Source organism: Microcoleus sp. (assembly GCF_041354475.1).
GTDB lineage: Bacteria > Cyanobacteriota > Cyanobacteriia > Cyanobacteriales > Microcoleaceae > Microcoleus.
This window is the reverse complement of sequence record NZ_JBGJZU010000001.1, coordinates 11,374-69,044: the sequence shown is the minus strand read 5'-3', so window position 1 is coordinate 69,044 and position 57,671 is coordinate 11,374. Positions and strand designations below refer to the sequence as shown.

At 44.1% G+C, this 57,671-nt stretch carries 34 protein-coding genes, 1 tRNA gene and 2 pseudogenes (1 of these 37 running past the window's edge); 9 read left to right on the top strand and 28 right to left on the bottom strand.

Annotated elements, in window-relative coordinates; genetic code table 11:
* A protein-coding gene (locus tag ACBR23_RS00215) for a ShlB/FhaC/HecB family hemolysin secretion/activation protein (protein ID WP_371115774.1) crosses the window boundary here: on the top strand, positions 1-1,052 show its 3' portion. 991 nt of this gene lie to the left of the window's left edge; only the last 1,052 of its 2,043 coding nucleotides appear in the window; its start codon lies beyond the left edge, outside the window; it ends in the stop codon at positions 1,050-1,052.
* Positions 1,053-1,319: 267 nt separating this feature from the next.
* Here ACBR23_RS00215 and ACBR23_RS00210 read toward each other — a convergent pair whose 3' ends face one another.
* From ACBR23_RS00210 to ACBR23_RS00200, 3 genes are all read right to left on the bottom strand, one after another.
* Positions 1,320-1,718: an alr0857 family protein gene (locus ACBR23_RS00210; RefSeq protein WP_340519884.1), complete on the bottom strand. Its 399-nt coding sequence runs from the start codon at positions 1,716-1,718 to the stop codon at positions 1,320-1,322.
* A 78-nt stretch (positions 1,719-1,796) separates the two neighbouring features.
* On the bottom strand, positions 1,797-2,312 hold the full coding sequence (locus tag ACBR23_RS00205; RefSeq protein WP_341735778.1) for an HNH endonuclease: 516 nt from the start codon (positions 2,310-2,312) through the stop codon (positions 1,797-1,799).
* Between the two features lie 334 nt (positions 2,313-2,646).
* On the bottom strand, positions 2,647-2,901 hold the full coding sequence (locus ACBR23_RS00200; RefSeq protein ID WP_341735777.1) for a hypothetical protein: 255 nt from the start codon (positions 2,899-2,901) through the stop codon (positions 2,647-2,649).
* Between the two features lie 94 nt (positions 2,902-2,995).
* On the opposite strand from ACBR23_RS00200, the gene ACBR23_RS00195 reads away from it, so the two are divergent.
* Positions 2,996-3,331 (top strand): hypothetical protein, encoded by a 336-nt coding sequence (locus ACBR23_RS00195; protein ID WP_341735776.1) that lies wholly within the window; start codon positions 2,996-2,998, stop codon positions 3,329-3,331.
* Positions 3,332-3,571: 240 nt separating this feature from the next.
* Positions 3,572-4,903, top strand: a complete 1,332-nt coding sequence (locus ACBR23_RS00190) for a D-alanyl-D-alanine carboxypeptidase (RefSeq protein WP_371118313.1) — start codon at positions 3,572-3,574, stop codon at positions 4,901-4,903.
* A 207-nt stretch (positions 4,904-5,110) separates the two neighbouring features.
* On the opposite strand, the gene ACBR23_RS00185 is transcribed toward ACBR23_RS00190, so the two are convergent.
* On the bottom strand, positions 5,111-6,256 hold the full coding sequence (locus ACBR23_RS00185; protein WP_371118312.1) for an N-acetylmuramoyl-L-alanine amidase-like domain-containing protein: 1,146 nt from the start codon (positions 6,254-6,256) through the stop codon (positions 5,111-5,113).
* A gap of 179 nt (positions 6,257-6,435) precedes the next feature.
* Here ACBR23_RS00185 and ACBR23_RS00180 point away from each other — a divergent pair, with 179 nt between their 5' ends.
* Positions 6,436-7,680 carry a serine hydrolase gene (locus ACBR23_RS00180; protein WP_371118311.1) on the top strand — a complete coding sequence of 415 codons (1,245 nt, stop codon included), beginning with the start codon at positions 6,436-6,438 and terminating at the stop codon, positions 7,678-7,680.
* A gap of 98 nt (positions 7,681-7,778) precedes the next feature.
* Here ACBR23_RS00180 and ACBR23_RS00175 read toward each other — a convergent pair.
* Positions 7,779-7,850 (bottom strand) — tRNA-Gln (locus ACBR23_RS00175).
* A 103-nt stretch (positions 7,851-7,953) separates the two neighbouring features.
* A complete protein-coding gene (locus ACBR23_RS00170) occupies positions 7,954-10,611 on the bottom strand; it encodes a GAF domain-containing protein (RefSeq protein ID WP_371118310.1) in 2,658 nt (885 codons plus the stop codon).
* Positions 10,612-11,258: 647 nt separating this feature from the next.
* Here ACBR23_RS00170 and ACBR23_RS00165 point away from each other — a divergent pair.
* Positions 11,259-11,639 carry a response regulator gene (locus ACBR23_RS00165; protein ID WP_341735771.1) on the top strand — a complete coding sequence of 127 codons (381 nt, stop codon included), beginning with the start codon at positions 11,259-11,261 and terminating at the stop codon, positions 11,637-11,639.
* Positions 11,640-11,642: 3 nt separating this feature from the next.
* Here the strand turns inward: ACBR23_RS00165 and cheB are convergent, their stop codons facing one another.
* The 11 genes from cheB to ACBR23_RS00110 form a co-directional block, all read right to left on the bottom strand.
* Complete coding sequence (gene cheB, locus ACBR23_RS00160; protein WP_371118309.1) at positions 11,643-12,731, bottom strand: chemotaxis-specific protein-glutamate methyltransferase CheB; 1,089 nt, start codon at positions 12,729-12,731, stop codon at positions 11,643-11,645.
* 191 nt (positions 12,732-12,922) lie between these two features.
* On the bottom strand, positions 12,923-15,421 hold the full coding sequence (locus ACBR23_RS00155; RefSeq protein ID WP_371118308.1) for a response regulator: 2,499 nt from the start codon (positions 15,419-15,421) through the stop codon (positions 12,923-12,925).
* Positions 15,422-15,489: 68 nt separating this feature from the next.
* Positions 15,490-17,373, bottom strand: coding sequence for a methyl-accepting chemotaxis protein (locus ACBR23_RS00150; RefSeq protein WP_371118307.1), 1,884 nt, complete (start codon positions 17,371-17,373; stop codon positions 15,490-15,492).
* 62 nt (positions 17,374-17,435) lie between these two features.
* The gene (locus ACBR23_RS00145; protein WP_371118306.1) at positions 17,436-19,235 is read right to left on the bottom strand and encodes a methyl-accepting chemotaxis protein; all 1,800 of its coding nucleotides are present in this window, start codon (positions 19,233-19,235) and stop codon (positions 17,436-17,438) included.
* Positions 19,236-19,353: 118 nt separating this feature from the next.
* A complete protein-coding gene (locus tag ACBR23_RS00140; RefSeq protein ID WP_371118304.1) occupies positions 19,354-20,814 on the bottom strand; it encodes a methyl-accepting chemotaxis protein in 1,461 nt (486 codons plus the stop codon).
* 185 nt (positions 20,815-20,999) lie between these two features.
* Positions 21,000-22,130 carry a chemotaxis protein CheW gene (locus ACBR23_RS00135; RefSeq protein ID WP_371118303.1) on the bottom strand — a complete coding sequence of 377 codons (1,131 nt, stop codon included), beginning with the start codon at positions 22,128-22,130 and terminating at the stop codon, positions 21,000-21,002.
* A gap of 115 nt (positions 22,131-22,245) precedes the next feature.
* A complete protein-coding gene (locus ACBR23_RS00130) occupies positions 22,246-23,910 on the bottom strand; it encodes a CheR family methyltransferase (protein ID WP_371118302.1) in 1,665 nt (554 codons plus the stop codon).
* Positions 23,911-24,201: 291 nt separating this feature from the next.
* Positions 24,202-25,977 carry a R3H domain-containing nucleic acid-binding protein gene (locus ACBR23_RS00125; RefSeq protein ID WP_341735857.1) on the bottom strand — a complete coding sequence of 592 codons (1,776 nt, stop codon included), beginning with the start codon at positions 25,975-25,977 and terminating at the stop codon, positions 24,202-24,204.
* 225 nt (positions 25,978-26,202) lie between these two features.
* Positions 26,203-27,354 (bottom strand): circadian clock protein LdpA, encoded by a 1,152-nt coding sequence (gene ldpA / locus ACBR23_RS00120; protein ID WP_341735763.1) that lies wholly within the window; start codon positions 27,352-27,354, stop codon positions 26,203-26,205.
* A gap of 783 nt (positions 27,355-28,137) precedes the next feature.
* A complete protein-coding gene (locus tag ACBR23_RS00115) occupies positions 28,138-29,457 on the bottom strand; it encodes a four-carbon acid sugar kinase family protein (protein ID WP_371118301.1) in 1,320 nt (439 codons plus the stop codon).
* A gap of 71 nt (positions 29,458-29,528) precedes the next feature.
* Complete coding sequence (locus tag ACBR23_RS00110) at positions 29,529-30,179, bottom strand: hypothetical protein (protein ID WP_371115760.1); 651 nt, start codon at positions 30,177-30,179, stop codon at positions 29,529-29,531.
* A 96-nt stretch (positions 30,180-30,275) separates the two neighbouring features.
* Between ACBR23_RS00110 and ACBR23_RS00105 the strand changes: the two genes are divergently transcribed.
* A complete protein-coding gene (locus tag ACBR23_RS00105) occupies positions 30,276-31,445 on the top strand; it encodes a cysteine desulfurase family protein (protein ID WP_371115759.1) in 1,170 nt (389 codons plus the stop codon).
* A 183-nt stretch (positions 31,446-31,628) separates the two neighbouring features.
* Here ACBR23_RS00105 and ACBR23_RS00100 read toward each other — a convergent pair whose 3' ends face one another.
* Both ACBR23_RS00100 and ACBR23_RS00095 read right to left on the bottom strand, forming a co-directional pair.
* Positions 31,629-32,633: a glycosyltransferase family 2 protein gene (locus ACBR23_RS00100; protein WP_371118300.1), complete on the bottom strand. Its 1,005-nt coding sequence runs from the start codon at positions 32,631-32,633 to the stop codon at positions 31,629-31,631.
* 127 nt (positions 32,634-32,760) lie between these two features.
* Positions 32,761-33,492, bottom strand: a complete 732-nt coding sequence (locus ACBR23_RS00095) for an NlpC/P60 family protein (protein WP_371115757.1) — start codon at positions 33,490-33,492, stop codon at positions 32,761-32,763.
* A gap of 79 nt (positions 33,493-33,571) precedes the next feature.
* On the opposite strand from ACBR23_RS00095, the gene ACBR23_RS00090 reads away from it, so the two are divergent.
* Positions 33,572-34,510 (top strand): serine hydrolase, encoded by a 939-nt coding sequence (locus ACBR23_RS00090; protein ID WP_371118299.1) that lies wholly within the window; start codon positions 33,572-33,574, stop codon positions 34,508-34,510.
* A 378-nt stretch (positions 34,511-34,888) separates the two neighbouring features.
* Here ACBR23_RS00090 and ACBR23_RS00085 read toward each other — a convergent pair whose 3' ends face one another.
* From ACBR23_RS00085 to ACBR23_RS00070, 4 genes and pseudogenes are all read right to left on the bottom strand, one after another.
* On the bottom strand, positions 34,889-40,393 hold the full coding sequence (locus tag ACBR23_RS00085; protein ID WP_371118406.1) for an AAA family ATPase: 5,505 nt from the start codon (positions 40,391-40,393) through the stop codon (positions 34,889-34,891).
* A gap of 336 nt (positions 40,394-40,729) precedes the next feature.
* A pseudogene (locus ACBR23_RS00080) lies at positions 40,730-41,683 on the bottom strand (sigma-70 family RNA polymerase sigma factor); the annotation flags it as partial.
* 566 nt (positions 41,684-42,249) lie between these two features.
* Positions 42,250-45,561, bottom strand: coding sequence for a helicase-related protein (locus ACBR23_RS00075; RefSeq protein WP_371118298.1), 3,312 nt, complete (start codon positions 45,559-45,561; stop codon positions 42,250-42,252).
* Positions 45,562-45,905: 344 nt separating this feature from the next.
* The gene (locus ACBR23_RS00070; RefSeq protein WP_371118297.1) at positions 45,906-48,158 is read right to left on the bottom strand and encodes a hypothetical protein; all 2,253 of its coding nucleotides are present in this window, start codon (positions 48,156-48,158) and stop codon (positions 45,906-45,908) included.
* Positions 48,159-48,557: 399 nt separating this feature from the next.
* Between ACBR23_RS00070 and ACBR23_RS00065 the strand changes: the two genes are divergently transcribed.
* Positions 48,558-49,070 carry a phycobiliprotein lyase gene (locus ACBR23_RS00065; RefSeq protein ID WP_341735754.1) on the top strand — a complete coding sequence of 171 codons (513 nt, stop codon included), beginning with the start codon at positions 48,558-48,560 and terminating at the stop codon, positions 49,068-49,070.
* Between the two features lie 112 nt (positions 49,071-49,182).
* Here the strand turns inward: ACBR23_RS00065 and ACBR23_RS00060 are convergent, their stop codons facing one another.
* From ACBR23_RS00060 to ACBR23_RS00040, 5 genes are all read right to left on the bottom strand, one after another.
* A complete protein-coding gene (locus ACBR23_RS00060) occupies positions 49,183-49,851 on the bottom strand; it encodes a hypothetical protein (protein WP_341735753.1) in 669 nt (222 codons plus the stop codon).
* A gap of 144 nt (positions 49,852-49,995) precedes the next feature.
* Positions 49,996-52,569, bottom strand: a complete 2,574-nt coding sequence (locus ACBR23_RS00055) for a DUF3769 domain-containing protein (RefSeq protein ID WP_371118296.1) — start codon at positions 52,567-52,569, stop codon at positions 49,996-49,998.
* Positions 52,570-53,055: 486 nt separating this feature from the next.
* On the bottom strand, positions 53,056-53,205 hold the full coding sequence (locus ACBR23_RS00050; RefSeq protein WP_340523283.1) for a hypothetical protein: 150 nt from the start codon (positions 53,203-53,205) through the stop codon (positions 53,056-53,058).
* A 33-nt stretch (positions 53,206-53,238) separates the two neighbouring features.
* Positions 53,239-53,355 (bottom strand): photosystem II reaction center protein I, encoded by a 117-nt coding sequence (locus ACBR23_RS00045; protein ID WP_340523282.1) that lies wholly within the window; start codon positions 53,353-53,355, stop codon positions 53,239-53,241.
* Positions 53,356-53,438: 83 nt separating this feature from the next.
* Positions 53,439-55,430 (bottom strand): hypothetical protein, encoded by a 1,992-nt coding sequence (locus tag ACBR23_RS00040; protein WP_371118295.1) that lies wholly within the window; start codon positions 55,428-55,430, stop codon positions 53,439-53,441.
* 58 nt (positions 55,431-55,488) lie between these two features.
* Between ACBR23_RS00040 and ACBR23_RS00035 the strand changes: the two are divergent.
* Positions 55,489-57,671, top strand: a pseudogene (locus ACBR23_RS00035) (hypothetical protein); the annotation flags it as partial.

Here is a 57,671-nt window from a genome sequence, read left to right as displayed (position 1 = left end):
GCGTCTCGGAAGCTAATCCGTTTCAAGCTAGTGTGAGTATTGACAATTACTCGCCTCCGAGCGTCGGTTCTGAAAGATTGGGAGTTAGTTTACGCCACCGGAATATCACCGGAAATGGCGATGAACTGGCGGCAGCTTATTACCGATCGATCGGCGATTCAGACGTATTTGATTTTAGCTACCGCATCCCGCTGAATGCGATGAATGGTACTTTGCAACTGAGGGCTGCACCGAATCGGAATAGTATCGTGCAAGCACCTTTTGACGCTTTTGATATATCGGGAAAATCCCATTTATTTGAAGTTAGTTATCGCCAGCCCTTAGTGCGATCGCCCATCGAAGAATTTGCCTTATCTGGGGGTTTAACTTATCAAACAGGCCGCACTTTCGTGGCGGGGAAACCGACTCCTTTTGGTATGGGCCCGGACTCCAACGGTGTCAGCACTACGACAGCAATTAAACTGGGACAAGACTACGTTCGGCGCGATCCCCAAGGTGCCTGGGCCCTGCGATCGCAATTTACGATCGGCACTAGCTTGCTTGACGCCACCAGCAACGAAGGTTCTGTGCCCGACGGGCAATTTTTGAGTTGGCTAGGTCAAGTGCAGCGCGTACAGCGATTGAACAACCAACATTTATTAATTGTGCAAGCAGACTTGCAGTTATCAGCTAATAGTTTGTTATCTTCCCAGCAATTTGTAATTGGTGGAGGACAATCTTTGCGAGGCTATCACCAAAATGTCCGTTCTGGCGATAATGGCGTTCGATTTTCCATTGAAGATCGGATTACTTTAAAGAGGGATGCTTCGGGTATTCCGAAACTTCAATTAGCACCGTTTTTTGATGCTGGGACAGTGTGGAATGTTCCCAATAATCCTAATAAATTAACCAATCAGACATTTTTAGCTGGTTTGGGTTTGGGTGTACTTTGGGAACCGATACCGCGAGTGAATGTCCGCTTAGAATACGCTTTGCCTTTGGTGAGAATTAGCGATCGCGGAGACAATCTTCAAGATTCAGGGATTTACTTCAATATCATTTATACACCGTGATGGGCAGGGCTGTAACATTGCTATTGTAGAGGCAGCGCATAGTGGCTGCCCCAATCCCTGAAACACATCCAAAATCCTGGATGATATCAATTCCGGTTGTATCGGAATGATTTAACCGCGAAGGCGCGTTCGGCGAAGCCGTTCCCGTAGGGTAGGGCGCGAAGGAAGAGAAGAGAGGATTTTATATGAGGAGGGCCGACAAAGAAAGGCACGGCCCCTGAACAATCATCGTTTGTAGGTTTAACAGAGCGAATTCTGCCTTTAATTTCAATCGCCGACTTCCTCGACAATCGAATTAACAGGTTGAGTTTCCAGCCAGAGTTTGAGTAACAAGAACTCCGCACGATCGCCCAGAACAGTCACAAACACCCCATCAGCGTCCTCAGACTCTGTTCCAATCCATGTACCGCGCAAACTTACTTCTACATATTCAGCATCAGCAACACAAAGGGCGATCGTACCACTGCCGTCGGCGCGGACCTCAGATTCTAGCAAAGACAGCGCTGGTAAATTTGCCGGCAGCAAAAACGCCGCAGTGCTCGGTTCGACGCTAATGCTTTGACCAACTCGCATAGCCAGCACAACTCGCAGCGCCACCAACTGTTCGGGAGATTGAGCCAAACGCTCTAGGTTAAAGCCCGTTTCAGTGTAAGTCAACTTCAGCATATTGACAGCCTTAAAATTTGGAATTGAAAATTTGAAATCGGGAATCGGGAACCCCCCTGACCCCCCTGGCCCATTGCCCTATTCACCTATTTGATGTTCGTGCCAAAACATTTCAGCAAAAGCAACAGTAGGGTGCATGGGCGCCTTTGGCTTAGCCCGCAGAGGCATTCCAGCTTCTATGGGAGTTCGATCGCCCTTACGAGAATTACAGCCTTCGCAAGCAGCCACCACGTTGTCCCAGGTATGCAAACCACCCTTGGAGCGAGGCATCACATGGTCAAGGGTCAAACGCTTGTTACTACCACAGTATTGGCAACAATGACCATCCCGGCGCAAGACTTCCCGGCGATTCACCGGGGGCACTTTCCAAAGACGTTCCCTGTCTGCCAAAGTTAAACGGATGTGTTCGGGTACATGAATCGCTGTGCTGGGCGATCGCACCAACCAGCCATTGCCAGTAGTAAAATCGAGAGGTTCAGCTTTGCCTGTGACTAAAAGTACGATCGCCCGTTTGATGTTGACACGGCTCATCGGCAGATAATTTTTAGAAAAAACCACTACAGATTGCCTTAATACATCAGTTGCTACAGTCATGGCTTGCTTCTCCTCATCAATTTTGGATGTTGGATTGGGATATGAGATTTATCGCCACCATTGGCGAAATCTCATTTCTGGCTAGTTCCCGAAGTCAGTCAATTTAAGATTTGAGACATCATATCAATTCCGGTTGTATCGGAATGATTTAACCGCGAAGGCGCTAAGGACGCGAAGGAAGAGAAGAGAGAGTTTAATACAGGACGATGAAAAGAGGATTTGATATCAGGGAATCTGTCACATTTCTCATCAAAAGCCCCCGCTTCTCTTAGTGGAAAGCGGGGGCTAGAAAAACTGCTAAAGGCAAATTTTCATCCTATCCTGGTACTGTCGTTTAGCAGTACCTCCCGCTTCGCACATTTCCCTGTGGCTGTGCCACTTCCAGACCGTCTCGGCCTAGGTCTTTATGATTAATTTCTGCAACTTGTCCTAATCCAATATAACTGCCTTTAAACAGGCTCTCGCCAGTCAACGACGTTTCTGTTACCACCACAAATCCAGTCCTGACGTGGCACCGTGAGGATTGGGGACGATCTTCGGGGCGATCGCACTTGGGTTGATAGTTGGAGTAGGGGGGGAGAAATTTCACAGAAGGCGGAAAGTCCTAAGAGAGGTTTAAATCTAGCTGTAAACATACTACACTGATATTACACATATGTCCACCCCGTCACGGAGAAAAAAATATGCATACCCTACCTAGAACTTCAACCACCGAAATGGAAGTTACCAGCATTCGACTGGAGAGGGATCTCAAAGAAAGACTCAAAGAACTCGCAGGAAATCAAGGCTATCAAGCGTTGATTCGAGATTTGCTCTGGAATTACGTGCAGCAGAAGTCTGGAGAGTATCGCCAGATGTTTTCGCGATCGGATATTCGAGCCAGCATTGATGCCACAGCACAGCAGGAGGAGCGCTGCGCCCTTACAGGAAAATTGATCCGACCCAATGAGCCGATGTTATTAGGACTGACCACCCACGGCGAGATGGTACCCTTAAGTATAGGTAGTTTGGCTGGATAGACCAGTCGATCGAGAAATTTCACAAATTTTGGTAGGGGCAATCCCACACCCGGTTGCCCCTACAAAGTCATGGGGAATGGGGAATTGGTTCAATAATATCGTTTCCGGTTGCATCGGAATGATTTAACCGCAGAGAACACAGAGAACACAGAGAGATCAGAGAGAAATTAATAATTCCGATGAAGAGAGGAATTGATATAAATAGTCAGTGTCAAGTGTAAGTCCTATTAAAAAAAGCAGATGCAAATTCAAATAATCCTGAAAACGCGCTATTTAAAGTCGATCGCGCTAATGACACTGATGAGTGGATGTGCAGCCACTCCATCCCCCGAACTTTCATCTCCCACTCCTGTCACCGCAACTTCCCCATCGCCGATTAAAGTCGATCGACCATTAATAGTCTCTGGCGAAAATCCGCCAACCACCACAAACAGCAAAATCCAACAGTACCTCAACAGCTTAACATCCCAAGGATTTGCCAAAGAAAACCAAGGAATTTGGATACAATCAGGCAACACATTACTAGCAAATCATCAAGGCACAACACCTCTGCCCGCCGCTTCAATTACCAAAGTAGCAACATCCCTCGCAGCCCTGGAAAAATTTGGACCAGAACATGAATTTATCACCTTAATTGGCACTACCGGAAACATCGAAAACGGCGTATTAAAAGGCGACTTAATTATCCAAGGAAGCCAAGATCCATTTTTTGTGTGGGAAGAGGCGATCGCCCTAGGAAATACCCTAAATCAAAAAGGCATCAAACGAGTAACTGGCAACCTCATCATAGCCGATAAATTTTACATGAACTTTGAATCAAACCCTCTGAAATCAGGAGAACTGCTCAAAGAAGGATTGAACAGCCAAATATGGTCTGCCGAACCAGCAGCCCAGCATCAAACACTGCCTCCCAACACCCCCAAACCGCAAGTAACAATTGAGGGCACAGTCAAAGTTTTGCCCGCAGCCCCTGACAGCGTAAAACCTTTAGTTAAACATTATTCTTTGCCCCTAGCTGAACTCATCAAAAAAATGAACCAGTACAGCAACAATTTGATGGCAGATATGTTAGCCGATAGTGTCGGTGGCGCAAAAATAGTCGCCCAACAAGCAGCAGCAGCAACAGGAGTTCCCCCCGCAGAAATTCAACTTGTCAACGGTTCCGGCTTAAGCGAAGACAACCGGATTTCGCCTCGCGCCGCCTGCGGTTTATTTTTAGCATTAGAACGCTATCTTCAACCTTATAATATGACAGTTGCCGATGTTTTAACCGTAGTCGGAAAAGACAAAGGGATACTGTCAGAAAGGCCCCTGCCAAAATTAGCAGTAATCAAATCAGGAACATTGGATAATGTCAGTGCTTTAGGGGGAGCATTACCAACCCAGAAACAACAAACTGTCTGGTTTGTAATTATGAATGGGGGCGCTAATGTCGAAGTATTGCGCACTCAACAAGAAGTATTGTTAAAAGGCTTTTTGAGTGAATGGGGAACAGTTCCAGCCTCACCGCCCGAATTAACAGCAAATCCTGCGAGAAATAGTAAAGTATCTCGTAGCGAAATTGTCAATTGACATCAAATTTGAGGAGTCAACAGCGAACACCATCATAACGCGAAGCAAGAACAACATCTTAATCTGTCTCTTCTCTCTCTTCCTTCGCGTTCTTAGCGCCTTCGCGGTTCGTTTAATCTAACTCCATTGTGCCTAGGATCGATCGCCCTATCGCGCGAAGAAAGAACAACATCTTAATCTGTCTCTTCTCTCTCTTCCTTCGCGTTCTTAGCGCCTTCGCGGTTCGTTTAATCTGACTCCATTTTGCCTCGGATCGATCGCCCTAGCCACCACAATCCCGATCGCACTTTCAACCCGGCCAATATATCGATGTAAGTCATAAGCCACCACCACCTGTCCCGCCGGCGAAGCATGAATCAAACCCAGATTCCCGTCCGCATTTCGATAAACCAAGCCAGTATGGGTGACATCCAATCCTTTCACATCGGTAGCTACCGCCACAATATCCCCAGGTTTTAAATCAGAATAAATATTTTTAATCTGATTTTTTGGTATGTAATTAACTGTAGATTTAGCCAAATCAGTTTCAATGTTAACAATGCACTGATAAGTAGCTTCGTCCTGCCGCATTTGGGGATAACTGCTGCGGTGCTGACTCATGAAATTGAGTTTTTTATCCAGGGGTACTCCTCCCAACTTGGCTGTGATATTTTCTACAGTTTCGCGTTTTTGATTGTCATTTATCCATTCCGAAAAATAGTGCAAGCGGCTGCAATAACCGTTGATTTTACCGTTTAAATAGCGCTGAGACTCAATCCTATTTACAAAATTTGGATAATCGTAATCTTGGGCGGCCACACCCCGTGCGATCGCCAGTACAGTTTCGACAAATAAGACGCAATCAAACTTGTCTAAAGTGATGACTAATTTTTCGGTCCCGGATTTATCTAACAAACCCTCAGCGTAGGGTTGACCGAGAAAATAATTGCCGATCGCCTGTACAATTTCTCCCATGGGGCGAGCCTGCAAATTTTGTTGTTTTGCATACTTTACAACCCGCTCAAAACGTGCTATTTGTTCAGGATCTGCAACGGTTTCTGTAGTAATATGATTGGCATCAGGTTGTCTGACCAACAAGTCAAGCAATTGAGTGTAGGAAATTTGGGGTAAATTTTTTAATTCCCAAAACCAACTACTGCTACTGAAAATAGTTGGCTGGTTTGTTACCTCCACATTTGGGCTTGCTTCTGTAAACTCTGGCGACAGATCCGCGTTGCGTCTGGCTGTTTGTAGATGGACAATAGGTTCAGCAGCAGCAGATTGGGGCACAAATACCACAAGCGCAGGTATCAAGGAATTACTAACGCCAACTATTGTTAATCCCAAAACAGCCAGCCCCCAAAAATTTCTCATATTTTTCAATGGATGTTGTTTCAACGGAGTGCTATCCTGAGATTTTTACAATTACCAGAAGTATAAATCAGCCCATAAAACATTGAAAACTGGCAAAAACTGAGTCGATCGACACATTTGTCATTTAGAGGCCGCCTCATTATACACTGATCCTGCGAGTTTGATACCACACCACTGTAATGCAAATAGACCGACGCCGCCGCCCCATCTCCCCCAGACGCCCAACCACCAAAGGACGCACCAGCCCAGGACGCCCAACTAATCAGCGTCCAGTCAAGTCCCGTCGCCGACGGAGGACTGCTTTTGCTCGGTTAAAATATCGCAATATTCTGTATTTAATTCTAGGGGCGATCGCGATCGGTTGGATCGTCACACTACCATTTAGATGTCGTCGTCCCATGGAACCGCCTATAATCTCGCCTCAAGAGATGATCGCCCCACCGACAATTTCCACACCAGAAAATGTAGTAGACTCCAATTCCGATAGTAGCTTCACCTATAATATCAAAACACCGCCCAATCCAGTTTATTCTCAGGAATTGCAAGTCATTGTTGATGAAGCAGTGCAGATTGCGGCATCCAAAGGATTACCGGTAGAACCACTATCAATTAGCTTGGTGGATGTCAGCAATTCCCAAGCCCACACCTTCGCCGGATATCAAAATCAAACCCTGAGATTTCCCGCTAGCGTGGCTAAATTATTTTGGATGGCTGCGTTTTACTCAGCCATGGAAAAAGGCAGGATCGCTGAAAAAGAATCGGCTTTTACTTCCGATTTAGAACAAATGATTCGTGTTTCCAACAACGACGCAGCTAGCCGGATTTTAGACAAGATTACCGATACAGAATCCGGGGATAAACTCACAGGAGAAAGCTGGGAAAATTGGCTCAAAAAAAGGAATCAAATTAATACATTTTTTCAATCATCTGGTTATGAAAATATTAGTTTAACCACCAAAAATTATCCAATATATTATTTAAATCAAGAACAGCCTACAGGTCGGGAATTGCAGTTGCAAGGGGAATCAGCCCAGCCCATTCGCAATCAAGTAACTACCGATCAAGGAGCCAGATTAATGTATGAAATTTATACCAGACAAGCTGTTTCCAGCATCGCCAGCCGCAAAATGGCTTACTTGCTGACGCGAGATTTAGACCCCAAGGCTTGGAAAAACGACCCTAGTAACTCGATACAGGGATTTCTTGGGGAATCTTTACCAACTAATATTTATTTTGGTTCTAAAGTGGGTTATACTTCCAAGTGTCGCAGCGAAGTGGCGTTTGTCAGGACTTTAGACGATCGAGCGATTTATATCTTAGTCGTTTTCGCTGACGATGCAGCCTATGCCAAGGATGAAACCATATTTCCGGCAATTTCGCGATCGATTTTCGATCGCCTCAATGCTCGTAATCCCCAAAAATAATATTCAGCAATAAAATCATTGTGGGGTAGGCATGGTGTCTGCCCTTGAAAAGTTATGTACTTTTCATTCTGCTTCTTTATTGTTTATTTATGATTTAACTGGGGCGAAAGGATTCGAACCTCTGAATGGCTGGACCAAAACCAGCTGCCTTACCACTTGGCGACGCCCCAATGTCTTAACCTTTATTATCTTACCATTGGGATGTGGTAATTTGTCAAGGGGTTTGACAAAAAAATTTGAAAATTTGTCTGGAAGACGATCGCCCGCTCTTGTTCAAGTCTTGCTCACAGAGGGGAGAGCGATCGGGATTTTAATCCTGAACTCCGCTCCCTGTCCTGTTTGTGAGATACACTCCAAGCTCCCGGAGTGTTTTTCTACCACAATTTGATAACTGATCGACAAGCCCAGTCCAGTTCCCTTACCCACAGGCTTTGTGGTAAAAAATGGGTCAAACAAGCGACCTTTGGCTTTTTCTGTCAATCCTGGGCCATTGTCCCGAATCCGAATCAGCACAAATTGACCGCTGGATTTGACCCAGGATGTTTCCTGGGAGTCTGTTCCCACTATCGCCGTCGAAATTTCGATCTTCTTGGGTGCGGGCTGATGTTCCAAGGCGTCGATGGCATTGCCGATTACGTTCATAAATACTTGGTTGAGTTGACTGGGGTAACACTCCACCTTTGGCAACTCGCCGTAATTTTTGACTACTTCAATCGCAGAAATCTGCCCGTTGGATTTCAAGCGACTGTTCAAAATCAGCAAGGTGCTATCTATGCCTTCGTGAATGTCCACGGGCTTCATCTCGCCTTCGTCGTGTCGCGAGAAGTTCCGCAAAGAAACGACTATTTTACGGATGCGTTCGACTCCCATCTCCATGGAAGACAAAATTTTCAGCAAGTCGGGGATGACGAAATCCACATCAATTTCTTCGCTCTTGTGGAGAATTTCGGCGCAGGGTTCGGGGTAGTGTTTTTGGTACAAGCGCAGCAAATCCAGCAGATCTTTCATGTACTGCTCGCAGTAAGTCAAGTTGCCGTAAATAAAGTTTACCGGATTGTTAATTTCGTGGGCGACACCGGCCACCATTTGACCGAGAGAGGACATTTTTTCGTTTTGGATGAGTTGAGCTTCTTTTTGCTGCAAATTCAGCAATGTTTGGCTTAGTTGGCGGGCTTGAGTTTGAGCGGCTAAGGCAGTGGCGCGACTTTGGGCATAAAGTTCGGCTTGGTCGATCGCGATCGCCAGTTGGTCTACCACCGCTTGCAGCAATTCTACTTCGCTCCAGGACCACTCCCGGCGGTTGCTGTAGTGATTGCAAACAATTGCTCCCATTTGACCGGCGCGAGTCTTGAGCGGTAGCAGCAGCTTGGACGCAATTCCCAAATCTGCCAAAAAAGCTTGGGTGGGCGGCTCAATGCAGGTGGTATTTGCCACATCGCCGATCCTGAGCGGTTGGCGGTGACGAATTTTTTCACCCAGGAGCGTGATTTGGGCGATCGGGTAATCTGCTAGTCTGTCCTTCAACTCTGGATTTGCCGCCTCGTGGGTCATCGCAAAGCTCTCCTGGTTCTGGGGTGAGACTGAGTACCATAAAAAGTAGCATTGGTCAATCTGTAATAAGTTACGAATTTGGTTGACGGCAGTATCTAAAATTTTGTCGAGGTCCAGGGAGTTTCGCATTTGGCTGGCGAGACCAAACAGCAAACCTTCGGGCCTACTCAACAATTCTTCGCGAGCTTTCACCCGATCGATCCCCACAGCAATCACGTTAGCCATGGAGGCGATCGCCTCTAGGGTTCCCTCCGTGGTTGCATGGCGGCAGCACAGGGCCATCACTCCCACCAGTCGCTTCTCCACAATCAGACCAAAGGCGATCGCAGATGGCATCGACAGCAGCCACAGGGGGGCTGTGGACAGTTTTCCTGGTTCTGTTCGCATCCACTCCTCTATTTCCAATTCCCAGGCTGGATTGCTCAGTCCTGAAGCAGCTTGCAATTCTAGTCGATCGGTCTGCCGGTTCAAGGTCCAGATGCTCGCCGCTGTGGCGTCTAGGTGTTTGACTATGGCGTCGATGCAGCCCTTGAGCATCGTCGGTATAGTCCCACCTTGTCCTAGGGTCGTACCCACTTGAGCTTGCAACGTGGACAGGCGCGATCGCTCTTGGCTTTCTCGGAGCGCTATTTCTACTGGCTGCTGGTCGATGATGGTAGTTTCCCACGGATAAATTGATGTCCCACCCTCACCAAACACTGAGAGATTTTTGGTGCCAAATATCTTTGTAGCTTCCTCTGGCTTCTGTACGCCAGAGAAGAATTCGTCCACAGACGATCGCTCTAATTCGGCTAATTCTCCTGAGTCTTCCTTGGTTGGTTCTAGCTTAGTGCCATGTTCCTGGGCTTGGGCTAGTTGGCAACGCAGTTCCACCAGGGTAGCAACTTGCCGACTCAAAGCTTCTATAGCATTGATTGCTTCTTTTGTCAAGTCTTTTGGTACGGCATCCATGACCGAGAGGATTCCCAGCATTTCTCCGTCCTTGGTGACGATCGGCATTCCGGCGTAAAATTTCACAAAAGGGTCAGAGGCGACTAGGTGATGACTGGCAAATCGCGGATCGGTGGCAGCGTCTGGGATGATGCTAACTTCGGAGTTAGATACGGAGAGTCGATCGAACTCTTCAGGGTTTTGACCCATCGCCAGGGCACAAAAATTGAGGTAGTGGTGGGTAAAAGCGCGATCGAGACCTACCTGAGACTTGAGCCAGTGGCCGTTAGAGTCATTCAAACTCACAACAGCCATAGAACTCTGAGTCATCTGAGCAGCTAAGCCCGCCAAATCATCGAAACAAGCCTCCGAAGCAGATCCCAGGATCTGATACAGGTCTATATTTTGGAGCTTTAACACTTTTTTCGTAAAAGGCAAGGGTGCTTTCATGTGTAACTGCCCGTTGAGTTGCTTTTGCTAAGAATTATCAATAGAGAACAGAATTAAAAGGCATAGATTGTGGTTTGCGCAGACTGTAGCCTAGTGGCATCTAGGATCATTGTGCCTGGTTTAGAGATATGTGGGAAATTGGGAGTTGGGGGACTGAGATCGTTACTTAGATTTAGTTTATTCATTCAGTATAAATTTTTTCTAACGTATTTATATCAGGCAGCTAGTTACCACACTGGTAGATTAAAATCCTGAGTGTGTGTCACAATACCAGTGTCCTACTCCTAGCCATGATGCCTGCTACTGAAGTACAGCTAGAAAATTCAGTGGAAAAAATTCCTAACGTGTTAAATTTCGTAACAATAGTGACTAAAACTCCTTGGAAGCGATATCATTCAGCCTCTGGTGCATCGGTCGAGATGAGGGCTGGCAGTGAAGGCGAGTCAGTCGCACAAGGTGGATGAATGCTCCCAAGCCACATTATTGGCGCATCCGACGCGCCAGTAGCGGTAACAGCTCACAAGTAATCGGGATAGCAAAGCATTTGCAGTTAGTCCCTCTGGGGAAAACTCAAAAATGAAACAGTGAAATTATGTTGCATACTTCTTGAAAGAAGTATAAATAGATTATAGATTGGGGAGAAGAATATGTCTGCAAGTAGCAGCTTACCAACTATTCTGGCTGTTGATGATAGCGCGGTAATGCAAGGATTGGTCAAACAGGCTTTAAGCAAAGAGTTTCGGGTGCTGGTGACTGACAATGCAGTGGATGCTTTGTCAACTATTTATCACGAACAAGTTGCAGTTTTGCTACTGGATGTTTCAATGCCCGGTATTGACGGATTGGAACTGTGCCGCACCGTGCGCAGTTTACCTCAGTTTCAGAACTTGCCCATCGTCATGTTGACAGGGCGAGATGGAGCTTTTGATAAGGTACAGGGGCGCTTGGCTGGAGCAACGGAGTATTTAACTAAGCCCTTTGATGCTGATATGTTACGCGAGGTAATTCATAAATTTATCAAGCAATAAGTTCTAAATTTTAAATTTAGCCAACAGGAAAGGAGCGATGGCGCTAATGGGCAGAATCTGTTGGACAGCACCTAGGGCGATCGCCTCCTTGGGCATCCCGAAGACAACAGAGGTAGCTTCGTCTTGGGCTATTGTCAAACCACCAACTTTGGCGATCGCCAACATTCCGTCAGCACCATCTCTGCCCATACCTGTCAGCAACACCGCCGCAGCAGCGCGACTATAAAAATTAGCTACAGACTTAAATGTCACCGTTACAGAAGGGCAGTGTCCACCGACAGGAGCAGCTTCTGAATAAATAAATCGCCCTTTAGAGTCCAATTCTAAATGAACTTTTTCCGGTGAAAAATAAATATTCCCCGCCAGCGGCAATTCCCCAAAAGCAGCTATCTTAACAGGTAGTTTCGATTCATGGCCCAGCCAATCAACTAATCCTTGCAAAAAACCTTCACTAATGTGCTGGATACAAATTATAGGCACGGGGAAATTAGCCGGAAGCTTAGAAATAATCCCGTGCAATGCCTGTGGGCCTCCTGTAGAAGCCCCTATAGCCAATAGTTTAATAGTGGGAGATTTGACATTTTCTGGGGAAAATTGGTAAGGAGAAACTGGTAATGGGTTAATTTTTTTGACATTTTTGTTGACATATTCGGTGGGTACGAACTTTTGATGCCGTGTAAATACTTTCACTCCTGAGAGGATTTTAATTTTAGCGATTAATTGATTAGTAAGGCGATCGTAATCTGACGCTAACCCGCCCATCGGTTTGGGAAAAACATCCAATGCACCTGCTTTTAACAGTTGAAATACATTATGAGTATCATCGGCTTGCACGGAAGCACTGATGACTAAAATTGGTAGAGGATATTTCTTCATTACTTCTTGGGTGAATTCTAACCCGTTCATCGGTGCCATATTTAAATCGGTACAGATGACTTGTGGCTGAAGTTTTGGGATTAATTCTAGTGCTTCTAATCCGTTGCAAGCAGTACCGACAACTTTGATTTCTGGGGAGGAGTCAAAAATTCGTTTGAGGATGATCGTCACTACTGGAGAATCTTCAACTAATAATACTTTAATAGGCGATAACATCAGTTTTTAGGGGAATGGGGAATTAATTGGGCCTAGGGCGTTGACTGTTAACTGTTAACTGTTAACTGTTGACTGTTAACTGTTGACTGTTAACTGTTAACTGTGAACTGTTAACTGTTGACTAATAATTAATGACTAATAATTAATAACTGTTGACTACTAACTAATAACTAATGACTAATGACTAATGACTAAACTAACCTTTTTAAAGTCTCTACCAACACATCTTGATTAAAAGTACCTTTAGGAATATAAGCATTTGCCCCGGCATCAGCACCTCTCTTTCTATCTTCATCCGAAGCCAAAGAAGTCACTAAAATTATCGGCAAATCACTGTATTTTTGTTGCTGACGAATCTTAACAGTCAGTCCCAAACCATCCAAATTTGGCATTTGCACATCAGAAATCACCGCATCAAAATTGCGAGTTTTTAATTTATTGAACGCATCCAATCCATCTACGGCTGTCACCACTTCATAACCTGCACTTTCCAGGATGCGTTTTTCTTGAGTGCGGGTGGCGATCGAGTCTTCTGCTAAAAGTATAACTTGTTTTCGGCTGGCAGTCTCCATGGGCGATCGCAAACCAGCAATAGTACGCGACAAAACTTGCTTGCGTACCGATTTTATCAAATCCTGGGGATTCAGTACCATACAAACTTCCCCGTTACCAAGAATTGTTGCACCGGAAACATTTCGCACCCTTTTTAGTAATTTACTTTGAGGTTTAATCACCACATCCTGTTCGTCTATTAAAGCATCTACAAATAATCCCAATCTTTCCTCTCCTATCTTTAAAATAATACAAGGAATTTTTCCCGAATTTGAACCCATAAATTCCTTGGGTGTATGGGGGTAAAGTTCGTTCCAATTTTCCTCTTTACCAGCCCGATTTTGCATCCAGGTTTGATTATTTAATTCCAGTAAATCTCTCAGGTGAGACACTGACAGAGGCTGACCTTTTAAAAGTACAGTTTCCCTACCTTCCATAGCAAAAATATCAGAAGAAGAAACTAATTGTGCTGTTTCTACAAACTCTAGTGGCAGACCATAAGCAATGTCTTCAACTACGACAATCAATACATTCGCTGTAGCTAAAGACGTACTTAGTTGCAATCTAAAAGTGCATCCTTGTCCCGGCAAAGAATCCACTTGAATAGTACCTTTCAAGGCTTCAACATTAGTACGCACTACATCTAAACCCACCCCACGTCCCGATACTTCAGTCACAAATGTTCTGGTCGAAAAACCAGGAGCAAAAATCAAAGATTGCACTTGACTTGTGGTCATAACTGCCAGTTGTTCTAAGGTACAAATATTACGTTTGATTGCCGTTTGTTTAATACGCTCAAGATTTAGTCCTCGACCATCATCAGCCACTTCAATAATCACGTTACTGGCTATAGAATAACCTTTTATACGGAGAGTTGCCACAGGAGGTTTGCCAACTTTTTTGCGTTCTGCAACAGTTTCAATTCCGTGGTCGATCGAATTCCGAATCATGTGCATCAAAGGGTCTTTCATTTCCTCTAAAATGCGTTTGTCTGCTGTAGTTTCGCCTCCTTCAATCACTAAGGCAACTTCTTTACCTTCCCGTTTCGCTAAGTCTCTTACAGTTCTAGAAAATAAATTAAAAATAGTAGACAAAGGCAGCAGTCTGAGAGTGCGAATTCCTGATTCTAGTTCCTCGGCAATTATTTCAAGTCTCGCCGTATCTTCATACACTAAATTTTTCAAGCGGTTGACTAAAATGCCAAGCCGTTCTAAACGTTCTTGGGTACGTTGACAGTAATTCTGCAATTGCATGAATTTATCATTTTCTTTCATCCTGTTTTCATCTATTTGTATCTGATGAAAAGTCAAGCTAGTGACAAAATATTCTCGACTCCACTCTTCCCACAAAGTCGTAATTTGTTCGATATCTGCCACTCGGTGTCCCAGTCGAGTTTTGGTGACAGTAAGTTCCCCAGCTTGAGTCATTAAATCATCTAAATTTTGGGTAGCAACGCGAATGGTTTCTATACGATAAGATGAGGTGGATAAGGCGGTGGCAGGGGATGGTGAATCCGAAGCATTTGACACCGAAGGGGTAGGCAAGTTTTGAGCTTGCAGCAGCAATTCTTGCTCGGATTGTAGAGGTAAAAAAGAATAATTATTTTCTAAATTAACGACTTCTGAAGTTTCAATACTTGTTTCTATTTCTGTGGTAGAATGCTCAGTAATTGGGGTTTCTACCAAGGGGTTTTCTGATTCTGGTGATTTTGAAGATGCTGCTTCTACTATGGGGCTAGTAACTTGTGGTTGTGGTTGACTAGAAGCACCCATCATGCTAGCGAGGATGTAAAATGTATTAACTCCCGAATCTTCGCCCGTTACAGCTTCGTCAACTAGCTTGCGGATGGCTTCTAAACCTTGGGAAAGTTTATCGCTAATATCTGAAGTTAGTTGAGTTTTTCCGCGCTTGACACCTCCCAAAATATGCTCCATTTGATGAGCTAAAGATGCCACACTTTTTACTCCTAGCATCCCCGCATCACCTTTGAGAGAATGGGTTTCTCTCAGTAATTCTTCTAATTTAGCGGCATCCCCTGGGTGTTCTTCCAAATACAGCAATCCGTCATCGAGTTTCTGTAAGTGTTCTTCACTGGCAATTTTAAATACATCTCGGAGTTCTTCATCTTCAATTATCATAGATATTTTTAAGAATGGGGAATGGGGAATGGGGAATGGGGAATTGAGAATTGGGAATTGACAACTTACTACACTACAGACTTGAGATTTAATGCAGCTTCATTAAGTTTTTGAGTGCCAATTTTGACTTGAGAAATCCCACTGACTGTTTGAGATGCTGCTTGATTGAGAGCATTCATAGTATCACCTACTTGCTGAATCGCGATCGCCTGCTGTTTAATATTAAAAGAAATTTGCTGGTTGCTCGTAAACACGAGATTGCAAGCTTCCCTGACACCCGTAAAAGCTTCTGCCGTATCTCGTGCTGTTTTCACCCCTGCTGCTGCGGTTTTTTTGCCATCTTCCGTGGCTTTCACCGTCGAGGCGATCGCGCTCTTAATTTCTGGAATAATACCATTAATCTTCTGCGCTGCTTGTTGACTTTCATCTGCTAACTTACGAATTTCGCTGGCTACCACTGCAAAACCTTTACCGTACTCGCCGGCTCTGACTGCTTCGACGGCTGCGTTGAGAGCTAAAATATTGGTTTGGCTAGCTAAATCGCTCACCAAACTTGCTAAACTAGAAATATTTCCAATCTGACTTGTACTGTCATCGAGTCGATGATTATGCTGGGAAATTACCACCACAGCTTCTTTAAGATGTAGCATTTGATCGAGAGTTTGCTCTACCATTTCCGTACCTTGTTCCACGAGATTTAAAGCTTGGCGAGCAGCAGTCGCAACCGCCTCAGCTTGCTCCACCGTTTGGTAAGAAGACAGGGCCAAATTTTCTAAAGTTGTAGTGCTTTCTTTCACTGAGACAAATTGACGACCAACTATTTGTTCTTGTTCATTCATATTAGATACTATTTCTAGGGAAAATGAAGATATTTGGTATACCAAAACCTGAATTAATTTCACCAGATTTTGTAGTATTAAAAGTCCTAAAGGCAGCACAGTACCTAGGGATAATATAGTAACTAGCGTTCCTATTATTTTGAACCATAAAATAGAATCAAATAGGGAACTTTTGTCTACCTGATGGACAATTACAAAAAATCTTTGCTTGTTGTCTTTGATGGGAAATATTGTATAATAACTAACTACTCTATCGCTGAGTTCGACATTGCCTTGACCCCCGGAAAGTATTTGATTAACTATATCTTCTGAATAATCTTTGTGCAAATTCTCATCGGTTTTTATTTCCGAACCCCATTCTTTCTCAGGATTTGAATGGTGGATATAGTAACCATCTTGATTTAACATAAAAACTTGGTCTGCATCTTGATGCTTGAGTTCTTTAGCAATATCAATCAGACTTTGACCCAGAGCATTAGCAATCAAAATGCCTTTTCTTTGTCCTTTGGTATCAAAAATTGGAGTAGCGTAGCGAATTGTTGGTTTGTAAGGAATTTCTATTTTGCCGTATTCCTGATTGAGATTAAGTTGGGAGACATATATTTCTCCTGGTTTGAGTTTCATAGTTAAATAAAAGTAATCTCTCTCTGCTTTATTTTGTAATTGGTTATCCGGAAGAATTTTAATATTTTTACCATCAGAATCTACACGAACAAGTTCGTTACCTTTTTCGTCTATGTAACGCAATTGCATATAATAGGGCTTGACTTCCATCAGTGATGAAAAGATGATTTGCATTCGCTCGACCCAATTTTGATAAGTTGAATTACTTTCTCTGTCTACTCCATTGCCCTCCCTCGCTCTAATAATACCCTGGATCGGGGAAGATTTGCCGATAAATAAAATATCATAACTAAAATTTTCAAATTTATTAATCATTTGATTACCGCTAGATTTAACACTTTCATCAAGACTTAATAATGCTAAAGATTTCAGGGCGGCAGTGGAGGAATAAACCCCATAAAAACCCACAATCAATAAGGGAATTAAGGTACTTAAAATTAAGAGTATTAGCAGTCGGTACTGGAGTTTTGTGAAAAGTTTTTTAATCATTAGTAATGGGGAATATGAAAGGGCTAATTGGTTGGAAATGACGGGTGAATTTTGACTACTGATTACACTGATGATTTCAGATTTTGGGCTGCTTTATTAAGCTGTTCGATTCCGAGTTTGACTTGAGAAATGCCGGTGGCATTTTCCTGGGCGGCGAGGTTGAGAGAATTAACGGCATGAACTACATCCTGAATGGCGATCGCCTGGTCTTTCGCAGTAAACGAAATTTGTTGACTATTCAAAACAATGCGATCGATCGCCTGTGCTACACCAGCAAAGGCATCGGCAGTTTTTCGCGCAATTTTTACTCCACTATCCACGGTTTTTGATCCATCATCCGTCACCATGGTTGTGGAACTAATTGATGTCTGGATGTCGGCAACTAAAGCATTAATTTTGCTAGCAGATTCCTTGCTTAAATCTGCCAATTGCCGAATTTCTGTAGCAACAACTGCAAATCCTTTGCCACTTTCGCCAGCCCTCCAGGCTTCGATGGCAGCATTAATCGCTAACATATTTGTTTGATTGGCTAAATCGCTAACTAAACTAGAGATATTACCAATGCGACTCGTTTGTTCGCTCAAAAGCAAAATTTGCTTTTCAATTGCTGCAACATTTTGTTTCAAATTTGCCATTTCTTTGAGGGTATTCTGTACTGCTTGACTACCTCCGGTGGTGAGCGCGAGAGCTTGTTTGGCTCCCAGAGCAGCGGCTTCTGCTTGGGAAGCACAAGCCCTGCTTGATTCACCCAATTCATCCATTGTACTCACAGTTCGCTCCACAGCATATAGTTGTTGACTGGCGATACGTTCTTGTTGTTCGACGGTGACAGCAATCTGTGAGGAAGAATAGGCGATCGTCCGCACAATTTTATTCACTGATCTGGTAGTTCGACTAGCGACAAAAGTTGCCATGGCGCTGACAACAGCAGCAGTTAGTCCAACTCCTCCTATCAGAGCAAATAGCAATTGTTTTTGGGGAGCAAATACGTTGTCTGTATCATTGGCAATCAGGACACTCCAACCCAATTTCGGCATATTGGTTGATTTTTCAATTTCAATAGGAGCATATGTCACCAGTTCTTCTCCTCCGCGAATCCCATCGATATCGATGAGACTGTTTATTTTATGGGCGGCCTGCATTGTCGCAAAAACACTATAGTCTGAACGTGCATCTCTGCCCAGATGTTCGATTTCGGTGGCAGAAAAAAACTTGCCATTGCTATCAATTAAATGATACTCATCTGCTTCTAGTCCTTCGGAGTCTCTGATTAATTTTTCTTTGTTTTCCTGAAAAGCCTGTTCTAAATATTTTATAGGCGTGCGAGTTCTCAGAATTGCGATAGTTTTTCCTGTATTAATTTCGACTACAGGAGCCGCAGCAAAAATAGAGTATTTGCCAGTGATAAATGATTCTCTAGGTTGCACTACTGTCGGAAGATTAGTTTTAAATACTTCCTGAAAATAATCCCGTTTACCCAAATCTATAATTGGCTCTCCGCTGGATTGTAAAATAGTATTTCCCTGAAGATCGGCGATGGCAATGCTGTCGTAACCTTCCCCTTGTTTTACATATTTATCTAACAGAGCTTGTTTTTGGCTCTTGGAAGTAGTTTCGCTGACTCTGGGATCGCTCAGTATACTTAAATTAGCTAGCTCCTGAACATCTAAGTACCTTTCAAAAACTAAATTACTGACATCATGGGCTATGGCGACTGCTCGTGACTCTTGATATTTAATTACATAAGTATTTAGGTTTTGATTGGCAAAGAAAAAAGTTATGGCTCCCGTTAAGATAGCTGGAAGTGTACCGAGGGCGAGAGCAAATGCAATCGCTTTAATTCTTAAGGATATGTTTGGCATTTTTGTAAATTTCTCATAATTAAAAAATATCATGACTTACACATTGTCAGGGTGGGGCAAGGCTGCGAGTTATTAGGAATGAAATAATTAGGTTATTAGTCCATAAATTAGAAATATTTTACACAACTGCTTTCAAATCTAAGGCTGCTTCATTCAATTTTTGGGTCCCGATTTTAGTTTGACTGATACCGCAAGCTGTTTGAGCTGCGGCTTGATTGAGGGAGTTCATGGCTTGCACCACCTGTTCGATCGCGATCGCTTGTTGTTTGGCATTCAATGAAATCTGCTGAGAACTCATGACTACATTGTTAATTGCATTGGCAACCCCGGCGAATGCAGCGGCGGTTTCTGAGGCAATATTCACCCCAAATTCTACTGTTTTAGTCCCTTCTTCTGTGACCATTACTGTTGAATTAATCGCTCTTTGAATATCCGCCACTAATAGGTTAATTTGTGCTGCGGATTTTTTACTGCGCTCGGCCAGTTTGCGAATTTCTGAGGCCACAACACCAAACCCCTTGCCATTGTCCCCCGCCCGCACGGCTTCCACGGCGGCATTGAGTGCTAACATATTAGTCTGATTAGCCAAATCGCTCACTAAAGTTGAAATATTACCAATGCGATCGGTTTGTTCGCTCAATTGCATAATTTGTCCTTGCATATCCTCCACTTTGGTTTTGAGAGTTGCCATGGCTTCTAAAGTTTGTGCTACAGCTTTTGTGCCACCTCCAGCTAAATTCAAAGCTTGCATTGCTTGCATCGCTGCTGTTTCTACCTGCTGTGCTGTCGCCCTGGAAGACGCACCCAGTTCGTCCATTGTAGTCGTAGTTTGATTGACTGAAGCGGCTTGTTGACTGGCCATCCGTTCCTGTTCTTCGATGGTGGCTGCAATCTGGCTGGAAGAAATGGCGATCGAGCTAATTGCGCGATCGATAGTTCTGGCAATTCCTGACGAAATCACCCAAGCTATCACCCCACCTAACAGGACTAAAAACCCACAACTAACTACCAATACCGATATTAAAAATATCAAAGAGTCCTTCGTTTTATTTGTCTCTTTTTTAATTAAGTCTGATTCTAGTTCGCTAAACTGTCTATGTATTTCGACAAATTCATTCACAAATTTTGTGTGTTTTCCTGTATTAAATATTGCGAGGGCTTCAGTTTTTTTATTGGCTTGCAATAAATTAACTATTTCGTTAGAATTATTATAATATTCGTTGTTGAGACTTAGCATCTTCTGTAGACGAGTTTTCTGTTGAGGGTTTTTAATGATGGGCTCCACATTATTAGCAGACTGACGAGCCAATTCTGCACCTGTTTTAAAATCATTTAAAAACTGCGGATTTTGATTGATTAAATACCCCCGTAATCCGCGTACCATTTGCTCAGTTCCTGCGGAAATATTGTTGGTTAGTCCGATGACATTTTCTATTCTTTCTACTTCTTGAAAACTACTCAATACCTGATTGGTGGTTTGATAAACTAGGATGGGTAGACCTAAGTAGATAGCTGCGGGCGCTACATAGGCTATCAACATTTTATTTCTAATATTTAATTTTTTTAAGATAGCAAACATATTTTTCTCCGGGATTTAACAGCACTTACGCAGTATTAATGCTGACGGGGCAATAGTAGGGGGAAGACCCCCGATTACACCCTTGGGCAGAAGTTTTGCGTAAGTCTTAATCAATATTTATAATACCAAATTATCTTCTTTAGTGAAATATAGTTTTTAAAACCGATTTGGGAGATTTTTTTAATTCAAACCTCTTCGTCAACAATGACTCCTCCTTTTGTGAGGAGTTTTTCCAAATTCAGAATCGCCATCATTTTTCCTCCGTAAATAGCTGTACCTCGTAGATATTCGCGGTTAGCTGAATGCAATGCCGCGGGAACAGTTGCAATTTCTGAGACTCTTAAATATACAATATCTAAGATTTCGTCTACAACTATACCAGTCACTAAATCTGCTACTTGCACAACGATCGCCTGAGATGGATAATTGGTGGCACTAGGCATATTTAAAGAAATATTTAAAACATTGCGAATATCCAGTATGGTTAAAATTTCTCCGCGTAAATTCATATTGCCAATTATGCGATCGGGAGTGCAAGGAATTGGGGTTAGTTGGCGAATGTCAGTAAATTCGCGGACTACATCTAGGTCCATACCAAAGTATTCACCATTCAAAGTAAATACGGCCACGGATATATTAATTGCGGCAGAATTATCCCCCTCGCCTTGCCGCCTCAAATTGTCAGCCCGCGATTTAAAAATTGCCCTTTCTTCCGGCGTAGCTTGGGGGCAAAAAATCTGATGCTTGCTTAAAATTTTCGCATTTTCACTCAACAATTTGGCTTTGAGATACCAGGGTAGATGTTCAGTTTCTGTCTCTGGTGCTGTTTCTTCACCACCTGCATCGCTGACAGAAATAGGTAAGCTTTCCTCTGTTTTTTCAGCAGAATATCGAATTAGGCGATCGAGATTGAGTAGCATGATAATATCGGCTTCGCAGCGGGCAAATCCAGCGACAAAATGATGGGATGCGACGCCTTCGTCTCGCCCATAAGATAGCTGGGGAGTGGTGGTATGTTCTGAGATTTCTTTAACTTCGCGAACTTGATTGACAATGATACCGACTTTCCATTCTTGCCACTCTATGACGATCGCACTATCTGTCACAGTATACTCCTGCCAAACGTATCCAAAACGGAGATTCAGATCCATCACAGGCAGAATTTCACCCCGAAGGTCGATCGCCCCAACAATATCTTGAGGCGCTTCTGCAATGGGCGTCAACTCCGGCAGAAAGAAAATTTCTTGAACACAGCAGGCTTCTACACCGTAGAGAAAACCGTTCTGTTCAAAAATAAGATACGGTTTAGTTTCCATATTGAACTATTTGGGACAAAGGTATAGGGCACAGCGAAGGAGAGGGATCGAGCATTATAAATATTCCACGGGACTAGATATTAGGGAAGGACTGGTTTATAGAGGAACCCTGTTGTTAGCTACCAGTGCATAAATTTTGTTGACCGTACAATCTTACCAATTTTTTTTTAAGTTGTAACAAAACTTGGCTCGCCGTCATTTTGCCCTGCTGGTCGATCGGAGTATTGGGCGGTAATTTTCCAAGAATTTCACAGGATGAATTATACATTTTCATGGCTCTGGTTATCTGGCCTTCTTTATGGTATATATTGCCCAGGTCTAAATAAGCGGAAATAAAAGATGGACAAAGATAAATTATTCTCTTAAGAAACTGCTTAGCTGTTTCTAATTTTCCCTGTTCTTCGGCAATTTGAGCTTGTAAATAATAAGGAAAAACCGACATTGCATCAACTTTACTAGCTCGTTGGCAGTGTTCGATCGCCTGAGAATACTTACCTAGATTTGCATAAATTTGAGCTAATAAATAATCTGCATCAAAATTATAAGACTGCATTTTAAGAGATTCTTTGGCTTGAGAAATGGCTGCTGCATAAGCTTTATTTTTAAAATTTTTCTTGGCTTCTTCAATCAATATTGAAGCGGTTTTTTCCTGGGGTTGATTCAATTCCTTATTGGGTGCTTTTGCCGCTTTTCTTTCGGTTAAATCTCCGACTAAATAGCGATTTCTCAGCATTTTTCCCAGGGGACTAGATTCTGTTAACAGGGGAGTGAGTTCTGAAAAAGACCCCTGAGCAAAATTAGCTGATTTCGTTGCTCGTCCTAGGAAATTGCGATCGTCAACGAATTCATAATTTTCTGATTTCTCAAGGGACGACTTGAGTTGCTGTAAGTTCCAAGATTCATTTTGAGAGCCTTCCCTCAGTAATGGATCTCGACGCTGATAAACAATGGACTCCGGAAAAACCTTGGGTAGAAACTCGTTCATAATTTGACCGTGCACTTCAGCGTGACCGGTCATTAAATATCCTCCCGGTCTCAGAGTCTTGGCAATTTTTTTCAGTACCAGTGAAATATACTGATGCTCAAAATAAACAAAAACGTTTCTACACAAAATTAAATCAATATTATAAATATTTTTGTAAATATTAGGAAATTCGTCGGCGATTAAATTTACACAGTTAAAATTTACACTTTGACGCAATTCTCGACTTATTTCCCATTCAATTTGTCGCTGATTAAAATACTGTTTTTGTACTTGGGGGTCAACCAAGCGAAAGGACCAAGGGCTGTATACTCCCTGTTGGGCTTTTTCGATTACTTTTTCATTTATATCAGTCCCTAAAATTAATATTTTCCATTGATGCCAATCGGCAATCAATTCTTTTAACAAAATAGCTAAAGAATAAGGCTCTTCACCAGTGGAACATCCCGCACTCCAGATTCGGAGTGTCGGCACAATTCCCAAGGTATTTTGCAAGTTTCTTTTCTGAGCTATTAATTCAGGCAAAATCACTCTTTTCAATAAATCAAATTGTCCCCGATCGCGCATGAAATAACTTTCTACCGTTGTCAATAGCAATACTAACTCGCGCCATTCGTTTTGACTTTGAAAGCTTTTATGATTTAAAATTTGATAATATTTTTCGGGTTCTTTAATTTTTAAAACTTGCATTCTGTCCACAATTTTTTGACACAAAGTAGCTCGGTCTTGGGACCGAATTTGTAAGCCAATTTGAGAACTAATTAATTGAATAAATAGTTGAATTAGTGAATCATTCATATTAAATATGTAGATTTATTCTAAAATTTGTGTGAATTAGTGATGCTTATTTGTTAGTTGTTATTTTTTATGGGTATTTTAGCTGATCGCCCTGAAAAAAGCTATACCAAGAATATCATATCAGAAAATTGTCTCCAGGAGGCATTGTAATATAAATTTAGGCTGCACCGGACAGAATTACCCGATCTGTGCGTCCAGGACTAAAATATTCAGCAACTCCAAGGCAAAAGGCAGAAAACAGAAAAAATTCTGCCTTCTGCCTTCTGCGTGCAACCGCCTCAATTCCCAACTTTAAGCTGGATATATCCGCAGACGGCGATTCGGTTCTTCACCAAAACTGTCGGATTTTAGGTGATAGTGTTCCACAAGTTCATGCTGCATTTTGCGAACATTAGGAGAACGGGGTAAGAGTTCCACAGGCTGTCCCTTGGGAATCACAATTTGCTCCACAGCTAAGCGGGTTTCTTCGAGAGCTTCGAGTTCGTCAGAAGAACCGCTGCGGGCAAATAAGCTGAGGTCAGCGATTTCCGGGGTTGCGGGGTCCTCCATGTCCAACAAGCGTCGCAAAGCTCTCGCTACGTGAGGCAGAGTGCTAGCCTTAATGGTGTGCAGAGGAACTTGGCGAGTTTTTGCCAAATGACGCAGTTTCGACTGGTTCCGAACATTAGAGCGCAAAGCTAAAACCACGTCAGCAGTGTCAATATCCTTAGTCAGCACCACGGGCAGATTCAAAGTCGAAATTACCTGTTCGAGGTGATGACGAGCTATGCCATAAGGATAAACGTGGAGTGGCAAATCTTCCCCATTGGGCCCGACATTCTGAGAAAAGCGTCCGGGCCGGGCGACTGGTTCCACTGACAACGACTCTTCCAGCAGTTGCTCAAAATATCTAGTTTCAGACACTGGGGCACTGTTGGCTGGGAATTTGTCAGCGGGAGGGGGCATGGGTACCATTTTCCCAGCACTGCGCCACCCGGATAGGGGGGTGACGGGCCGGATTGCCGATACCGAAGCCGACGATGACGACGACGCAGTACCTGAGTTCCCCGGAAACCGGCCGGGAGGAGTGCCTGCTTCGTGAGCGATGATGACTTCTCCAGTCTCGCTGATGCTTCTGATTTGTTGGTTCGGTTGTTTTCCCCGTAGTAGAGTGTCGATGGCCTCTGCAACTTGCTCGTGTACCACCCACTTCTGGCGTTCGAGCATTTCGATGGCAATGGCAAAAGTTGGGGGTGCTTTGCGCTCCAAAACCGTCTTTTGAGAACCGCGACGCCTAGCCTCATCATCTCCCAGAGTCACTGCTTGAATGCCCCCAATTAAATCAGCCAGAGTCGGGTTTTTCATCAAGTTTTCGATCCGGTTCCCGTGGGCAGTACCGACTAACTGCACGCCCCTTTCCGCGATGGTTCGGGCCGCCAAAGCTTCCAATTCCGTGCCGATTTCGTCAATCACGATCACTTCCGGCATATGGTTTTCCACTGCTTCGATCATGACTTGGTGCTGAAGTTCGGGACGGGAAACTTGCATTCTGCGAGCTCTGCCGATCGCTGGGTGAGGAATATCTCCATCTCCGGCAATTTCATTGGAGGTATCAATAATCACAACTCGTTTTTCCAAATCATCGGCTAACACGCGGGCAATTTCCCGCAGCGCCGTTGTTTTGCCGACTCCGGGGCGGCCGAGCATCAGAATCGATTGGCCGGTTTCCACCAAATCCCGGATAATCTTGATCGTCCCAAACACAGCACGGCCAACCCTCAAAGTCAAGCCAATAATCTCACCGCTGCGGTTGCGAAGGGCGCTGATCCGGTGCAGGGTTTGCTCGATGCCGGCTCGGTTGTCCCCACCGAAATGACCGACTCGCTCAATGCAGTAATTCAGGTCTGCCTTGGAAATCGGCTTTTGGGAAAGGTGTTCGGCCTTGGATGGAAAACGAGCTTCGGGAAGGCGCCCCAAATCCATCACAATCTCAATCAGATTGTTACGCTGCGGGTGCTGTTCTAGGGGTTGCCGGATGTCATCTGGCACGATGTCGAGTAATTTATTGAGGTCGTCTGTAATCTGCATTCGCCGTCCATCTGTTCGGGTGACGTTTTCAAGCTTTTTAGTCATTGGTTATTAGTTATTAGTCATTGGTTATGGGTTATTAGTTATTAGTCATTGGTTATGGGTTATTAGTTATTAGTTATTGGTTATTGGAACTAACTACCAACGACTAACCACTAACTACCAACGACTACTGACTAATGACTACTGACTAATGACTACTGACTAATGACTACTGACTACTAACTAATCTTCTTTCAGTTGGGAAACTAGAGAATCAGCTAAACTCACGGCCTGCCTGAGCAGTGCTGGGAAGGCTTCTAGTTGAGTTAGTCCTGGTATTTGAGTTCCGGCTACTGGTGGCGTGATGGCGTTTGGAATCGCCAATGCTCGATCGATTTGCATTGTTTCTAATTGCTCTAAAATTGGTGACAGCAGAACACGGGCATAGCTGCCATAAGCTACACCTGCAATATATGGGGTTTGGGAATTTGACAAATTTTTCCTTCCCTCCCTCATCAGCCCAGATGCTCTGAGTTTGCTGACAGTATGAGCATTAGTGCCACCAGCAAGTTGCACGTATCCTGGTAAGCCGGCCGCTAAGACTTTTTGGCCTAGTTTGACGGCTGCTCTAGTAGCTCCGGTTCCAATATCTCCACTCATTGGCCTACCGTCGGTTTGCCAAATTAGGGGACAAGGAAGGGGGGAAATTATTTGATAAAGTGTTCGCAAATAATCAATCAAACCTTCTCCATCGGGGCAACTAATGGCAATTAACTTGATTCGATCGACCCAGGGATTTATGCTTGACCAAAGTCTTGCAAAATCTGTTTCTCTGCCTATTTGGGTGTGGATTTCTAGGGCGTCCACACCGGATTGCAGGATTAAAGGTGCGATCGCGGCAGGGGCCGACACGTAGGAACGGGTGTAAATTAGTTGGCTGGGACAAACCGGGAGACAGCGACCGCAGCCATAGCATTGCTCGTCTATGACCCCGGAAACACCTTCGCCACCACCCTGAAAAACGATGGCTGTGGCTGGACAAATTTTTTCGCAAGGTCGCCAGCAGTCCACCGGACACTCGGCTGGGTTGAATTCGGCCTTACGAAAATGCGGGTCTTCCCCATCATTTAAACTTACCATCAGCCAGGGCAAACCTTGTCGGTCAAACCTGGGGTTTTGGGCTTGAGTCTGTATGGTGCGCGCCACCTGTAGGGCTTCTTTCGCTGCTGCGATCGCCGCGGGGTCTGCCGCGACGTCGATACAGTCAGCACCTGCTAAGGTGTAAGCCAAGGTCAGGTTGCGGACCGCAGGCAGGTGTTGAAAGCTGGCCCCACAGATCAGCTTGAACCAATGGCCACTTTTTAATGAGTTTAGGGGCTGATAATGTTCTGTCACCTTTATATGCTAACGTTTTGGGTTTAAAATTGCGAGGTCTAAATTTCTAATTAATTTTAAGGTTTAATGTCATACAAGCTGAAAACACTACTGATAGTAGTATGTCACCTACTCTCAGCCCTATATGTAGAGTTTGCTCCTAGCTTTTGTGGATGAATTTAATTTTTTTCAAAATAGCGAATCCGGGCACGAGTTTAATTTTTGGGAATATGTTTTAATTAGATAAAGACTTTTTATCATATCATGTGCGGGCGATCGCTGCCGAGAAAAGCAGCGGTTAAGTTTTTTTAAAGTTTTTGTAAAAGTTACAATTGGCATTGTTATGATCAAACCGCACAGAACACACAGGACGCTGAGGAAGAGGAGAGTCCCAACTCTCAATGCGTCCTGGACTAATAGACATCTCCAATAATTCCTGTGGAACAGGCTGGAGTGCCTGTTCTGTGAAGATATTTTGGGGAGATATCTAATAGTCTGGGATATTTGAATATCAAAGTAATATCAATTCCGGTTGTATCGGAATGATTTAACCTTACTAGAACGCAGAGAACACAGAGGGAGATAAGAGAGATGAATAATTCCGATGTTACCGGATTTGATATAACCGGGTTTTTCAGTGGAATTCCAGGCTAGGAGACTGTAATTTTGTGCAAAAACCCGGTTGATACCGACCGGATTGTATAGCAGTCATTGCAGGAGTCGTAAAGTTTTTTACCCCACCCCAACCCGGACCTTATGAAGGGGAGGAAGTAAGAAATTCACAAATGATTTAGGATTGCTATATTACTTGCTCAGTCGTTGGTAAGCCGTGGCTAAAGCATTACTATCTCCGACATTTCCGGGAAACAAAACTACTGGTAAATTGGGAAATAGAGGATGATTTGACTCGGTTTTTACTACTGAACAACCAGGGATGATTTGACCTAGGAGTCTGACACTTTTGAGGGATAAACCTGTACTCAAAACATCATTGGAAGTAATACCACCTTTGCTGATTAAAAACCCGATATCTCCCGGCAGGCCGCGGACAATATCCATCAATAAAGCCGAAACAGCTTCTCCAAATTTTAACCGGATTTCTGTGTTTTTAAATTGTAGTTCCTGGCGGCTGGTATAAATTACTGGGGTTTTGTCATCGCTGTGAGCATTGCGGACTTTTTCTAGAGTTTTATTCAGTAAATTTGTCCGCTCCTCTGGGGCTTCTTCTAGTAAATGAGCTACATCTATTTCTATGCTCACTGTGTTGGCTTCTTTTAACAATTGTTCCAATTGTTCTGTGGTTTTTTTAACGTGGGAACCAACTATTACTGCACCGGGTTTGCCATTCCTGACATATTTTGCCATATTGTCGGCGGCGATGGGCTGGGGACCTAGGTCGGCTAAGGATGTTAAAATGCTGGCTGCGCTGCGGAATAAAAACTTTTTCCCTTGACTAGCTGCATCGAGAATGTGTTTAGCAAAGGTGTCTAAATCGCTTTGATTTTCGCAATCTACTACTGCACATTGGTTGTTTGTCATGTGCATGAGTCGATCTAAGTTTCCTTGGCGGATGTCTGCGAGTAAGATGCGATCGACATTCTCGGCCTGAATCCTACCTTTGGTTTTTTCTTCAACGTAGTCTGGGAGGTAACTGTGGCTGTAGCCAAAGACTGAATCTTTGGCAAATTCGGTTTGGTGAACCGGTGTTTCGACGTTGTTAACCATTAGATAATGTACGCTGTCGCGGGTAATTCTACCTCCTTCAAAAAAGGCGGGTATTAGAAAATGAGCGTCGAAGGGGCCTAGTTCTTCGGCGATCGCGTCGGTTTCGATGGGATAGTGACCGCGCAGGGTAGAATCGGAACGGCTAACTATTAAAAAATCCTGAATTCCTTCGGCGGCGATCGCAATTTTCAGGTTTTGGCAGACTTCGCGGGTGACGGAGGCTGCGTTTTCGGGAGTTAGCGATCGAGTATTTGTCAGTATAAAGAAAATCGGCGATTTGTCCCGCAGTCCCAAACGCAGGGTTGCGTCGTCCCAAGTAGTCAGCAGCAAGCAACTGTGCACGGTTTGAGAACCTGTGGGATCGTCATCAAGAACTATAATCTTAGGTTTAGCAGACATACTGACCTGGTTGTTAACGTCACCTTTCTAAGATATCCTGACCCAGTGACTTCACTGAAAAAATTTTCCGTTCACGTCGCCTCCTTTCGCTGTTGCAACTTTTTCATTTCTGCTTGAACTCCCACGGCTACCTGCAAAGCTTCGTTTAGCAATCGCCCTTGTTCGCTAGCCCGATCGCTAATTTGCAGGGCATTTAAGGCGACTAGGTTAGTGGCGAATAGTTCGGAGTTAGTTCCCACAAATTTTTGGTTTTCCCTGATGATTCTCTCGGTTTTCAACGCTCTGACTAAATCATTTCTGATCAGATCCAATGCTTGAATGACTTTTGAGCGATCGGCTATTTTGACTCCCGAATTACCAGCATCTTCTATTTGGTCATTAATGGCGATCGCCTTGATGATACCATTGTAGCGATCGACATCATCAAAAAGATTAATTAAATGTTTGTTTTGGTGGCTGCACCTAATTTTCCAGATATCCTCAAAGATTAAACCGGCGATCGCCATCAGGTGAATGGCCAACCAAACCAAATAAGCCCTGGGAAATATCATTACCAGCAGCAAACAACTGATCAGAACTAAAATAATTAAACCGAAGGTTTTCACGCCTTCGCGAACAAACTTAGTTGCTGTTGCGGGTCGATATACGCGATCGGGGCCCGTACCGCTGAGGCGTTTGAGTTCACCCGCAGTAATTTCTAATCCCTGGATGTCAGAGCGCATAAATCTTTACAAATATTTGTTAATTATAAATTTTAGCTATAGAACAAAAGGCTCGTCTACAATAAATCTAACATCTTTTTTCACTAAATTTCCACTATGTCCGCACGTCCTATCTACCTCGACAACCACTCGACAACCCCCGTAGACAAGCGGGTACTTGATGCGATGGTGCCCTATTTCACCGAGCAATTCGGCAACGCAGCCAGCATCAACCACGTCTACGGCTGGGAAGCCGAAGCAGCGGTAAAACAGTCACGACAAATTTTAGCAGAAGCCATCAATGCCTCTCCAGAAGAAATTGTTTTTACCAGCGGTGCAACGGAAGCCAATAACTTAGCGATTAAAGGCATCGCCGAAGCCTATTTCAGCAAAGGAAAGCACATTATAACAGTAAAAACTGAACATAATGCGGTTCTTGACCCCTGTACCTATTTGGAAAAATTGGGATTTGACATTACTGTTCTACCTGTAAAAAGTGACGGATTGATTGATATAGGCGACTTGATCAAAGCGATTCGATCGGAGACGATTTTAGTTTCGGTGATGACTGCTAATAATGAAATTGGAGTGATTCAACCAATTGGAGAAATTGCGGCAATCTGTCGCGGAAATGATATTATTTTCCACACAGATGCGGCCCAGGCGATTGGTAAAATTCCCCTAGACGTACAGGAGATGAATATCGATCTCATGTCCTTGACAGCCCACAAAATTTACGGACCAAAAGGCATTGGAGCTCTCTACGTGCGTCGCCATAAACCGAGAGTGCAGTTAGCACCACAAATGCACGGCGGCGGTCACGAACGGGGAATGCGATCGGGTACACTGTACGCACCGCAAATAGTCGGATTTGCTAAAGCTGTGGAATTAGGAATTGCGGAAATGGAGGAGGAAACAGCACGAGTTGTGAGTTTGCGCGAGCGTTTGTGGCAAAATTTGGCAGAATTAGGAGATGTGTTTCTCAACGGTCACGCGACTAAAAGATTGCCCGGTAATCTTAATATTAGTGTAGGTGGCGTTGACGGTCAAGCATTGCTGTTGGGGTTACAGTCAGCGGCGGCGGTTTCTTCCGGTTCTGCTTGTACTTCTGCCAAAATATCTCCATCTCATGTTTTAGCAGCGATCGGGCGATCGGACAAATTAGCCTACGCTTCGATTCGGTTTGGGATTGGCCGTTTCAATACTGTAGCAGAAATAGATGCAGTCTCTCAACACGCGATCGCCACTATTATATCTCTCCGACAAGCTCAAAAAGTCATGAGTTAAAAAGATCATTCGGCGGTTGAAACCGCGTCTTGTCAAACGAAGTCCGCCTCCGCGGACTAAGAGATCGAGGGGGTTTAAAACCCGGATTTGGTATTAAAACTTTCCTATTTCTTCAGTCCGCGAAGGCGGACTTTGTTTGTGTAGCAGCGATTTCAATCGCCGAGTATAATTGGTATCAACCCCTTACTTAGAACCAAACACTTCGCGTACTCGATAAATTGGTTTACCCTGAGATTCATGATAAGTCCGCATCATCACTTCTGCTAATAAACCAAAACAAAATAACTGCACCCCTGTTAACAGCAAAACCACAGCTAAAATCAGTAAAGGACGATTCCCAATGCTTTGACCAAGACCCAATTTCAGGAATGTTAAATAAATCCCTAAAACAGTTCCCAAAGTCATAGAACTCAGTCCCAAAAGTCCAAAAACGTGCATGGGGCGAGTTAAAAACTTCTTCATAAAAGAAATAGTCAACAAATCCATCAATACCCGAAAAGTCCGCCAAATTCCATACTTGCTTTGACCAAAACGGCGGGCGTGGTGTCGCACCGGCATTTCGGCAATTCTCGCCCCTTCAATAAACGCCAAAGCTGGCAAAAATCGGTGCAATTCGCCGTAGAGATTCAAGTCTGCCACCAACTCCGATCGATAAGCTTTCAAAGAACAGCCGTAGTCGTGCAAAGTCACTCCTGTAACGCGGCCAATCAGCCAGTTCGCCATTTTAGAAGGAATTAACCGACTAATCGTATTATCTTGCCGATTTTTCCGCCAACCACTGACCAAATCGTAGCCTTCATCTAACTTTGCCAACAATAACGGAATATCAGCCGGGTCATTTTGCAAATCGCCGTCTAGGGTGACAATAGCACGACCGCGAGCGCGATCGAAACCCGCCGACATGGCGGCAGTTTGACCATAATTGCGGCGTAAAATTACAGCACAAAGGTCATCGCGACTGCTAGCTAACTGTTTGAGAAGTTCAGCGGAACCATCCTTAGAACCATCATCTACGCAAATAATTTCATAGCTGAGTCCAGAGGCTTGAATCGAAGTGGCGATCGCCTCAATCAAATGAGGTAAACTTTCCACCTCATTATACACCGGGACTACCGCCGAAACATCCAGCATCACCTCTGCTTCAGCCTTTTTCCCCGCCAATTTTTCCAAAAATAATGCAGCGTCCATTTCTTTATGCTATAACATCAACCGTCAACTCAACTATCAACAACTAACTATAGCAGTCCTTGCAGGAGTCGTAAAGTTTTTTCCCCCACCCCAACCCTCCCCTTCATAAGGGGAGGGAGTAAGAAATTCACAAATGATTTAGGATTACTATAGGTTGATAACTTGCCACCACTTTACCATATCCTCGCAATTGCCGATAATAAGCTTGACTAACTCGATCGCCATCTTCCGACAAAATATCGATCCCGATACCATTGCGACCTTGTTCAGTGCCGGAACTGTGAATATAGCGATCGCCTCCCAGATATAGTCCCACATGAGTAGCCTTTTCTGGTGTTCCAAAAAAAACCAAATCTCCCGGTTCTAAACAAGTTATACTGATAGGCTTAGTAAAAGCTTCCTGCTGATAAGCATCCCTCGGCAACCAGATACCCGCCGACCTGAAAGCAGCCTGCATTAATCCAGAACAATCATAATTTGGCCCCACAGTGCCGCCCCAAAGATATTCATTAGATTGGTCCATCGCCTGATGAGCAAAATTAATTACTTTTGGTAATTTTTCTCTAATTTTGGTCTCCGATAAAATCACAGGATGATAGGGTATTTGTGCCACTGAGATCGACTCAACATCTCGCAGATCCAGCCATCCCGGATAATCATCTTCGCACAGTCGCACCATCACAGCCCTGGTATCAAAATTTACACCTATCCCAGCATTAACCAGGGGTAATTCGACAACTCGCAAGTGTCGCCCAGCCATCGCCTGAGTCGCCAGTCGATCGCACCTGGGGGAATCGTAAATATTTATGTGCGATCGGGCCCGATACTCCACAACATCAGATAATTGATAATTAGTCATTTAATTTTTTCTAGTTTATAGTTGATAACTGATAACCGATAACTCCTATAGCAAGCCCTCATAACCCCCTAAAATTACCATGACATTTTTTCGTAAAGACGAACAACTAGAAACCCTCGGCAAGAGCATTATAGATGCAGTTCACGCAGAATTTACAGAATTAACAGGCGATCGTCTCGCCCTCACCTGGATAGTCTACGATCCGCCCGTGCGAGTCAACACAGGCGGAGCTCTCAGCCCCGAAGAATTTTGGAAATATCAAGCCAGAGGTTATAGCCATCGGGCTTCAGAACGAGTGTATCCCGCCAGCATCGTCAAATTATTCTACCTTGTTGCCGTCTGGGAATGGGCAGAAAAAGGGATGATTAAAACATCAAAAGAATTAGAACGCGCTGTCAGAGACATGATAGTAGATTCCAGCAACGACGCCACCAGTTTAGTAGTAGATGTACTAACCGGCACCACCAGTGGTCCAGAATTGCCCTCCGGCCCCTTTGAAACCTGGAAACAGCAGCGAAACATCATCAACCGTTACTTTCAATCATTAAATTGGCTAGACTTACAAGACATTAACCTCAATCAAAAAACATGGTGCGACGGCCCCTACGGTCGGGAGCGAGAATTTTTGGGAGAATTAATGGAAAATAGAAATATGCTAACCACCAATGCCACAGCGATTTTGTTGCATAGTATCATCGGTGGTGTAGCTGTTTCCGCCAAAGCATCCCAAGAGATGATGGGTTTAATGAAACGTAGTTTAGAACCAGCCGAATTAGAAGCAGATCCCGAAAATCAAGTTACAGGTTTTTTAGGTAGCGGATTACCATTAGAAGCTAAATTATGGTCAAAAGCTGGGCTAACAAGTCAAGTGCGTCATGATGCAGCCTACATTGAAATACCGAATTTGCGCCCTTACTTGTTAGTGGTATTTACCGAAGGGAAACACAATAGTAAAAATGAACAAATTTTGCCTTTTGTATCGCAGCAAGTCGTCGCAGCCATGAAAGCACTGAATTAAATTAAATTAAATTAAGATTAATGATTGCAGCCCATGTTGAGCCTTCGGGGTTTTGTAGTCACAAACCGGCTATTGGTGACAACTTCAGTTCAAACCCAGCCACAGAGTGCTGTTTGACTATTAAGCTTAGATCCCCCTAGGGCGTGTTTTCAAACTACTCCTTAAGATTTAGATCCCCCTAAATCCCCCTTAAAAAGGGGGACTTAAAGACTCTTTCCCCCCCCCCTTTTTAAGGGGGGCTGGGGGGGATCTTTGGGTTTGAAAACACGCCCTAGCCCCCAGGGCTGTTTCATTCTCGGAAAAGCCCCGATTTTGTAGGAATAGTGTCCCCCTCCCTACCCCATCCACTTAAGTACATCGCACAGCAGAAAGTGTGTATTACTCAGCCATAGATTCAAGCAGACGGCAAACTACAGGGTCAATCTGCCAGTAATCCTTACCATCTTGCTTCTGATTTCCTAAATGCGAGACTAGACTGAGGAGATCCGCCCATCTGAGAGTCTGCTTGACAACTTCAGGCGATACATCATCAAGAACCTCAATTAATTCCTCAACGGCTGCTGCTTCTCCCCATTGGGCTAAAGTTCTCATCACCAGTTTTCTTTGAGGTTCGCAACCGTCAAAACCCATTGAATTAATTAATTTGTCAGATTTATTAAATTGCTTCGTCAGTTCCCCAAAGGAATCTTGCCAGCAATGCGGATTAGCTTGAGCAAATTGATAGAATTCTTGCAGCAGGTTTGACCAATTTCCTGTAACTGCCGCAATTTTTTTTCTCACTTCTAGTTCGCTGGGCAAATTAACATCTTCCAACCAATGTCGCAGGGCGGCATCGTGCCACGGTTTGAGGCTGAAAAATCTCAGATCCTTAAAGGAATCAAAACCTGTCCAATTATGAATAACTAACTGCCAAGCCTTCTGAGGATCTGCGATGAAAACAAGCTGGATAAACGAGTCTTCTTTCCTCAATCTTTTGATTTTCTTAATTGCCTCATCAACCCAATCCTTACTCCAAAGGTTGGTGGCTGATACAACAACGAGCGTGATATCTTTTTTACGAGGGTTACTAATTTCTGTCAAACGCTGGCTGAAATCCGATTTGTCTGAGAGGTTTTCTAAATAGTGATAGTGAATTTTGCAATCCTTCTTACTAGATGCTGCTTTCATCATAAAAACTCTCAAATCGTCAATTCCTGCGGCTTGGCAACCAAATATAATAGAGACACGATTCTCCGGGCGCAGCAAATCTGATTCCTGTTGAACAGTTAAAGGACTGCGCCGGGAATCAGCTTTATTGTTGACTAGAAGAGGAGAACGAAAAGTAGTAGGTTCGTATTCAGGTTGAGGTTCGCGGTGTCTCAGAAGTTCTGTTTCAATCTCTCGCTGCGTACCCATAAGCAAGGCTAAATTAGAACTTCTCAGAGTGAAGTAACCTGCATCAGTTTCTCGTAAAACTCCTAATCCGACCATTTCTTCAAGTAAAGCAAGGATTTCATCTTCCGATGACCTTCCCACGAATCCCTCAGACCACCAATACAAGACTTGTTCGCGAATCCAAGATACAGAAAACCCATCCTCCATACCTGTTTCATTCTGCTGAGAACCATCAGCAATCGAGTAGGCAATTACTTCGTAGCGCGGATCGAGTCCCAGTGTCAACTTAAAGCGATCGCGAATATTTTTGCGAAGGTCTTGACTTTGATAAGCTTCTTCTACATGGCGAGAAGCGATCGCATAAGGCGGACTAATTTTAGGATCGAAAGTAGGGACATCTGGGTTAGTAATGTGCTTGAGTAACTGCTCGCAATAAAGTTGAATCAAGCTCGGATAATAGTTAGTTTGCCAAAGAATACGCTGGATTAAATCTGACGGTTCAAAACAATAGCCAAGACTAGCCAGCGGACGTTTTACCAAAGCTGTTGCCGCACGCATTTCACCATTATTCAGCAGAGGCCCAATGCAGATCGGCTTGCCAAAGTGAGCCAGGGGATGGTTTGCTTGTCTAGTGGTTCTCAGAACGTTGTGCAATCCGGCAAAGACCACCTTAAAACGTCGGTTAGTTTCCGTCATTAATTTTCTGAACTCATCGCAGCGCGGGAAATCCTCCTTACCATCAGCTTCCAGGAAATTATCTGCCTCATCCAACAACAGCAAAAAGCGCCGCTGCGTGTCGAATTCCAGCCAACTTTTAATCCGCTGCAAGCTGCTTTCGCGGACGGAATTGCGCCGGTTGGTATCGGGAATTTGCAATTGATCCAATTCTTCGTTTAGTAGATGCCAAATTTTATCTAACAGTTGCTTGCGCCCAATTTCTTTGATATCTAAAAATAGGGCGTTCCTTCCCGCGTCGGTTGCGTGAAAAGTCCGCTGTACATACTTAAGCAAAACCGTTTTACCTAACTGGCGACCTCCATAAATTAAACAAGAACCTTCTGGATCGATTATAGATTCCCGTTCTCGTACTCGACCGTAAAACATTTCAGGCGGAACTTCTCCTGCTGCGGTTTTATACGGTTCCAGGAAAGTAAAGGGTAAGGTACAATCAAACAATACAGGTAAGCGTGTTTTTTGTTCTCCGCAAAGGTAGAGCATCAGCACATCATCTATAACAATGAAAGTGCTCCGACGCTGCCGACACAAATCAGCCAAATCTCGGCGTCTCTTGACGGTCATTCGCCCAAAATGAAAGACGAATACTGGCTCTCCCAGAGCAGTGTCTCCAACTGCATTGAGGAGATCCTGTTCGTTCGGTCTATCCCATACGCAAAGAATGCGGTAATGACCGTTCGCGGCTGAACCATAGGCAGACACAGGACAGCGATTTTGGTCAAATATCGGCTCAGAATTAACGTCAATCCAGGTATATTGTCCTGATTTTTTAAATGTCAGAGATTTTAGGTTAAAACCGAGGTTGCTGAGAATTTGATGAGCATCTTTCTCTGTGGCTTGATTCCTTCCCTTCGCTGCAAACCAAGCGTCGAACATATCAGCAGCTTTTTTGGCTTGAGCCCCCTGCGGTATCTGGATTTTGGCGATACTTTTCCCTTTGGAAATATTGGGAATGAGCTCTTGTTTTTTTTGTCGATCGCGATCGCACTCCTCAAGCACTTTTTCGATCGCAGCATACTTATGCTCGAAGAAGTCTTTAAAAGCATCTCTCTTTTCCTCTGGTTCAGGAAGCGATCGCCCCTGTTGCAGCATATATATATATTCATTAGCCGTCAGGATATCGCCTTGATCCAATACACTGCAAATTCTGGTACGATCGGCATCTGCTATACCTGTTTGCTGAAGACTCTCTAATTCCTCGGATACTCGATCGATCTGTTCCTGGCGCTTGGCGTTAATTGCTTGACCGATCGCCCGAAGCAGCTCAATTTTTGCGGAAAACCGCCTGGTAGTTTCCAGAGCATTTTTAATGCTTTCAATCTGTGCTGCATAAGCAGTTCTATCTGTTTCTCTTAGCAAACCAAAAGCTACCGCACTTTCGAGCTGTTTGCTAGTAGTTTCTACCTGCTCCTGCAAAATCTTTTGACACTCTTCAATCCGATTATTGCGTTCGTCCTTTAGCTGAGCGAGGTCTAATTTTGGTTCGGGGTTGTGTTCAAGGTATTCGATGATTTGCGCCGTAGCTTCGTGATTTCCCACAGTTGTTGAACTACAGACATAACTCTGCATATCGAATGCTTGTTGCCAATCCCAAATGTCATTTTTTACTAACTCCAAAATTCCCTTTATACCCGCTTCAGGATTAGCGATATCCAGTTCCCAGTCATCGTCGATCGGGATAGACGGCATTCTTAACAGATCCGCGTGCAGGATATGTTTTAGGTCAGGTTCTGCGGTTGACAATTCGGTATCTGGATCGAAGATATTGCCGATGTCTTCCACAGCTTTTCGGCAACAGGCAATACCAGCTAAAATAAACACCGGAGGTTTTGTTTCTTCAAAGGTATCCAATTCTTTGAGAACAGTATTTTGAAGCTTCTCAATATCTTCTTTTAACTGTTTGGCTTCTTTCTGAAGATAATTGTCTCTGCGATCTAAGCGCGATTCCTGAATTTCAATCCAATTTCGCACCAAATCAACAGGTTCACGAACGCGATCGCGCAACTGAATCACGGCTTTCCCCATCATGGAGTCACGGCGACTGCTGCGAATTTTACGATCGGTCTTCTCAATTTCAGAGTCGATCTGAGATTCGTCAGACAATTGATTGACTTTCTGCTTGAGTTCTGAAAGTTTACTCAAATCTTTTTCAAGTACAGGAAATACTAAAGAGTGAATCAGTTCGTCAGGCTTCAACCAATCCTGCCAAACCTTCTTCGCCGGCGGGTAAATCATAGGTTTTTTCTGTGCTTGAGACCACCAAAATTCGATGTTTTGATGCAGAATATCTAAAGATTTTTGTATGTCTGCCTGGTCTTTAGCTTTCTTGATGGCTTTGAGATCCAGCGCCCGCTGACCATCGCCATGTTTGGCGATAATTTGGCAATAATCGTACAGTTTTGCAAGTCCAGCTTTACCGAAATGAATCTGCTGAAGAAGGTGCTTCGCACCAGTATTTGGCGCTAGTAAAGACGGTCGCATTGCTGCTGCGGCTAAGAGCAAGCTTGCAGCTTGATTCCATTCACTTTTGTCTGGTAATGAATAGCTGGCGGTGTAACTGGTGAAGTCATCTTTAAGCAGATTTGCAAGTTTTCCAGATCCTACGTCATAGCGCAGGTTTTGTCCTAGCAATACTGCTCGAATTAACTGCGGTGGCAGGTGCGGTTCAAAGTTGGAGTATTGTTTTTCAAAGCAGCGAGCTAAATGAAAGGCAAGGCTGAGTTTTTGTTCAAGAATCAGCCGCCAAACTAAGTCGCGCAGAACTGCTGGCCGTTCTATATCGGGGTCATCCAAGATGGATTGAGCGATTTGTTGAGCGGTATCATTGGGCGATGAGCTGTAAAGAGGCTGTTTTTCTTCTCTTTTTTTATTCCCCTGATTTTCTAGTTCTTTCCCTTGCTTATTTTCTGAATCTTGCTGATTTATCAGAGTTGAGGTTGGCAGTTCTATTGGTGGAATATTGGGGATATCTTCAGTGGTTGGCTGCGCGATCGCCTCCTCTGTCAATACCGAGTTCAACTCTGCTACTGCTGGTGGTTCGACAACAGGAACAGTTTCAGATTCCGGCTCCTCAACTAAGGAAGTATTGTCGAAGTTATTGTTAGTAGAAACAGCAGGCAAATCTGGTATTGTTTCCGACTGAATAATCAGTTTACCTCTGACTGCTGCCATCGCCAGAGTTCTTCCAAATGATTTTGCTACGGCATCCTGTAAAGAAGCTAAATGCTCGTCATCTGCTTCTTCCCATTCTGCAATTAGTGTTAGCAGTTTGCAGAATGGATGATTACCGTCAGCCAATAGTTGGGTGTCGGGATGCAAGTCAGACTCCTGGGATTCGGAGATGGCGCGTTGAAGTTCGCGGGCTTTTTCCTGACATTCCAGCAATGACTGAAAATTGCTCTCTACTCGATGGGCGATCGCTAAAATTCGTTCCAAAACCCTCAAAGCAGAGTCGCGGACAAGAGCGATCGCACTTTTTTGCTTCTCGGCCAAATCCACACGCTCAAGTACAGACTTGATATCTGCTAAAGAACCAATTTCCTCAACTTTCAGCGTTGTCGATACTGCAAAATATTCAGCCAATTCTAGCACATTGTCGCGAAGCTGAATAAAGTTTTTCCGGGACTCGTCAAGTTCTTGAATCAGCTCTTTAGATATAGGTATACCAGGGTTTAGCAACTTTCGACTCGCCTCTGACAGCCGTTTCTCTAATTGGGAAAAAACATCTTCTAGTGCGGTGAGTTGTTTGAGTAAATCTGCTGAATTTTGTTTCATCGGTTTAATCGCTCCATTCAAGTCATTTTCTGTCTGTTCGGCAATTTGGAAATTATGCTCGTTCAAATTTGCATAAGTGTGATTTTTTTCACTTTCAGCGGCACTCGACAAGTAAGTCTGAGTCAACTTTATTTGTTCTTTATTTGATTTTTCTATGAAGTTGTTAAAAGGAATTAATGGTTCGGTCATATTAGCTGTTTCAACTATTTTATCATCAACAGGCTCCTGTAAGAAGGTGTTGCGGCTGGGAGACAAGTTTTCTGAGATATTGAACCGTCTTGGCTGCATCGGTTGGGCGATCGGTCTTTTTGTCTGAGTTTGGTCAATTGCTGTCGGGCGAATACATTCTTTTAAAATACTGTTGCGGTTGGGATGGCGCAATCTTAGTAAAGCCTTAGCCTCAATTTGCCGAATCCGTTCGCGGGTAACATCAAATATATTACCGATTTCCTGTAGAGTTTTTTCCCGGCCATCATCCAATCCGAATCGCATCCGAATAACGTCACGTTGTCGAGGGCCCAGAGTATCTAAAACGCTTTCTAAATCTTCGGCAAACAAATTTTTATATACTTTTTCTTCTGGTGTTTCTCCATCGAATTCAATCAACTCTCCCAATGTACAGTCTTCATGATCACCCATTTTAGTATCTAAGGAAATGATAGATTTAGCAGATTTAATAACAAATCGCAATTTGGTAATTGTTATCTCCATTTTAGTAGCGATTTCTTCGTCGGTAGGCTTGCGACTGATTTCTTCAGAAAGCTGTTTGGTAGTTTTCTTAACCTCGGAAATTGTGCGCCACAAGTGAACTGGTAGCCGGATGGTGCGGGAATGGTTGTGAATTGCCCGCGTAATTCCTTGACGAATCCACGAATATGCGTAGGTGGAAAACCTGGTTCCCATCGTGCAATCAAACTTTTCTACAGCCCTGATTAAACCGAGATTTCCCTCCTGTATCAAGTCTAAGAAATCCAGCCCTCGATTTTGATATCTTTTAGCAATTGAAACTACCAGCCGCAAATTAGACTCTACCATTTTGTCTTTAGCTTTTCGGCTGCCCTCTAATTCTAACTCAGCAATTTTTCGAGCTAATTCAATCTCTTCGTCAGCTTTGAGCATGGGGAATCGACCGATTTTTTGCAGGTAAACCCGAAGCGAATCTGGCAGTAGGCGCTCTTTTTTAAATTTGATGCTGTCAGGAATAGTTTTATGCCAAGCTTCATGAAATTCGTCAAAGTTGCTAAAGCCGTGATTTTTATACAACTGTGCTAAGAAAATCTCGAAGAGCATTTTTAAATGAGAGTTTGTCGGACTATCGAATGGGATATCTTTAATATGTTTGACTTTTTCTAATACATCTTTAGATTCATTGCGTTTGTGTTGGCGGCGGTTGATCATGGATAAAGTCAGAGTTTCTCCATGTTTAAAAAGAACGATCGCGGGAATCGGTAAAATTTTATTAATCTCGCGGATAATCCCGTCAAGTTCTTCTATAGTGTACGCGCTCCTCCGCAGTGCGATCGCAAAAAACAAGTAGGAAGTAAAGAAGGCATTCTCGCCGCTCCTAGTATCAAATTCGACAAACTGGTCATTATCTGCAATTTCTGTCCCGGTAAACTGGAAGAGAAAATCAACCGACAGCCATTCCTCTAAGAGAGCTTTTTGGGAGTTGAGCTTTTGATCTATGTCAAATTCTGCAATAAAATTATCCGAACTATTAGGTTCGAGCGCATAAATTAGATCACTTCGGTAGCCAAGAACAAAGAACAAATTCCGGGCGTTATCCGCTAGTTTTCCCTTGGTAAAACTACTTAAAGCTTGCTTAATAGATGTTTTGGCTTGTTGTTCGCTGACGCTCATTTAATCACCAGCCAGGTAATCAGTTCAAAATCCGTTGTTGCTTTAACCTGATGCGGTTGTTCAACCAATACTGCACGGCGGCTAGACAGCAGGTGGCCGATGCTCCGCTTCTTGTAAATATCTGCAATTGAATCAACCGCCCGCTTCAGCAAGTCGTTATACAAACTCATATCAAATCCGTTATTAGTTTCTCGATCGAACAAGTTGCACAACTGTTCATAGGGAACAGTACATCCCGCACACAGCAACTGGTATATTTCAAGTATTTGTTTGGGTTGAGCAAAAGTTAATCGCACTTCCTTATTTTCGCGCACATAAACTACAAAATATGGTTGCAGCGGGTTGACGGTTTTATTCTCAAGACAATCGCCTTTCTGTTTGAGGCAAAAAATTACGCCCGGAGCAATTATCGGGTACTCCGAGTTAGTTGGAACTACTGCATAGAGTCCTAAAGGGGCATCTTGGAGTAGTTTGCGGTTGCTCTCAATATATTTGGCCAGTTCCATTCGGAAATCATCGAGAGTGAATTCCGTTAGGGCGACACTTTCGGTGAAATCTTCGATATCCAGCACCTCGTCTTTCAATCGCAGCAACTGCTTGTCGCGGTATTTCAAATCACTCTCAATCACTTCTTGAATCTCCTTTACCTCCAGCAGATTATCTTCAAATGTACCAGCCATGTCTGCTAAAGCCATCCGTGCTTCTACTCGATTTTTCAGATTGATGTATTGATCCAAGTCCTCTGTCGGCCAAAAATTAATTAATTGTACGGTGTGGTTGGGGCTGCCAATGCGATCGCACCTACCGAACCGCTGGATAATTCGGACTGGGTTCCAGTGGATGTCGTAGTTAATCAGATAATCGCAATCTTGTAAATTTTGCCCTTCTGATATACAATCTGTGGCAATTAATAGGTCAATCTCGCCGTCTTGTCGCATAGATGGAATTTGAGCGCGTTTCTTGGCGAAAGGCGAAAAATTTGTCAGGACGTGATTGAACTCATTTTTGCCAAAGGTGGTCTTATTTTTCGCCGAACCACCAGTCACCAAAGCTAAGTTAATTTTCAATTCTACTGTTGCCCATTCCCGCAATCCTTCGTAAAGATAGACAGCCGTATCTGCAAAGGCAGTAAAGACTAAAACCTTGCGATTTGGTTGGCCATGCTTGTTAGTCGTAGGATGCTTGACTTTCTCGGCGATCAGCGCTTTTAGCTCAGCCAGCTTGGCATCGCGTTCCACAGAAATGCTTTGGGCAGAATTGTAAATTTTTTTAAGCTGTTCCTTGTCGCGTTTCAGGTCTTTTAACCACGTTTCGACATCGAGGTGCGCCATTTGAAATATCAGCTTCTGACCTACTTGCATGGCATCTTGCAACTCTTCATCGTCCAAGTCTTCAATCATCCAATCGCTGAAAGTTACTGTCTGGTTAGCGTCGCGAGATTGCTGCAATTGCTTAAAGTTCTTAATTTTTGTCTCTAGAGCTTCAGTTTTGTTAATCGTGCGCTCCATTGTCAGCGCAAAGGAACGGATGGAGCTTTCTAAGCGTTTAAGGAAATTGACTTTCATCATGCCGATCAAACAGCGTTCGCGATCGCTCTGTTTGAAATTTCGCACTCCTTTATTTTCATACACCGATCGGTATGGCGACAGGACATACTTTGAGGGGTTGAATAGGGAGAGTTGATATTTAGAAATTTCACTGTTAAGCTGTTCGTAGGACATGAACTCACCCTCTCGGTCAATCTCAGGAAATACCGAGATGGGTTTGAGCCGTTCTGGAAAGCCGCCTAATTGGGCGATCGCATCTTTATAGTATTTTTGAATGTGTTTGCGCGATCGGGCGATCGTCAATTGGTCAAGCAGTTTGAAAAAAGCAGAACTAAGTTCTTCCAGCAGTTCGCTAGTTTTGCGATCGCGACTTTTCTTTGCCCACTTGGTAAATTTCCGCTGAGCATCAGCTAGTGTATCGCTCAGACTAGCAATTCCCAGCGATTCGCCAAACGCAGCATCGCGACCTTCTGTGATAAAATAAAGTTGATTCCGCAAATCCTTTAAATCATTGTTAACCGGAGTTGCTGATAAGAGTAGCACCTGAGTTTTGACACCGCTCTTGATAATATCATCCATCAATCTTTCGTAACGACTCTTTCTAATTGGATTGCCAAATTCGTCCCGTTTGCTCTTGATGTTGTTGCGAAAATTGTGCGATTCGTCAATAACTACCAAGTCATAGTTGCCCCAATTAATCTTTTCTAAATTAATGTCCCCAGAGTAACCATAATCCCGGCTCAAGTCGGTGTGAGACAGGACTGTATAGTTAAAGCGGTCTTTAACCAAAGGATTGAGTTCGCTATTGTTCTGTGCTAGATATACAGTCCAATTTTCTCGGAGTTTTTTGGGACAAAGAACCAAAACTTTTTCATTGCGAAGTTCAAAATATTTAATCACCGCTAGAGCTTCAAATGTTTTACCTAAACCAACGCTGTCAGCAATAATACACCCGTTATATCGTCGGATTTTATTGATAGCAGCCTTAACTCCGTCTTTTTGAAATTCAAATAAAGATTTCCAGATTTCTGTATCAAATAGGTGTAGCTGTTCGTTGAGAATATCGCTTTTTTCTAGGTCATCGAGGAATGTCTCGAAGATATGAAACAGAGTTTTGTAGTAGATAAACTCAGGAGTATTATTCTGGTAAAGTTGCTCTAGGTACAGCAGCACATCTTGTGTGACATCTTCGATTAGTTCGGCATCATTCCAGAGTTCATCAAACCAGGCTTTCAGGTCGCGGGTATCCCGTTTACTATCTACTTCTAAATTGAGTTCAATATTGTTGTTATTTTTACCTAATCCGAGTCCCCGCATGGTAAAATTAGAACTGCCCATAATAGCATTTTCAGTTCCGTTATGAGCAATGTGATACATTTTGCCGTGCAGTAAATTAGATTGCTTGACCGACCGTATCTGGACTTTTTTCTCAATCCATTCTGCACATTCTTTCGCAACCCGTTTTTGCTGCAACCGATTCTGTAGCTGCAAGCCCTGATCCTCAATTTGGAACGCCTTTTTATCAGTTTTACTGGGGTCAAGAGATTTGATGAAGCGCGGTTCGCCAAAGAGAAATTTCAAGCTTTTAATACCTAGAAGTTGTTCCTTCAAAGCATCAAAGGCATAAATTGTAAAGTAAGCAGAAACAATGGACAAGGTTGAGTTTTCCTCGACCTTTGCTTTCAAAAAATCGCCTACTGTTCCGCGGTGACGGTTGTCTCTAATTGCCGAGTTTGGGAGAGAAGAATCATGTTGTGACATAGCCTACCTTTGTTCGCTTGTTGCATTAGGCTATATTCTACTGGTACAACTAGAGTCGTGGACGAAATTTTTTATTTCTACACTATCCATAGTAATAATACTAAATCGAGCTTAAATACCCCCTGAATTATACAGTGCTGGACGTAGAGACACTATATATAGTTTGCCGAAAAAGGGCGATCGCCTGACAAGTCAAGGGGGGTGCGATCGTACTTGGCGTAAACACTAGACCTCTGCAATAACTCCTGTGGAACAGGTCTCCAAGCCAGTTCAACACAAGCTTTTTGAAAAATATCCAGGACTGTTTCAGTAAAAGTGCGATTATTTAACCATCGCCACAGTAACTAATGACTAGGGACGGAGGAATGAGGACTATTTTCTAACTTTAAAAAATGCACCTGTCCCGAAACTTCCCCCGCCACAATTGTCACCCCATCCGGTGCAATAGCACAAGATTTCAACGCACTATCTCCCCGAAAAATAGCAATTACTTCTCGACTTAACAAATCCCAAACTCTCAGGGTATTGTCATCAGAAACAGAAATCACCCTAGTCCCCACCGTCGCCAAAGCTGTTACCGCATCCCCATGACCAGCCAAAGTGAAAACTTCCTTTCTACTTGACAAATCCCACACTTTGATCGTGCTCTTTCTACCCCCACAAACGGCCCATTTACCATCCGCTGTAACTGCTACAGCATTTACTAAATTATCATCACCTTTGAGAGTGAAAAGTTGATTTTTTACTACTAAATTCCAGAGATCAGCCAAACTATTTTTTTCGGTTCCCAAACTCCAAACTTTGAGAGTTTTATCACCAGCCGCAGAAATTAACCGTTTACCGTCAGGAGTAACTGCAACAGCTTTTATCCCGTCAGTGTGACCTACAAATGTAAAAATTTCTTCTCCTGTTTCCAGACTCCAAACCTTAATAGTTTTGTCACCAGAACCAGAAATTACCATCCTGCTGTCCGCAGTCACAGCCACAGAATTTACCCAGTCTGTATGACCTGCGAAACTCCTAATTTCCTCTCCTGTGGCCACATTCCAAACTTTCACCGTTTGGTCACCCGAACCCGAAATTATTCTCTGGCTGTCTGGGGTGACAGCGATTGCCTTAACCCAATCTTTATGACCATAAATAGTCAAAAGTTCTTCTCCATTTTCCAGATTCCAGACTTTAATCGTGTTGTCGCCAGAACCCGAAATTGCTTTAGTGCAATCCGGTGTTACTGCCACAGCATTTACGGAATCCTGATGGGCTAAAAATGATACATTTTCTGTTTCTGTTTCTAAACACCAAACTTTGAGAGTTTTGTCAGAGGAACCAGAAACTATTCGTTTACCGTCCGCACTCACCGCCACAGCATTCACCGGGGCGATGTGATCCGTAAAACTGAATATTTCTGCTTTGGTTTCTAGATGCCAAACTTTGATAGTTTTGTCACCGGAAGCAGAAATTACTCGCTGGCCATCGGGAGTTATTGCCACAGATTGGATGAAACTGTCATGAGATCCTAATGTAAATATTTTCTTTCTTTCTCTCAAACTCCAGACTTTTACAGTGCCGTCATAACTACCTGAAATAATCTTTTCTCCGTCGGGACTAACTGCTACTGATTTGACCCAATCCCGATGACCAGTCAGAGTGAAAATTTCTTTTCCTGTTTCTAAATTCCAGACTTTGATGCTGTTATCGCCGGAACCGGAAATCAATCGCTTGCTGTCGGGTGTTACTGCTACTGATTGTACAAAACTTGTATGACTTTTGAGGTTAAAGATTATTTCCCGGTTTTTTAAATCCCAAACCTTAATACTGCCATCCCAGGAACCAGAAATCACTGCTTTGCCGTCGGGAGTAACTGCTACAGCTTCTACGGCAAAGGTATCGCCACCAAAGGTAAATACTTCTTGTCCTGTTTCGAGGTTCCAAATCTTGATGGTATTATCCCAAGAACCGGAAATTAGTTGAGTGCCATCGGGGGTTACTGCCACAGCATTGACGTAGGTAAGATGACCTGTTAGGGTGAAAATTTCCTCTCCTGTGTCTAAATGCCAAACTTTGATATTATGGTCGGATGAGCCAGAAATTACCCGCTTACCGTCGGGGGTAATTGCTACAGCTTGTACCCAATCTGTATGTCCCGTGAGGGTGCGCTGCAATCTTCCTCCCGGAGGGGTAAAACTAGGAGTTAATGGTCGGAACCAGGGATATTTCTGTTTTTTTGCTTGGGCTAGTAGTGCTTGAATTTCGGGATTTTCAAAACACATCAAGCGGGCAATTAGTTGTGTGGGTAGTTGGGTATGGTCTGGAACGATAATGTGGGCAGAAATTCGCAGGGTTTCTTGGATTAATTTGAGGGTTTTTATTTGGTGATGGTCGAGGAAATTAGGGATATTTATTGCTAAATTGTAATCTTCTATTAGGGGCTGTACTCCCGATGCTGACAGCTTGGTTTGAATAAAATTGTAATCTGTTAGTAAACTGTATAATCGATTGACTTCCGAATTGGCGACTAACTGACTGGGCTGGATTTCCAGTTCTGGTGTCTGTGCTGCGGGCAGCATGGGCTCTGACCCTGGCGTAAACTCGCTCATAAATTTTTGGATGTTTTTGTCAAATGTATGCGATGGCTAACTGCACCTTGGTGACATACTCCTACGGGGATTCCGACAAAGAAAGCTAACTCGATCGAGAAACTTGTCTCTTTGGTTAGCATGACATAGTTAATTTCTGTTTGCTACTGGTATGGGGCCCGTGTTTGTAATTAAAAATTATATCATTATTTGAGTTTTTTGATTCTTGTTAATATATCCTCCTGACAGGATGATTGTCCGTCTGTTGCTGTCTCTGGTATTTTTCTGTAGCCAAAGCGCCCTCTACGGTTACTTTATCTGATTAATTTCAAACTGAAAACTCCTTGACAGCTTTGCAGGTGTTCCTCATTCCTTTAAAATATACAAAATAGAGAAGTATTGAGTTCAGAGACAAAATTCATGGATGTTATCGAGTTTTTCGAGCTAAGTGCAGGCAAATGGTTTTCGCAGCGCACCGTACACTATCTCAATTCCGGGGAATTGCAGGCTGGCAAATCTGAGCTCAAAATAGAAATACTGACGGCTACTGAACCCGCAGTGGTGAAGCTGTGCCAACAGCACTCGATCGATCCGAATGCCAGTGGGTTAACTAGCGTTAGGGTGAGTTGGGAGGGTACTCCCGATCGCACAGAGCAAAAACAAATCGGTTCTACAATATTAGCCGTCTTACCCAATGCCGACAATCCCAGGGAAGGCAAAGTGATCCAAGATAAGGGCAATACTCGCTACGTGATGGGCAGTGATGACGTGCTGACATTGATTACGGAATCTGAAACTATCCATGCTGAAGAACGCCTCTGGTATCTCATCCCCAACCTCCGACTGCGTACCAGTGTTGTCAAGGAAGCTAACGGTAATGAACAAGCTTCTTTTTGTTCAGAAATTCGGATGGGAGCAGCCCCTAAAAAATAAAAATTTTGTTATTTGTTATTTGTTATTTGTTTGTGCCGATCACTAATAATCAATAACGAATAACCCATAACCAATTCCTCCCCTTCGCTTCGCCCAGTTCTCAAGGCCCGTATCAGACTTTTTTTCTTCTTTCTCCCTTTTTTCGGCGGCCTTCTTTGGCAATAGCTTTTAACTTGGAGTGAAAATCAGTATGTTTGACGATGGGGACTGATTTTTCAACTAATGGCGAGGCGACTGAAATATCAGCTTCGGCTCGATCGGCCACAGCAGTTACTGCCAAATCTTCATAAATTACAACTTCGGCATTTTCCCTGGTGCGATTGACTGCGGACACTTGTGGTATTTCCTCAGTCTCTACTTTGGGGAGTTCTGCATTGTCGGCGGAATCGAACTCAACATCTGGAGTCGGAAGCAAATCTAGTTCTAACCCACCTAAATCGGATTCTGCACTAGGTAAAAATATAGGTTCTTCGGACAACTTAAAATCATTTTCCTGCATTAAATCTTGAGGAAAATTGCTGCAAACTAAGCGTTCAAACTCGCCATTAAAATGATAAACAGGTTGGTTTAAACGCTGCCACATACTCAAAATTTGTGCCACAGAAACGGCTTTGTAACGACCTTGATAAAGCGCTTCAATCACGGCTAAACGGAGCCAATGGCTGGGATAATTAGTCAGCCATTCGCCCGCCAATTTTTCTGCTTTTTTGCCACCTAGGTCAAAACCATAGTGAACCAGCAGAGCCGCTGCTTGTGCAGATATTGCCGTCACTTCTGTCATTTGTTAGTTGTTAGTTGTTAGTTGTTATTTGTTAGTGGTTATTTGTTAATGGTTATTTGTTAGTTATTATTGGTGATTGTTTAGGCTGAGTTGTTATTTGGTTGCGGAAAACAACCACTAATTAATCACCAATAACTAATTTAATTAATCGGATAAACGCACGCCTCCTTCTACACTTCGCACATCCCCACCAAAAGATTCTGGAGTGCCATTCCAATTGAAGTCGCTAATCCTAAAAGTCAGGCTACCGACTTGACGTTCTGGATTAAAACGTAAAATGATTGCATAACTGCGGCGACTGTATTCCAAAGTGTAATTTGTACTAATGGTTTCCTTGGTATCTAAATTAATAGCACTTTGAATTCCGACTCGAAACCCGCCATAAACTTGTTGGACAAGTCCAAAGGAAAGGATTCTGACATCTACCAGGCGATCGAACAAAAATGGCGATAGACCATCCCGTCCTACCTGAGTGTAAGTCACGTTAAACCCAGTGTAGTCCAGGAAAGGGCGGGAGAAATGACCGAATTGCCCTTGAATGCCGACACTGCCGGCGAGAGAATTTTGTTGATCGTCACTGCTATAAAAACTCCCAACACCACGGATACCCAAAGCCAGTTTCACGTAAGGAACCACCGGAGTCCGCGTATACTTCAAACCCTGGGTAGGAGTGCGGGGGAGGGATTTACCCTGCCATAGGGTAAAGTCGCGGGTTAAGGCTGCGCTCAGTTGTAAGCGGCTCAAATCGATGCGGTTATTTTCCCTCACAGGTTCGAGCAAGTCAAATCTGTCGGTGTCAGCATTGATAAATTGATAACCGGCTTGGTAACTAAGATTAATGCCAGACTTTCCCAGGGGGATGATGGGGGAAGTGAGAACAACTCCCAGGCTGCTGTTGACGGTTTGAAAGCCGAGAGAACCGTTAAAGAGACGATCGCGATAGCTATATTCCCCCACCAGAGTGTGAGTCCCGATCGACTGCCGCAAACGCAAATTACCCCGAAAAGCATTTTCAGCTAGATTCGGGAAATTATCAAAATTGAGAAATATTGCCGAACCGTCGAGCCTAGTACGAGGGCCAAGGGCCGCCGTCAACTTCGCTTTCAGGCCGTAACTATCGGGGGAAAAGGGGCTACCGCCGTGTTTTTCGATCGCCCGCTGAAGATAAACCTGGGGAGTCAAAGTCAGCCTGACTGGCCCTGCTTGCAGTACATCCAAAGCGCACTCAGCATACAAACCACCGCGATCGCCCCCATCGAAGCCAAAGGTCAAACACGGGCCATTCCGCTGCTGACTGTCAAACACCTGTCGGCGAGGATACACAGGTATTTTCACCCGGTTGTCGAACACCAAACGAGGTTTAGTTGTGACCAATTCCTCCGCCGTGGGAGAAATCCTTCTAATCGTCGCCGTCTTGGCGCGGTATTCCAGTTCCGGCGGAGAAAAGGGGTCATTAGTAATCCGAATATTAGTAGCCACCCTCACGCCATCGGGTCGGAGTTCCAGGCGTTCTGCTTCAAAGCGAACGCGGTTAACGGCCCCAGTGATTTGGGGTGCGGTCACCTGTCCACCCTGTCCGCCACCGCCGATGGTAAAGGTAGCGGCGCCGGGGGAGCGAACTCCGCGCACTGGTTGCTGACTGGTAATTCGATCGCTCAGGGGCTGATTGAGAATCGTGCCCGCACTGATATCTGTGGGGAGTGTGGGGGTTAACTCGCTACCTGCTGCGGGTAAGAACAGTTCACCTTTTGCCTGTTCGACAGCACCGGAATTGAGACCGAGATTAAAGTCCATCCGTTCCCCACGGACTACTTGTTGGCCGCGGGTATAGGCGACATTACCGGATGCTATCACTTGGCGGGTGACTAAGTTGACGATCGCCCGATCGGCATCAATCACCGTTTGTCGGAACCGCACCACCACATTACCAATAGCCGTAACAATTTGCTGCTTGTCATCAAACTCCTGACTGTCTGCTTTCACCTCAATCGTATCTGCCGGACTCACAGGGAAAGGTACCGTCCGCTGGGAAGGTGGGGTGCGGACTCCTGGGGCTGGGCCTGGTTTGGGCTTCGGTTTGGGCGATGCTGGCGTTCCGGGCGTTGGGGCGGTACCCGGAGTCGGAATTTCTAACTGTGGTTGTCCGCTTGGTGTTGGTTCCGGGGGTGGTTCGGGAACTGGAATATCCTGGGGTTCAGGAGGTGACTTATCTTCTAGTTGCAGCCCCTTTGCCTGATAACTGCTGTCATCGGGGTGTGAAACCTCTGCCGATGGTTGTTCTGGTTCCCCCGGTTTTTTCTGAGTCAATAATGCCTCTGGGGTTGGTGCTGGATTCCTACCGGAAAGGCGATTTTGTGGCGGTGCAAAATGATAAGTAGTAAAGGAAGAGTCTTTGGGAGTTTCCCTGGTTGCGGTTTCTACAACGGGAGTGGGATTTTGAAATCTCAACTCTGCTGTGCCGTTTGCCACTGCTGCTAGGGGGTCGTCGATTTCTGAAGGCTGACCTGCTGCTGCGGTTGGGTCCAGGAGTCTGGCGGAGGGTGCTGGTTCGGTGGCTGGTTTTGCTTCTGACAGAACTAGAGCTGGGCTTGGTTCCGGTTGTTCTGTGGAGTTGCTGCGGGTGTCTCTATCACTTGCCGCCACAGCGAGGGCGACTTTTTTGGGCTTTGTGATATTGATGATGGCAGGGGGTTCTGGTGGCGGTACCGGATAGGGCATAGTTATAGCAGAAGGAAGAAGGAACAAGGAAGAAGGAAGAAGGAAGAACGAATATGCAATAAAATCAATGGTTTGAGCAATTGAAAATGTCCTAGTTACCTATTTAGGTTGCTATAAAGGAAGAAGGAAGAAGGAAGAAGGAAGAAGGAAGAAGGAAGAAGGAAGAAGGAAGAAGGAAGAAGGAAGAAGTCACCCCCCCCTGCCCCCCCCAAGGGGGGAAATTCAGGAAGAAGGAAGAAGTCACCCCCCCCCTGCCCCCCCCAAGGGGGGAAATTCAGGAAGAAGGAAGAAGGAATAAAATCAATGGTTTGAGCAATTGAAAATGTCCTAGTTACCTATTTAGGTTGCTATAAATGTTTAAACAGAAATTTGATGGGCTGCGCTGCTTGGGATGCTGGCTGCCGTTAGAACTTGCTTTCACCACAAGATAACCTCACTGACCAGCGAGGTTAAGTTTGTTTAACTAATTTTTGATGGTTTGTGGGTTCATGGCAGGGGCTGCTGTGGCCCGCCCCTCATCTGCTGGATGGATTGCTCGCTTGTATCCAATCCGCTAGCATCGGATTTCTGTGGTTGAGTCAAGTGGCTACCAACACCTAAGTACAATTTTTGGTTTTTGGACTCACTTTCAACCATGGACAGTCTTTCCGGTGCAACCCGACATGGATATTATTCCATGTCTCTGCGGTTGGGGTTCCGAGCTGGGTCATTGGACAAAAATCCAAATATGAACAGGGAAACAAAGAATAGGACAACTATATTAACTACGATTTTGAGGGTTAGCACTGTGGGAGTCTCCAAGAATGCGATCGAGCTGAGTGATTTGTTGCTGGTGCAACTTTTTTATCATATGTCAAAGATTAGCGAATTTAATCTTTGCTGTTGATGATTTTTGGGAAGTTGATTTTTGCCCATTCCCACAGTTGTTCGACTATTTTTTCTAGTCGCACCATGATGCGATCTAGCCATTCTAGCACTTGTTCTAGGGGATGCTTGATGTATCCCATTGATTCTGCTGTGGTTTCTAAGCACTCCTGTGCTTGTTCCTCTGGGCTGTTCTTTTCTGTTTCTTTGGTGATGCTGATGTATTTGCTGGGGGTTGGGCCGAGCTCAGGGGTGGTTGCTGTTTCTGGTTGAGTTTTCTGTGTCTGGATCTGAGTTGATGCTTCTAGGTTGCTCTGTCTGCTATTTTTTTGAAGATTTTCTAAATTAGATGTTTTTTGGGGTTGACTTTTTGTTACTTTTGTGTTGATGCTACTTTTGAGCTGGGCGATCAGGTTTTGAATTGCTTCTGGGTATGGTGATGTGGATTTTGGTGTCGATCGACCAGGGGGCAATTTTTCGATTTCCGTATTTTGGGGCTTGACTTTTGTGCTGATTTGTGTTACTTGCTCTGGGGCTGGCGGTGGCACTTGGTCTAGGGAGGGCGGTGCTGGCTCTCCAAATAGGTCTTGCCAATTTAGCCAAGGTCGATCGCCCTTGGTCTCGGTTTTTTCAGTATTTTCCGCTGCTCTTTGTTGCAAAGAATACTTGATTGCCAGAGATTTTTCTGTATTATCACTGGCTGCTGTTTCTTTGCCTAGGAGGTAGTCTACTGATGACCAAATCATCTGTTCGATGCTTTTGGCGTAGTTTTCGACTATTTCACGGGTGCTTGGGCTCAAATTCTCGGTTGTTGGCTCTATCTGGGCTGGCTGGCTGTCTGTTAAGTCACCAGTAATTTTTGATACTTGGGGTATGGTGAATTCTTCGAGGTTGACGGCGGCGCGATCGAGTAATGTGACAAAGGATAGAGGATTGGTGGCTCGATCGAACTTAGTGTAAAAATCTGTGGTTAATTCTGATGTATGGCAGTCTAGCGCACTTGCGGAGGTAATTGCCGGTCGATCGGTTTTGACTCCGGTGATTTGCGCTCTATCGGTTTGAGCTATGATTAAATGGCGATCGGCACCAGTATTAATGGCTTTTTTCATCGCCAGGATTGATTCTCCAAACTGATTTCTTTTCAGCGCCAAGGGACTTGTTTGTACCCAAGTCATCAATTGCCAAAAACCGCGCACTGGCGGAAGTAGGGATTTTGCCGCAGCCTCTTCTAAGCCGAGATTAAATTTTAATTCTTTTTTAGCAATTTCTCGTCGCCCTGGCCCGGAGTTGGCGACTTCCCAAGTTATGCGCCCCTCCAAGAGTTCCTGCTGTTCTTGGGTTAAAATATCTAAAATCTGATTTTCTGCTCCCACCAATACTAAACTGCGGGCTGGTAGAAAAGTCGCAATTCCCCGAACTTTCGGTGTGGTGTTAACGGTGTCACCATGATTGATGGAAATTTCGGTTACTGGAGTTTGAGAGTCTGGATGTTCTAAAACTAAATTCCTGGGAGTTGTTTTGGCATGGTTTCGGGTAAAGTGTGTTTGTGCCACTAAAGCCTGTGGTGTCACTGGGGCTGGCAAATTTTCGGCTGTAATTACAAAGGATAAATTGTCGGATTTTGTCGTTGTTTGCGATGGGAGGAGTATATTTTCAGCCATGTGCACAATATCTACGATCGCACTTTCTGCGCCTATCTCCTCATCCCACCCATTTGGGGATGAATTCTGAGAAAATTTGAAATTTTCTCTTTCAGCAAATTCCTGCAATTCCGGTAAATCTATTTTTTGACTTGATTCCCGCAGTTGTCTGGCTAACATTCGCGAACTTTGCACCAGCAAGTATGCTGGATAAAGTAGAATTTGGGTAGTGTTAAGCGTTGCGGATGTAACTTGTCGCCAAGTGCGATCGCAATTTTCGGCAACTTGGCGGGACTGTTTGGATATAAATTTTAATAGTCGGCTTTGGTACGGGCCGCCGTAGTTATTTGAAGACATAATTTAATTTGAGGTTGATTCAACCTTGTTTCTGTCTAATTCTCAATCTTAGCGAAATATGAGTGCTTCTGTGTCATCTGCTAGCAATAATATTTCTGAAGTTGTCGAAAGGTTGCGTCGCCTCACCCTATGGGATGCGCAGTCTGGCTGGAGGTACTACGACTCAGACTTGGCTGTTGTCAATGGGGTAAATATTTGTAACTGGCCTGTTGCCGAACTTAACCATAAAGGACATATTGCTTGGCCTGCTGGTAAACAAGTTTTTTATTTGGGACAAAAATTTGTAGTTCCTCCCAATTTGTCAGCCTATCCTGTGACGGGGTTGCGCTTGCTGTTGAGCTTGACTTGGTGGGCAGACAATGTTCAGATTTTTGTGAATGGGGAGTTAGTTGGAGTCGGAGATTTATTTGATTGTGCGGTGCGACTTTTGTTAAGTCCCGCTGTCCTTCTGGGAGATGAATTTTTAGTAATTTTGCGTTTGGTGAGTCCAGGTCACGATTCGGGTGCTTTGGTGAAGTCAGTTTGTCTGTATGAAGCTGCTGATTCTGCTTGTTTTGACCCTGGTTTTGTGGCTGATGAATTGGAGATTTTGCAAAATTCCCTGTCTGGTAATTTCTCAAATTTAAATTTCCAATACTCCCCCACTAAAAATATAGTCCATGGTGGGTTGGTTGTCAAGGGGGAAATGCTAAAATCTCAAGTGGAATTGGCGGTGGGTTTGATTGATTGGTCTGTGGTGGGCGATCGACAAAAGTTCGATCGTTCGCTTTCTAGTTTAAGGCAAAACTTGCTCGGATTTTTGGGAGGTTTTCAGGATGGTTTAAAGGTTGAAACCGCAGAGGGCACAGAGGGCACAGAGGGAGGTGGAAGAGAGAGGGTTTTTGGGAGGGCAGAAAGTGATGAGAGTACATCTATATATATAGGAGAAAGTAGTGGAAAATCTTCTATATATAAAGGTAAAATTTATTTAGTTGGTCATGCTCATTTGGATTTGGCTTGGTTATGGCCTGTTGCGGAAACTTGGGAAGCGGCCCAACGGACTTTTGAGTCAGCATTGAAGTTACAATCGGAGTTTCCTAGTTTAATTTTCTGTCATTCAACTCCTGCACTTTATGCTTGGATAGAAGAGCATCGGCCTGATTTGTTTGCTGAGATTAAAAAACAGGTAGCTGCGGGATTTTGGGAAGTTGTTGGTGGGATGTGGGTGGAACCAGATTTAAACTTGATTTCGGCTGAATCCATGGTGAGACAAGTTGTTTATGGACAGCGTTACGCCCAAGAAAAGTTCGGGGAGTTAATGCGGGTAGTTTGGCTACCGGATACTTTTGGTTTTGGATGGCAATTACCTCAGATTTTGCGCGATGGTGGAGTTGATTATTTTGTGACGCAAAAGTTGCGTTGGAATGATACAACTGAGTTTCCCTATGGTGCATTTTGGTGGGAAGGTTTGGATGGTACTAAGATATTTAGCATGATGTCGGGTCCGATCGGTGAAAACATCGAATCTGTGAAAATGGCGAATCATCTTTTTGATTGGCAAATTAAAACGGGTTTGCAATCTGCTGTTTGGCTACCGGGAGTTGGCGACCACGGTGGCGGCCCGACTCGTGATATGTTGGAGGTTGCGAAACGCTGGGAATTGTCGCCTTTTTTTCCGAGGTTGGAGTTTGCGAAGGCTGTGGATTATTTGGCGTTGATTGAGAGTCAGTTTTCGCCGGAAGTGTCGGAGTCTCAAGCTGATGTTTCGATGCGAGACAATTCGGCTGCGGCTGAATCTGCTAATTTGGGTAAAGTTTTCCAGTCTCCAGTCGATGTTTCGATGGGAGACAATGCGGCAATTTTGAAACAGGGTGAAAGTGGCAATTCGGCTGTGGCTGAATCTGCTAATTTGGGTGAAACTTCCCTGTCTTCAGTCGATGTTTCGATGGGAGACAATGCGGCAATTTTGAAACAGGGTGAAAGTGGCAATTCGGCTGTGGCTGAATCTGCTAATTTGGGTGAAACTTCCCTGTCTCCAGTCGATGTTTCGATGGGGGAAAATCCGCCAATTTTGAAACAGCCTGAAATTGGCAATTCGGCTGTGGCTGAATCTGCTAATTTGGGTAAAGTTTCTCAGTCTCAAGCTGATGTTTCGATGCGAGACAATTCGGCTGCGGCTGAATCTGCTAATTTGGGTAAAGTTTTCCAGTCTCCAGTCGATGTTTCGATGGGAGACAATGCGGCAATTTTGAAACAGGGTGA

Bases quoted from the DNA above. Each gene is read 5' to 3' on its own strand.
- ACBR23_RS00210 (WP_340519884.1), bottom strand. From the start codon at position 1,718: ATGCTGAAGTTGACTTACACTGAAACGGGCTTTAACCTAGAGCGTTTG.
- ACBR23_RS00205 (WP_341735778.1), bottom strand. From the start codon at position 2,312: ATGACTGTAGCAACTGATGTATTAAGGCAATCTGTAGTGGTTTTTTCT.
- ACBR23_RS00195 (WP_341735776.1), top strand. From the start codon at position 2,996: ATGCATACCCTACCTAGAACTTCAACCACCGAAATGGAAGTTACCAGC.
- ACBR23_RS00190 (WP_371118313.1), top strand. From the start codon at position 3,572: ATGCAAATTCAAATAATCCTGAAAACGCGCTATTTAAAGTCGATCGCG.
- ACBR23_RS00185 (WP_371118312.1), bottom strand. From the start codon at position 6,256: ATGAGAAATTTTTGGGGGCTGGCTGTTTTGGGATTAACAATAGTTGGC.
- ACBR23_RS00180 (WP_371118311.1), top strand. From the start codon at position 6,436: ATGCAAATAGACCGACGCCGCCGCCCCATCTCCCCCAGACGCCCAACC.
- ACBR23_RS00170 (WP_371118310.1), bottom strand. From the start codon at position 10,611: ATGAAAGCACCCTTGCCTTTTACGAAAAAAGTGTTAAAGCTCCAAAAT.
- ACBR23_RS00165 (WP_341735771.1), top strand. From the start codon at position 11,259: ATGTCTGCAAGTAGCAGCTTACCAACTATTCTGGCTGTTGATGATAGC.
- cheB (WP_371118309.1), bottom strand. From the start codon at position 12,731: ATGTTATCGCCTATTAAAGTATTATTAGTTGAAGATTCTCCAGTAGTG.
- ACBR23_RS00155 (WP_371118308.1), bottom strand. From the start codon at position 15,421: ATGATAATTGAAGATGAAGAACTCCGAGATGTATTTAAAATTGCCAGT.
- ACBR23_RS00150 (WP_371118307.1), bottom strand. From the start codon at position 17,373: ATGATTAAAAAACTTTTCACAAAACTCCAGTACCGACTGCTAATACTC.
- ACBR23_RS00145 (WP_371118306.1), bottom strand. From the start codon at position 19,235: ATGCCAAACATATCCTTAAGAATTAAAGCGATTGCATTTGCTCTCGCC.
- ACBR23_RS00140 (WP_371118304.1), bottom strand. From the start codon at position 20,814: ATGTTTGCTATCTTAAAAAAATTAAATATTAGAAATAAAATGTTGATA.
- ACBR23_RS00135 (WP_371118303.1), bottom strand. From the start codon at position 22,130: ATGGAAACTAAACCGTATCTTATTTTTGAACAGAACGGTTTTCTCTAC.
- ACBR23_RS00130 (WP_371118302.1), bottom strand. From the start codon at position 23,910: ATGAATGATTCACTAATTCAACTATTTATTCAATTAATTAGTTCTCAA.
- ACBR23_RS00125 (WP_341735857.1), bottom strand. From the start codon at position 25,977: ATGCAGATTACAGACGACCTCAATAAATTACTCGACATCGTGCCAGAT.
- ACBR23_RS00115 (WP_371118301.1), bottom strand. From the start codon at position 29,457: ATGTCTGCTAAACCTAAGATTATAGTTCTTGATGACGATCCCACAGGT.
- ACBR23_RS00110 (WP_371115760.1), bottom strand. From the start codon at position 30,179: ATGCGCTCTGACATCCAGGGATTAGAAATTACTGCGGGTGAACTCAAA.
- ACBR23_RS00105 (WP_371115759.1), top strand. From the start codon at position 30,276: ATGTCCGCACGTCCTATCTACCTCGACAACCACTCGACAACCCCCGTA.
- ACBR23_RS00100 (WP_371118300.1), bottom strand. From the start codon at position 32,633: ATGGACGCTGCATTATTTTTGGAAAAATTGGCGGGGAAAAAGGCTGAA.
- ACBR23_RS00095 (WP_371115757.1), bottom strand. From the start codon at position 33,492: ATGACTAATTATCAATTATCTGATGTTGTGGAGTATCGGGCCCGATCG.
- ACBR23_RS00090 (WP_371118299.1), top strand. From the start codon at position 33,572: ATGACATTTTTTCGTAAAGACGAACAACTAGAAACCCTCGGCAAGAGC.
- ACBR23_RS00085 (WP_371118406.1), bottom strand. From the start codon at position 40,393: ATGAAACAAAATTCAGCAGATTTACTCAAACAACTCACCGCACTAGAA.
- ACBR23_RS00075 (WP_371118298.1), bottom strand. From the start codon at position 45,561: ATGTCACAACATGATTCTTCTCTCCCAAACTCGGCAATTAGAGACAAC.
- ACBR23_RS00070 (WP_371118297.1), bottom strand. From the start codon at position 48,158: ATGAGCGAGTTTACGCCAGGGTCAGAGCCCATGCTGCCCGCAGCACAG.
- ACBR23_RS00065 (WP_341735754.1), top strand. From the start codon at position 48,558: ATGGATGTTATCGAGTTTTTCGAGCTAAGTGCAGGCAAATGGTTTTCG.
- ACBR23_RS00060 (WP_341735753.1), bottom strand. From the start codon at position 49,851: ATGACAGAAGTGACGGCAATATCTGCACAAGCAGCGGCTCTGCTGGTT.
- ACBR23_RS00055 (WP_371118296.1), bottom strand. From the start codon at position 52,569: ATGCCCTATCCGGTACCGCCACCAGAACCCCCTGCCATCATCAATATC.
- ACBR23_RS00050 (WP_340523283.1), bottom strand. From the start codon at position 53,205: ATGGTTGAAAGTGAGTCCAAAAACCAAAAATTGTACTTAGGTGTTGGT.
- ACBR23_RS00040 (WP_371118295.1), bottom strand. From the start codon at position 55,430: ATGTCTTCAAATAACTACGGCGGCCCGTACCAAAGCCGACTATTAAAA.